This is a genomic window from Pseudomonas sp. AC229, assembly GCF_979254655.1.
Map to the genome: position 1 here is coordinate 56,658 of NZ_CEEDHK010000010.1, position 57,415 is coordinate 114,072.

Genomic DNA, 57,415 nt, shown 5'->3' on the forward strand with positions numbered 1-57,415 from the left:
GCTCACGGATGCCGGGCGTCCAGTACGGTTGCAACATCAGGCCCATGGAGCCGGCCGGCACGCTGTTCACCAGTTCGTCGAACAACGCCTCGGGTTCAACACCCAGCTCCTTGGCGCGCTGCATCTCGCGTAGGCCAAACTCCTGCTTGAACCAGCTGACCATCCAGAAGCCGCGATAAATCATGACCTCGGTATTGAAGTGATCGGGAATCGCTGCCGGAAACGGCGGGATCAACGGCACCGTTTCCAGGTAGGTGCGCCGCGTGGTGTTGATGGTCGCCGTGGTGCCATACGACAAACACGCCGTGCTCGGCTCCACCCCACCCGCCCCCAGCACCTCACAGGCTTTGTCGGCGCCCGCGGCAATCAGCGGCAAACCTGCGGGAATGCCGGTGTGGCGGCTGGCCTCGGCGCTGATCACGCCCAGCCGTTCACCCGGTTTCACCAGCGCCGGCAATTGCTGCTCACGCACCGGCATCGCCTGCCACTTCCAGTCACGGCGCCCAGCCCATTTCAGACGTTTGTAATCGAACGGCAAGTAACCCACGCAGCAGGCCACCGAATCGACAAAGCGCCCGCACAGACGATGGGTGAGAAAGCCCGAGAGCAGCAGCACCTTGTCAGTTTTTGCCCACTGCTCGGGCTCTTGCTGCGCCAGCCAGTTCACCTCGGCCTGGGCGCGGAAGTAATCGACGGTGGCCTCTTCGCGAATCAGCTTGAACAGCCAGCCCCACGGCCCCTTGATTGCGCCGCGAACCTCGGCGCGACGTTGGTCGAGCCAGAGAATGGCCGGACGCAGCGGCGTGCCTTGGGCGTCTACGGTGATGATGGTGCCGCGCTGGGTGGTCAGCGACACGCCTTTGATCTGGCGCTTGTCGATGTCCACCTGTTGCCATAGCAGCCGACACGCTTCGCCCAGGCTCTGCCAGTAATACTCGGGATCTTGCTCGGCCCAGCCGGGTTGCGTGGAGTAATACGCCTGCAAATCGACCTTGCCCTTGCCGAGCAGATTGCCCTGCAAATCAAACAGCAAGGCGCGCACGCTCTGGGTGCCGTTATCGATGGCCAGCAGGTAACTTTTTTCGCTCATGGCTCGGGCCTTTTATTGTTCTTGTGCCGGCAGGCTGTAGCAGCGCTGCCATAGGCTCAGGTACTGCTGCTGTTCCTGCTGCCAGCGCTCATCGTTCCAGCCTAGGCGCGCTTGGCAGACCTGCTGAATGCGCGGTAAAAACGCGGCGCCGCCGTTGGCCAGCAGCAAACCCAGCCGCGTGCGCCGCAGGAGCAAGTCATCCAGATGCAGAACCAGTTCGTGCTCAGCCGCGAATGCCAGCTCCGCCCACAACGTGTCGGTGGCGCCCACGCTTTCGCTGCCGAGCTGCTCCAGCAGCGGCTGCAGCAGCGGCAACTGGCAACCGTAGCGACCGACCAGACGCCGCTGTTGCGTAGCGCTCAGCCCGCTCAGCGCCACGTTCGGCACAGGGCGAAACACCGCACTGCCGGTATCGCTGATGGTTTTGCCTAACATGGACGCGCAGGCATGCAGCACTTCCAAGGCCAACAAGCGAAAGGTGGTGAGCTTGCCGCCCGCGAGCGTCACGGCGCCCGGTTCGGTCCACAGCACATGCTCGCGCTTTTCATCCGACGGCTTCAGGCTGCCCGCGCCGCTGGTGACCACCGGGCGCACGCCGGCCCAGGTCGACAACACGTCACCTGCGCCGATGGCCGCGTGGGGGAATTGCTGGGTGCAAGCGCTTAGCAAGTAGTCGACTTCCGCTGCGCTGATGCGCGCTTCCTGGTCGATGTCGTCGCCGTGGTCGAGGTCGGTGGTACCAATGACCGTGGCGCCTTCCCACGGAAAAACAAACACCGGACGCCGATCGCTGGCATGCATAAAGCTGAAGGCGTGGGCCACCGGCAAGCGCCAGGCCGGCACCAGCAAGTGACTGCCGCGCAGCGGGCGGATGTGCTCGTCGGTGTGCGTGCTGCGCAACCGGTCGGCCCAGGCGCCCGTGGCCTGCGCCACCACGCCGGCCTTGAAGCGCACGTGCTGACCGCTCTCGCCATCTTCAGCCGTAAGGCCCACCACACGGCCATCCACGCGGGTCAGCTCCAGCACCTTCAGACCGTTTAGCGCTTCGGCGCCGTCGGCCCGCGCTTCGCCAAGCACGCGCATCACCAGGCGCGCGTCGTCGGTTACGGCATCGTAAAAACGTGTGCCGCCCTGTAGCGCGTCGTTTTTCAAACCGGGCGCCAGGTAGCTCAGCTCGTCTTTGCTAAAAAACTGATGGTTGCGTTTGCCAGCCAGCGCGTCGTACACCCGCAGCAAGCCACCGAACACTGTTGGGCCAGGAAATTGGCCGTGGTAATGCGGCATCACAAAGCTGAGCGGCTCGACCAAACCCGGCGCCTCGCCCAGCAAGCGTTGGCGCTCGTGCACGGAGTCGCGAGTCAGTTTGAACTGGCCTTTGGCGATATACCGCAGCCCGCCGTGGACCATCTTCGACGAGCGACTGGACGTGCCCCAGGCAAAGTCGCGCTGCTCAATCAGCAGGCAGCGCCAACCGCGCCGCGCCGCCTCGCGCAAAATGCCGGCGCCGCTGATGCCGCCGCCGACCACAATCACATCCCACTCGCGCGCGGCCAGCTCATTCAAGGCCGAGGCGCGCCAGGTAGCATTCCACGTGGCCATGGTCATTTCAGCAATACGCCCGGATTCAAGCGTTGGTCGGGGTCGAAATGGTTGGCCATGGCCTGCAACGCGGCGATGCCCAGCTCGCCCTTCTCCACCGGCAAATACGGCGCATGGTCACGCCCAACGCCATGTTGATGGCTGATGGTGCCGCGGTTATTCACCACGGTGCTGCTGGCCAGGTGCTTGAGCTTTTGCCAACGCGCGTGGGTGGTGGCGTAGTCGTTACCGGGGCGAAAGACGTAGGTGGTGTAGATGCTCGAACCTTCGCCATACACATGGGACAGGTGAGTGAACACATGCACCTGCTCGCCTTCATCCGTCAGCCCGCCGCGCAGGCTGGCTTCGATTTTGTTTAGCAGGCTGTCGACATTGGCCCAGTCGGTCGCGGTTTCCAGCGTGTCGACGGCATAGCCGGCCTGCCACAAACCTTCGCGCAGGTACGGAAAGCGAAAACGCCCCTGCGCCCATTTCTTCCCAAGCAAGGTGCCGGTGAACACACCGCCGAAACCCTTCAACAGCTTTTTCGCCTGCTTCAGCGACAGCGCGTTCTGCGCGCGGTTACCAGTGACGCCAAAGGTCAGCATGCACTTGCCCTCGCGAGCGCCGCGCAGGGCCAGGTATTTCTCCAGCCAGGCGATTTGCTCGGGGTGGCCGGCAAGTGCCAGCTGGGTTTTGGTCTCGATGGCGTTGGACAGGCGCAGCATCGACAGCGGCACCCGCGCCTGCCCCAAGGTGCGAATCGCCTCCAGCGCCTGCTGCCAGGACGGCAGGAACACGGCATAGAACTTTTCTTCGGCGGCCAGTTGGGTAACGCGCACCTGCACCGAGGAAATCACCCCGAAGCGCCCTTCCGAGCCCAGCACCATCTCGCGCAGATCCGGGCCGGCGGCCGAGGCTGGAAAGGTCGGAATCTGCAAAGTGCCGGCGAAGGTTTCCATCGTCCCGCCGGCGAACAACTGCTCAATGCGCCCATAGCGCAACGACTGCTGGCCGCTGGAACGGCTGGCCACCCACCCGCCGAGCGTCGAAAGCTCCCACGACTGCGGGAAATGGCCGAGCGTATAACCGCGCGCGCGCAACTGGCTTTCCACCTGCGGGCCATTGGCCCCGGGGCCGAAAGTGGCGATCAGGCTCTGCTCGTCCAGCTCCAGCAGGCGACTCATGCGCTCCAGCGACAAGGTGAGCACCGCTTTGTCGCTGGCTTGCGGGTTGATATGCCCGGCTACCGAGGTGCCGCCGCCGTAGGGAATCACCAGCACGTCGTGGGCCGCTGCCCAGGCGAGCAGCTCGCGAATTTGCGCCGGGGTTTCCGGGAAGGCAACGCCGTCGGGAAACACCTCGAAGCGGCCTTCGCGCATGGCCAGCCAATCCGGCAGGCTTTGGCCACGGGCGTGGCGCACGCGGGTTTCAGCATCGGTGCTCACCAACGGATGAATGGCCAGGCGCGAGACGGGCACCTGGGCCAGCACCTGCGCCAGTGTGGCATCCGGCAGTGGCTGCCCGGGGCCGATCAACTCAGCCAGAAACGCGCCGCCATGTGCCGGCAGCTCGACCACTGTGGCCTCGTCACCCCAACCGTTCCAACGCCGCATTGCTGTCTCCTTGTGCCAGTTTCGAATTGATCTCCAGATCGGGTGAAACCGTAGCGAGCGAAGGTCAGTAGGTTTCACGTGATCTGGCTGCCTATACTAGCCAGCCGCTGACGAAGATCACTGTCGAAACAGGACAGCCAAAGTGGCCAATCAAGACAGTCCACTAGAACAAGAAAAACGCCATGCAAGCACTTGGCTACACCTCCGTTCCCGCCCTGCTGAAATACCTGCGCCACGCCGAGCACTTGGGCGTGGACACGTCCGCCGCGCTCGCTGCTGCCGGCCTGACCGCCAACGACCTCGACGACAACAGCCGGCGTCTGCCCAGCGAAGCCCACGAAAAACTCCTCGAGCATTTACTGCGTGAATCCGGCGACCCGCTGTTCGGGCTGCATGCCGGGCACTTTACTCAGCCGGGGTCGTGGAGCGTGCTGGGCTACATCACCATGAACTGCGCGACGCTGGGCGAAGCCATGAGCCGCATCGTGCCGTACGAAAAATTGGTGGGCGACATGGGCGTCAGCCGCCTGGAACCGGCGGGCGACCACCTGCGGCTGATTTGGAGTTGCCGACACCAGCCGGCTGAAATCCGTCGGCATATGGTCGAAAACGTGCTGACATCCTGGCTGCTTTACGCGCGCTGGATCGCCGACATGGACCGCTCGCCCCAAGCGGTGTGGTTCGAGCATCCGCAGCCGCCAGGCACCGAGTTGGCCGAGTACGAACGCGTGTTCGGCTGCCCGGTGCACTTCGAACAGCCGGTCAACGCCCTGCTGGTGCCGATGGAGTACCTCCACGTGCCGCTGCGCCAGGCCGATTCCAACTTGCTGCGCACCTTGGAAGAACACGCCCTGACCCTGATGGCCGGGCTGGACGAAGGCGAGCCGCTGCCGCTGCGGGTGAAAAACGCCCTGCGCTTGCTGCTCAAAGATGGGCTGCCGCGCAAGGAGCGGGTGGCCGAAAAATTCGACATGACCGTGCGCACCCTGCAACGGCATTTGCAACTGGCGGGTACCAGCTACCAGGAAATTCTCGACCAGTTGCGCCAGGAGCTGGCCGAGCATTACCTGACACGCAGCACCTTGCCGGTGCAGGACATTGCGTACTACCTGGGGTTTACCGAATCACGGTCGTTTCATCGCAGCTTTAAAGGCTGGACTGGGATTACGCCGGGGGAGTATCGGGAGCGGCATCGGAAGGGATGAAGGATTGCCTCGGTTGCTTTGCCCGGCGAGAGATTCTGGATTCCCGCCTGCGCGGGAATGACGGTGATGATTGAATAAAACTCCGTCATTCCCGCGAAGGCGGTGGTCCGACAATTCGGAATCTAGAGTTTCGGACCGAAGTGCGGTTCCGGGTTCGCCACATTTCCTGCGTGGGAATAGATCACCAATCGCCTCGATTGCTTTGCCCGGCGAGAGATTCTGGATCCCCGCGTTCGCGAGGATGACGGTGATGGTTTGTAAAACCTCCGTCATTCCCGCATTCGCGAGGATGACGGTGATGGAGAAAAACCCCGTCATTCCCGCCCCCTAATTCAACACCTCACTCAACGGAATAAAATTCACACTGTCCCCTTCCACCAGCGTCCGCCCTTCGGGCACTTCCACCAGCCCTTCAGCCCACGCCGCACTGCGCAGCACACCCGAACTCTGGTTGCTGTAAAGCACCGCCCTGCCGTCTTCAATCCGTGCCCGCAGATATTCGCGGCGCTCACCGGCGGTGCGCCAGACGAACGCGGCCGGCACGGGAAACCGCAGCGGCGTCACATCCACCACGCCCATGCGCCGCAACAGGTACGGCCGCGCCAGCAACGCAAAGGTCACCAGCGTGGACGCCGGATTACCCGGCAGACCAATCACCGGCACACCACGAAAATGCCCGAACGTCAGCGGTTTTCCCGGTTTGATCGCCAGCTTCCATAGGGTCAGTTCGCCTTCTTCGCGCAAGGCATGGCCGAGGAAATCCGCCTCGCCCACCGACACGCCGCCGGTAGACAGAATCAGGTCCACCCGGTCAAAACCGCCGAGGCGCTCGCGGGTTTGCTCAAGGTTGTCCGGCAAAATGCCGCCGTCAACGACCTCGCAACCCACCTGGCGTAGCCATTGGCAAAGCAACGTGCGGTTGCTGTTGTAGATTTGCCCAGGGCCAAGGGGCTGGCCGGGCTCGATCAGTTCGTCGCCGGTCGACAACACGGCCACACGAGGACGGCGAACCACGCTGATTTCCGCCACGCCAAGGGTGGCGCACAGTCCGAGTTTGATTGCATTCAAGCGCGTGCCGGCGACCAGAACCGTCTCGCCGACTCGCGTTTCCTGGCCTTGCGGGCGGATGTTCTGGCCGACTTTCAGCGGCTCGGTAAAGCGCACGCGGCCGTCTTCCAGCACCTCGGCGTTTTCCTGCATTTCCACCACATCGGCACCCGCCGGCACCGGGGCGCCGGTGAAAATCCGCGCGCAGGTGCCGGCCTGCAGCGGTTGCGGCGCCGTGCCGGCAAAAATGCGTTGGCTTACCGCCAAGGGCTCACCTTGCCACTCGCTTAGGCGCAGGGCGTAACCGTCCATGGCGCTGTTGGGCCAGGGCGGTAAATCCAGGGTGGCGATCAGCGGTTCGGCCAATACACGGCCGTGGGCGTCGGCCAGCGCCACGCGCTCGGTGTCTTTGATGGGCGTGGTTTCGGCCAGCGTCAGCAAGCGCTCCAGCGCCTGCTCGACCGGCAGCAGCGCGCTGCGTTTGCCCTCACTCATCCGCGCGTCTCGCACGGCGCGGCCTGTTTCAGGTGCGGCACGAAATTGCACGGGCGATGACGGTTATCCAGCTGTTCGGCGAGGATGCCGTCCCAGCCGGTGCGGCAGGCATTGGTCGAGCCAGGCAGGCAGCAGACCAAGGTGCCATTGGCCAACCCGGCCAGCGCGCGGGATTGAATCGTCGAGGTGCCAATATCCGGCACGGAGATCTGCCGGAACAGTTCGCCGAACCCGTCGACCTGTTTGTCCAGCAAACACGCCACCGCTTCCGGCGTGCTGTCGCGGCCGGTGAAGCCGGTGCCGCCAGTAATCAACACGACTTGCACGGTGTCTTCGGCAATCCAGGTGGCGACTTGGGCGCGAATTTTGTACAGATCATCTTTAAGCAGCACACGGGCGGCGAGGTTATGGCCGGCGGCGGTGAGGCGGTCGACAAATAGCTGACCCGAGGTGTCGGTTTCCAGCGAGCGGGTGTCGCTGACGGTGAGAACGGCAATATTCAGGGGCACAAAGGGTGCATCAGCCTTGGTGTTCATAGGCTCAAATCCGGTTGTGGGGGAGGCAGGTCGGTGTTTATATCACAGCCCTCGCCTCTCTCGCGCCGGAAGCCTGCATGACCGATTTGCCGACCCTGCCCGCCTGTTCCGTTCTGCTGTTAGCCGGTGGCCGTGGCCAGCGCATGGGCGGCCAGGACAAGGGCCTGGTGCACTGGCGCAACCAGCCATTGATCGCCCATTTGCACGCCGTCACCCGGCCGCTCACGGACGACCTGATTATTTCCTGCAACCGCAACCACGCCGCCTACGCGCCTTATGCCGATCAAATGGTCAGCGACGACAGCCCGGACTTTTGCGGCCCGCTGGCCGGCATTCGCGCGGGCCTGGCGGTGGCCAAACACGATTGGTTGCTGGTGTTGCCCTGCGATGCGCCGCTGGTTGATGGCGCGCTGATTCAAGCCATGCGTGTGGCGGCGTATGAACAGCAAAAACCGCTGATGCTGCGACGTGGTGAGCAATGGGAACCGCTGTTTAGCGTGGTGCCCTGCGCTATCGCCGCTGGTGTTGAACAAGCATGGCAAGCGGGCAAGCGCAGCCCAAGGCAGGCGTTTGAGACGCAAGGCGCGGTGTATTTGGATTTGGCCGAGGACGACCAGCGTTTGGCGAATTTGAATACGCCTGAGTTGCTGGCGCGCACGGAACGCCAGACAGGTTCGGAACACTCGTAGGAGCGAGCTTGCTCGCGAAGCTTGTGATCGTGAAAAGCTTCGCGAGCAAGCTCGCTCCTACGAAACCTGCGCAGGTCACAGCGATCCCTGGAAAAGGTGTTCTCTTGGAAAACCGAGTAAACGCCATCGCGACTAAAGTCGCTGCTACAAGTTGGTCTGCACCACTGAACTTGGCCGCTTCGCTTGCGTCTCATGCTTGGTAAAAAAAGCATGAACCCTATGCGCAGACATCGGTCTGCACACACCGGAGAAAACCCATGAAACAGCGGATCATTCCCGCCTTTGTTTTGGCCGCTGGCCTTGTTGCCCTTGCCGGCTGTTCGTCGCCGTCGGTGATCACGTTGAACGATGGTCGCGAGATTCAAACCGTTGACCAACCCGAGTACGACAGCGACTCCGGTTTCTATGAATTCGAGCAGTTGGACGGCAAGCGCACCAAGGTCAACAAAGACCAGGTACGCACGGTCAAGGAACTTTGAGGCTCGCCTCAAGCCAAAAAAAAGGGGCTAGCGCGACCGAGAAAAATTTCCGCCTAACCCCTTGTGCGCTAAAACTTTTTCAGTAAAATCTGGCCTCATTCGGAGTGTAGCGCAGCTTGGTAGCGCGTCTCGTTCGGGACGAGAAGGTCGCAGGTTCGAATCCTGTCTCTCCGACCAATCCCTGAAAAACCCGCCCTCTTGGCGGGTTTTTTATTGGCCGCGTTTTAGCCTTTACTGGATGCTGTGCAGCCAGCCACTTTTTTCTTAAAAGAGAGCAAACAATGAGCGCGGAAAAAACCGTAAACGGTTATGTGATTAAGCAGATCGGCGCCGGCAATTGGTGGGTGTGTTCGGCCGCTGGCGAGCAAGTGGCCGGCCCGATGCCCACCGAGAAAATGGCTTGCGAAGTGGCCGAGGTCTTTCAGGACACGCCCGCCTCTCCTCGCCGTCGCGGCGAGTCGCGCGACGACTAACGCTTACTGAAGAAAGGCGACAATCTGGTCGGCATCGAACGGCCAGTTCAACTCCGCGCCGGTGTCGCAACGGCGCAGCACCGGAATGCGCAGGCCGTAGATTTCCACCTGCGCTTCGTCGTCACCGATGTCGATCAGTTCCACCAGCAAACCGTGTTCAACAAACGGCATCAGCAGCGCCTCGGCCAGCTCACAGAGATGACAGCCTAAGGTGCCGAAAAGTTGGCATTCGGGAAGCATGACTACGCCTCATAAAAAAACATGAGGCGCAGTTTAGCCGAGTCACTGACCGCTGGCAGCGGCGGTCGCGGTGGTGCTTTGCGCTTGCGGGGTGATCAAGCCTTTGAGGCCGTCAAGCAGGCGGTCGTTGAGCGTTTGCGCCTTGTCCAGATCTTCTTGGTCGAAGCGATCATCCAGACTGAACGCGCCTTTGAGCAGGTCCGACATGACCTTCGCCGGGTTATCCGACAAGCTGCTGGCCGTCTGCAGGCCGTCCACCAGGCTCTTGGCGTAGTCGTTGAGCGCACTGTTGCTGGCCCCGGCTTTGCTGCCGCCGGCGACCGAGCCGTAGGTTTCTGTCGCGCGCACGCTGGCGGTGGTCATGTTCAGCGACATGCTCGCCAGTTGCGTGCCGTTGATGTCCAGCTTCACCGCCTGGTCGAAGGCACCTTGCAGATCGCCGGAATAGAACTTGTCAGAGATATCGGAAACCTTGCTGAACAAGTCCTTCAGCGAAGCCATTTCCTCTTCATTCAGGTCGCCGTCCACCTCCACCGAATAGCCGGCCACCTGCATGGTTTTGGTCGATGAGCCATCTGCAGATTTAGTGCTTTCGCTGGACGACGCATTGGCGGCCAGAATGCGCACTTTATCGCCGTCCAGCGTGGTCAGGCTCATGTCGAAGCTCTGCGCCTGCGCCTGGTAATTGCGGTCGCTGTAGTCGCCGGTAATCGAGGTGCTTTCACCCGGTGCGGTGCCGCTAGCAGGCACGCCCAGGCTTTCGCCGAGCTTGTCCAAACCAGCGGTGATTTTGCTGTAGGTTTCTTCAATGTCGGCAGCGACCTTGCCGCCCAGCACACCCAGCCCATCGAGAATTTTCTTCGCCTCAGCGAAGCCTTTTTCGATGCCCTTGCGCGCTTGCTCAAGCATGTCTTGCAGCTCGGCGTTGTCGGCGCCAGAGGCCGCTTTGCTTTTGATACCGCCCTCCACGAAGCCGAGAATGCGGTCGGCCACTTTGTCGGGCGTGTAGTTACTGGCTTTGTCGTTCAGGTCACCGGGCTTGAGGCCCAGTCGGTCGGCCAGACGATTGGCCAAGGTTTTCTGCGGGTCGATGGCGCCGGCGCCAGCGGACGAAGCGCCCACATTTCCAGTGCGCAGGTTGGTCGGCAGAAAAGCAGCAGATGAAGTAGCCATGGTCGTTTTCCTCGACGAGACATCTGCAAGGTTGACGACACCGTTTGGCAAAAGTTGAGGGCAATTCGCCACGAGGCCGACCGATGGTCCTACGGCTATTTGGGAAAAACCCTATAGCAGAAGCCCTAGCATGCGGCTTAGCGGGCGGACGAAACGGCGCCTCGACTTGGCCCCAGCGCCCGGCCGACTAAGGTCTAAAAGGCGCTATTGATTTCTCCGTGCTTAGATTCACACGCGGTCACAAAACGGTCACACAACCACCGACCGATCCGCACACGAGGAGAAAACAATAATGAGCAAAGCTCACCTCCCCACGCTGTAGCCCTGGCTACCGTTGGCGCTTCGCTAACCCTTCCCACGCTTGCCTACGCAGACTTCATCAAAGACAGCAAAGCCAGCCTGGAGCTGCGCAACTTCTACATGAACCGCGACTATCGCCAGGACGGCAGCCCCAACCCGCCCGGCGTCACCGGCAAACCCGGCGAATTTCGCAGCAAGTCTGAAGAATGGGCGCAGGGCTTTTTGCTGCGCTATGAATCGGGCTATACCGACGGCACCGTTGGCGTTGGCGTCGACGCGTTGGGCACGCTGGGGGTGAAACTGGATTCCGGCCGTGGCCGCACCGGCACCGGCCTGTTGCAAGTAGACCGCGACACCGGCGAGGCGCAAGACACCTACGGCGACCTGGGCGTCACGGCAAAACTGAAAGCCTCGAAAACCACGTTGAAAGTCGGCGCGCTGATGCCCAAGGTGCCGGTGTTGCAAGCCAACGACTCGCGCCTGCTGCCGCAGATTTTCCAGGGCGGCCAGCTCAACTCGCTGGACATCGACAACCTGACCCTGGACGCGGGGCAACTCAAACGCGTGAACTACCGCGACTCGTCGGACTACGAAGAAATGGTCATCAACGGCGGCGGCCGGCGCAACATCGTCGCCACGGCCGGGCTGACAAGCGATGAATTCAACTTCGCCTCTGGCAGCTACAAATGGAACGACCAGCTCACCACCGCCTACAGCTACGGCAACCTGGACGAGTTCTATAAACAGCACATCGTCAACCTCACCCACGTGCTGCCGCTGGCGGACAAACAGTCGCTGAAATCCGACATCCGCTACGCCCGCTCCCGCGACGACGGCAGCAGTAATGTCGATAACAACGCCTTGGGCGCCATGTTCACCTACAGCCTCGGCGGCCACGCCTTTGGCGCCGGCTATCAACGCATGAGCGGCGACACCGGGTTTGCCTACGTCAACGTCACCGATCCGTTCCTGGTCAACTACGTGCAGATCGGCGACTTTGCAAACAAAGACGAAAAATCCTGGCAGCTGCGCTACGACTACAACTTTGCCGCGATCGGCCTTCCCGGCCTGACGTTTATGACCCGCTACCTGAACGGCGACGATGTGGAGCGCGCGGGTGGCGACAACGACGGCAAGGAATGGGAACGCAACATGGACATCGCCTACGTGTTCCAGGACGGCCCGTTGAAAAACCTCGGCGTGAAATGGCGCAACGCCACAGCGCGGTCGAACTTTGGCAATGACCTGGATGAGAACCGGTTGATTGTGAGTTACACGGTTGGGTTGTGGTAAGCGACACGATCTACCCGAAATGTACGCCGGGATAGTCTGGGTTCCCGCCTACGCGGGAACGACGGCGGATTGATTGGAGGCTCTCGATCCATCATCACCCACAAAAAACCCGCCAATCGGCGGGTTTTTTGTTATGCGCTAACGATCAATCCGCCAAGCGCCAGGTGGTGCCGCCCTTGCCGTCTTCCAGCACCACGCCCATGGCGGTGAGCTGGTCGCGGATACGGTCGGATTCGCCCCAGTTCTTGTCGGCACGCGCTTGCAGGCGCGCGGCGATCAAGGCGTCTACTTGCGCAGCGTCCACTTTGCCTTCGGCGCCGGCACGCAGGAAGTCGTCCGGCTCCATTTGCAATACGCCAAGCACGCTGGCCAGTTCTTTCAAACGCGCTGCCAAACCGGCGGCGGTCTGGCTGTCGCTGTCACGCAGACGGTTGATCTCGCGCACCATCTCGAACAACACGGCGCACGCTTCTGGTGTGCCGAAGTCGTCGTTCATGGCGGCGCTAAAGCGTTCAACGAATGCCTCACCGCCCGCCGCCGGCACCGCTGGCAAGCCCCTGAGCGCGTGGTAGAAACGCTCGAGCGCGCCCTTGGCTTCTTTGAGGTTGTCTTCGGAATAGTTGATCGAGCTGCGGTAGTGGCTCGATACCAACAGGTAGCGCACCACTTCAGGCTGATACTTTTCCAGCACGTCGCGAATGGTGAAGAAGTTGTTCAATGACTTCGACATCTTCTCGCCATTGATACGGATCATGCCGCAGTGCATCCAGGCGTTGGCGTATGGCTGGCCGGTGGCCGCCTCGCTCTGGGCAATCTCGTTTTCGTGGTGCGGAAATTCCAGGTCGTTGCCGCCGCCGTGAATGTCGAAGGTGTCACCCAGGCAGCAGGTGGACATCACCGAGCATTCGATATGCCAGCCCGGACGGCCCGCGCCCCATGGCGATTCCCAACTCGGCTCGCCGGGTTTCACGCCTTTCCACAGCACGAAATCCAGCGGGTCTTCCTTGGCTTCGTCCACTTCGATACGGGCGCCGATGCGCAGGTCTTCGACCTTCTTGCGCGACAGCTTGCCGTACCCGAGGAACTTGTTGACGCGGTAGTACACGTCGCCATTGCCGGGGGCGTAGGCGTAACCCTTGTCGATCAGGGTCTGGATCATCGCGTGCATGCCGCCGATATGATCGGTGGCGCGCGGCTCCATGTCCGGCTTCTTGATGTTCAGGCGCGCTTCGTCTTCGTGCATCGCATCGATCATGCGCGCGGTCAGGGCGTCGAAGCTCTCCCCGTTTTCGCGGGCGCGGTTGATGATCTTGTCGTCGATGTCGGTGATGTTGCGCACGTACGTCAGGTCATAGCCGCTGAAACGCAGCCAGCGGGTGATGAGGTCGAACGCCACCATGCTGCGGCCGTGGCCGAGGTGGCAGTAGTCGTATACGGTCATGCCGCACACGTACATGCGCACCTTGTTGCCGTCCAACGGTTTGAACGGCGCTTTGGTTTTGGTCAGCGTGTTGTAGATCGAAAGCACGTTATGTCCTCACGCCCACGAATCGCGCAGGGTCACGGTGCGGTTGAACACCGGCCGGCCAGGTTGCGAGTCTTTGATATCGGCGCAGAAGTAACCCTCGCGCTCGAACTGGAAGCGGTCTTCCGGCTTGGCCTGGGCCAGCGACGGCTCGGCGCGGCAGCCGGTGAGCACTTGCAGCGAATCGGGGTTGATGTTGTCGAGGAAGCTTTTGCCCTCTTCCGCTTTCTCCGGATTCGGCGAGCGGAACAGGCGGTCGTACAGGCGCACTTCGCATTCGATGCTGGCCGCTGCCGGCACCCAATGGATCACGCCTTTGACCTTGCGACCTTCCGGGTTTTTACCGAGGGTGTCCGGGTCGTACGAGCACCGCAGCTCGACGATGTTGCCGTCTACGTCTTTGATCGCTTCGTCGGCACGAATCACGTAACTGCCGCGCAGGCGTACTTCACCGCCCGGCTCCAGGCGTTTGTAGCCTTTTGGCGGCTCTTCCATGAAGTCGTCGCGGTCGATGTAAATTTCCCGCTCGAACGGCAAGGCGCGCACGCCCATGTCGTTTTTCGGGTGGCATGGCAATTCGAGGTGTTCGACCTGACCTTCCGGGTAGTTAGTGATCACCACTTTCAACGGGCGCAACACGCACATGGCGCGGGGCGCGTTGTGGTCGAGGTCGTCACGAATGGCGAATTCCAGCATGGCGAAATCGACCACGCCGTCGGAACGGTTGGTGCCGATCATTTCGCAGAACTTGCGGATGGACGCAGCGGTGTAACCGCGACGGCGGAAGCCCGACAGCGTCGACATACGCGGGTCGTCCCAGCCGTTGACGTGCTTCTCGTCAACCAGTTGCTTGAGCTTGCGCTTGCTGGTCACGGTGTAGCTCAGGTTCAGGCGCGAGAACTCGTACTGACGCGGCGTGGCCGGCACCGACAGGTGTTCCAGGAACCACTCGTACAGCGGACGATGGCCTTCGAATTCCAGGGTGCAAATGGAATGGGTGATGCCTTCGATGGCATCCGACTGGCCGTGGGTGAAGTCGTAGTTCGGGTAGATGCACCACGTGTCACCGGTCTGGTGGTGATGGGCGTGACGGATGCGATAGAGGATCGGGTCGCGCAGGTTCATGTTTGGCGACGCCATGTCGATTTTGGCGCGCAGCACGCGAGCGCCATCTTCGAATTCGCCCGCCTTCATGCGCGCGAACAGGTCGAGGTTTTCCTCAACCGAGCGGTCACGGAACGGGCTGTTCTTGCCAGGCTCAGTCAGCGTGCCGCGGTATTCCTTGGCTTGCTCGGGGCTCAGGTCATCGACGTAGGCGTTGCCGGCTTTGATCAGCTCAACCGCCCAGTCATGCAACTGGTCGAAATACTGCGAGGCGTAACGCACATCGCCGTTCCACTGAAAGCCCAGCCACTGCACGTCGCTCTTGATGGCGTCGATGTATTCCTGGTCTTCCTTGGCCGGGTTGGTGTCGTCGAAGCGCAGGTTGCACACGCCACCAAATTCCTCGGCCAGGCCGAAGTTCACGCAGATCGATTTGGCGTGACCAATGTGCAGGTAACCGTTGGGCTCCGGCGGAAAGCGGGTAACGATCTGGGTGTGTTTGCCGGAGTCGAGATCAGCCTGAACGATTTGGCGCAGGAAATTGGCAGGTACAACCGGGGCGGCTTTGCCGTCAGCGGCGGGAACGGCAGCGGAGTCGTGAGTAGGCTTGCTCATAGGATCCTTGAACGTACAGGTGCGCAGCCAGGGTAGGCCGACCAAAACAAAGCGCTTATCATAGCCGAAGCTGTCAACCCCCTGACAGGCCTTCGAATTTCTCGACAGAGTGGATTTTTCCCATGATCAAGCTGCACACCAACCACGGCGTTATCACCCTGAACCTGTTCGCTGACAAAGCGCCAGAGACCGTTGCCAACTTCGAGGAATACGTGAAGGCTGGCCATTACGACAACACCGTTTTCCACCGCGTTATCAGCAATTTCATGATTCAAGGCGGCGGTTTCGAGCCTGGCATGAAGCAGAAAGCCACCCGCGCCACCATCAAGAACGAAGCCAACAACGGCCTCTCCAACAAAGTGGGCACCGTGGCCATGGCCCGCACCATGGAGCCGCATTCGGCCTCCGCGCAGTTCTTCATCAACGTTTCCGACAACAACTTCCTCGACCACAGCGCGCCGACCGTTCAAGGCTGGGGCTACACCGTATTCGGTGAAGTGGTTGAAGGCATGGACGTGGTCAACAAAATCAAAGGCGTGGCCACCACCATGAAGTCCGGCCACCAGGACGTACCGGTTGATGACGTGATCATCGAACGCGCCGAGATCGTTGCTGAGTAAGCCGTTTGATCACTCTTCTGATCTCGGATCTGCACCTTGAAGAACAACGCCCGGACATTACCCGGGCGTTTGTGCATTTTCTCGCCGGCCGCGCCCGCATGGCCGGCGCCCTTTATATCCTTGGCGATTTCTTTGAAGCGTGGATTGGCGACGACGCCATGACCCCGTTTCAGGCCTCGATCGCCCAGGCCCTGCGCGAACTGAGCGACAGCGGCACCGCCATTTACCTGATGCACGGCAACCGCGACTTTATGCTCGGCCAAGGTTTTTGCCGCGCCGCCGGCTGCACCTTGCTGGCCGACCCGACGAAAATCGAGCTGGGCGGCGAACCGGTTTTGCTGATGCACGGCGACAGCCTGTGCACCCGCGACGAAGCCTATATGCGCCTGCGCCGCTATTTGCGTCACCCGCTGACCCTGTTCATTTTGCGCAACCTGCCCCGTCGCACCCGCGAACGGCTGGCGCGCAAACTGCGCAAGGAAAGCAGCGCACAAACGCGGATGAAAGCGGCGGATATCGTCGATGTCACGCCCGAAGAAGTGCCGCGCCTGATGGCGCAATACGGCGTGCGCACCCTGATCCACGGCCACACCCACCGCCCAGCCGTGCATCGCCTGCAAGTTGAAGGCGAAGCGGCGCGGCGAATCGTGCTGGGCGACTGGGATAAACAGGGCTGGGCGTTGCAAGTGGACGATCAAGGCTTTGCGCTGGCGGCGTTTGAGTTTGTTGAGGGCTGACGGCGCGCTATCTGCACCGTAGGAGCGAGCTTGCTCGCGAATGGCGCCCGTGCCGACCGTGAGCGTTGGCCCTGGCACCGCTTCGCGAGCAAGCTCGCTCCGTCGCAAACGTGCGTATGGCTGACGACTTGGAAAACCGCGACCGTCTTCGCGCTGACTTTCCGCTGCTTTCTCATAGCCACGAACGAAAAAATCCTTACGCACAAAGAAGCCGTTCTTTTGTTCCTCAGAGGCAGCCTGCTTATTGCCTTTTTGTGGTGATCGAAGCTGGTCTTACCGGCCCCGCAGTGTTTTACGCGGGTGCCGGTCCACTCAGTTTTTCATCAGGGACCAATGCCATGAACAGGCTCACTACTTCGCGCCTTACCGCCCTAACCCTGGCTTGTAGCGCCGGCCTTACCTTAACGTCCGGCGCCCATGCCTCGCACAACGGAACCTTATTAGTTGGAGGCCAGGTGCCCGACTGGGCAGTGGGTGACCAATACCAATGCTCCGGCACACTGGTTACGCCACGCGTGATCATTTCTTCTGCCGAATGCAAGTACTCCACCGGGTACTTTCACCGTAAAACCGGGCTCAAGTACTCAGGAAAGACCATCGCGTTTCCCGTCACCAACAACGTGTGGGGCAACGTAAGCGTGTTTATAACTGACGGTAAATTTGGCGGCAGCTCATCTGTGGAAACCGCCCCAGTAGCCAGTTATGCCGAGCAAAGAAATAAGCTGGTCGATGGCAATGCTTCGCTCACTGAGGGAGCACGCCTGGAATTCTATGCGACGGACTCACTGGGAGTGTTCCCCGGTCAGAGAGCCGATCGGCAGATGCGCTTGATCGATGCTTACGTAGACTGGAGCACCTACAAGGGCAACCTCAGCGCAGGAGATCCAGCTCCCGATGGGCCTCCCCTGATCTACCGCTCCATGGCCGGATACTTCCAGACGGATTACGATTTCGCCAATACCCTCGGGTATGTGTTTAACGTCGCCGGGCCTGGCTTCAGCTACATCGACGTCGACGACGCAATCATCTTTACGGCGGGTCATCCTGACTGGTCGCGCTACATCGACCCTCCGATTGAAGATGCCGGCGCAGGCATATTCCTGCGCCACCCCAATGGCGATCGCTCGTTAGTAGGCACCTCGTTCGGCGGTTGGGGCCATGTACGCCTCAGCCACTACTGGCCGTGGGTGGTCAAAACCCTGGTAGATCAGGGACTACGTGACGATGCACGGTTGCTGAGCCAAAAGGTTCTGGGTACCGGAAACTGGGGGGAGCGCAAAGGCGAGTTCGGACAGATCTACGTCTATGACAATCCCAACAGCAAGCGCCTTGAGTACATGCGCCTGGTGAATGTCGGCGCAAATGGTAGTTACGGGGCTTTTCCAACCAATCAGCAGGACAACGCGACGTGGGAGTACTTGGGGACGGACCTCCCCGATATGGAGCAAGCCACCCGGCCGGTCAGGCAGTGGAACCCCAACAATCTCTCGGAAGCTCTGGGCGGTGAATTCTTCGTCTATAACAACCCATACACCCGCGACGTCGAGTATTTCCGTCTCAAGGCATCCGGGCGATATGGTTATTTCCCAACGAATAAAACCAGTAACGCCCAATGGACGTATCTGGGTACTAACCTCCCTACCCGCGAAATGAAATTCGTCGGCCTGAACGTTCAACCAGACACGCCGCATGTGGAATCGGAGCTCGTCACACCAAGTACGACGCCTGGCTCACAAGCGGATCAGGGCATGATAGCCACGCCGGCGCGGTAAAGTCAGAACCCATCGGGGCTCAAAAACGAGCCCCTACCCGGCGTTACGCCAATTCAGCCACAACAGCCGCCAGCGCTTGCGCAGGACTCGCGGCCTGGCTAATCGGCCGCCCAATAACCAAATAATCCGAACCGGCATCCAGCGCCTGACGCGGCGTGAGAATGCGGCGCTGATCGTCTTGCGCGCTGCCCGCCGGACGAATACCGGGCGTCACCAGCTGCAGGTTCGGGTGCGCGGCTTTCAGCGCCTGCGCTTCCTGCGCCGAACACACCAGGCCATCCATGCCCGCCTTCGACGCCAGCCCGGCCAAGCGCAGCACCTGCTCTTGCGGTTCGATGTCCAGACCAATACCCGCGAGGTCTTCGCGCTCCATGCTGGTGAGCACAGTGACGCCAATCAGCAGCGGCTTGGGACCATTGAATTTGTCCAGCGTTTCGCGGCAGGCCGCCATCATGCGCAGGCCGCCCGAGCAGTGCACATTCACCATCCACACGCCCATTTCCGCCGCGGCTTTTACTGCCATGGCGGTGGTGTTGGGGATGTCGTGAAATTTCAGGTCGAGGAATACTTCGAAGCCTTTCTCACGCAGGGTGGTGACGATGTCGGATGCGCAGCTGGTGAACAACTCCTTGCCGACCTTGACCCGGCACAGCGTGGGATCGAGCTGATCGGCCAACTGCAATGCAGCTTCGCGGGTGGGGAAATCCAGGGCGACGATGATGGGAGTCTGGCAGGCGGACATGGGCGACGGGTCTCGGAGGTCGGTGAGGTGTGCGGTGGTCGAAATCGGCGCGCATTGTAGCGCAAGCCACCCGCGCTGCGGCATGGCCGGCGATCAGCATTGCCGGCTTGGCCAAGCCGGGCGGTAAACGGGCATACTGGCGCGGCCATTTTTCACGCAGACGCCGCCACCCGCATGCGCATTCACGTCACCTTTATCGACCGCGTTGGTATCACCCAGGAAGTACTCGCCCTGCTTGGCGGGCGCAATCTCAACCTGGATGCCGTGGAGATGATTCCGCCGAACGTCTACATCGACGCCCCGACTTTGAGCCCGCAAGTGCTCGAAGAATTGCGCGACGCATTGCTGCAAATAAACGGTGTGCAGAGCATGAACGTGGTCGACATTTTGCCCGGCCAACGCCGCCGCCTACAGCTCGACGCCCTGCTCGCGGCCATGACCGACCCGGTGCTGGCGGTGGACGATTCCGGCCACGTACTTCTGGCCAACCCGGCCCTCACCGCGCTGTGCGGCCACGAAGCGGCGGGCAAGCCGCTCACGGCACTGTTCGACGACGAAGGCCTGCAACAGGCGTTGATCGACCACGGCTTTCGCCTGCCCATGCGCGAAGTGTCATTAAAAGGCCAGGCGCTGTTGCTCGATGCCATGCCGATCACCGACAACCTGGCCAGCGAGCAACCGCACCTGGCGGGCGGCCTGCTGACCCTGTACCTGCCCAACCGCATCGGCGAGCGGCTGTCGGCGCTGCATCACGATCACGCCGAGGGCTTCGACTCATTGCTCGGCGACTCGCAGCCGGTACGCAACCTCAAAGCCCGCGCCCAACGCATCGCCACGCTGGATGCGCCGCTGTTGATTCGCGGCGAAACCGGCACCGGCAAAGAACTGGTCGCCCGCGCTTGCCACGCTCTGAGTCCACGCCGTAACGCGCCGTTTCTGGCATTGAACTGCGCAGCACTGCCGGAAAATCTCGCCGAGAGCGAACTGTTCGGCTACGCCCCCGGCGCCTTCACCGGCGCCCAACGTGGCGGCAAGCCCGGCCTGTTAGAACTGGCGCACCAAGGCACGGTATTTCTCGACGAAATCGGCGAAATGTCGCCCTACCTGCAAGCCAAGCTGCTGCGCTTTCTCAGCGACGGCAGCTTCCGCCGCGTGGGCGGCGACCGCGAAATGAAAGTGGACGTGCGCATCCTCAGCGCCACCCACCGCGACCTGGAACACATGGTCAGCCAGGGCAGCTTTCGTGAAGACCTGTTTTACCGCCTCAACGTGCTGACCCTGGAAGTACCGCCGTTGCGCGAGCGCGGCCACGACATTCTGGTGCTCGCCCGCCACTTTATGCAGCAAGCCTGCGCCCAGATTCAGCGCCCCATCTGCCGCCTTACGCCTGGCACTTACCCGGCGCTGCTGAGCAACCCGTGGCCGGGCAATGTGCGGCAACTGCAAAACGTCATCTTCCGCGCCGCCGCCGTGTGCGACAGCCCGCTGGTGGATGTGGGTGATCTGGATATCGCCAGCACGGCCGTGGCCACGCTGGGGGATGGCGAGGTGCGCAGTCTGGAGGAAGCGGTGGACGGGTTTGAGCGGGGGCTGCTGGAGAAGCTGTACAGCAGCTATCCGTCGAGCCGGCAATTGGCGGCGCGGTTGATGACCTCGCATACGGCGATTGCCAAGCGGCTTAGGAAGTATGGGATTTCGAAATAGGCGGTTAAACCGGAACTTTGGATTCTGGATCGTCGGAGAGCCGGCTGCGCGGAAATGACGGTGGTCCTCAGCAGTACACCGTCATCCTCGCGAAGGCGGCGGTCCGACGATTCGGGATCCAGTATTTCGGACTGGACGGAGATCGGTTGCCAGCCACCGATATGCCTCTGAAGAACCGTGGGGTTTCTAAATAAACGTCTCGTTCAAAACTCTGGATCCCCGCGTTCGCGAGGATGACGGTGACGTCTATAAGCCCACCGTCATCTTCGCGAAGGCGGCGGTCCGACAATTCGGGATCCAGTATCTCGGATTAGAAAGAGCTAGATCGCCAACCCACTTACTTAATTACCCCACACGCAAACCGAGCCCCGCCACCTCCCAAAGGCGCCGGGTGATCGGCGTGGTTATCACCACCGGCATGCACCATCAACGCATGCCCGCTCAGCTCAGAAAGCTTCTTCAAGCGCGGCGCCAGCACAGGTTGGGTGGCCTTGCCGTCGGCCGTCACGAAAAGTGCCGGCAAGTCGCCCAGGTGATTGCCGTCTTCCCATGGGTACCCATGCTTGCCGGTTTTCTTCGGATCCCAATGCCCTCCCGCTGCGCCGGCCGGGGTCAGTTTGCCGTCCACTTCGGCGGCGTCGCAGCTCGGGTTCATGTGCAGGTGAAAGCCGTGAACGCCGGGTTGCAGACCCGTCAGCGTCGGGGTGAAGACCAGGCCGTACTCCGACTCGGTGACCACCACCTTGCCCACCGCCGCACCGGCGCCTTTTTCCGTGGCCTGGTTGAGATCAACGGTGAGCGAGTCGGCAGCCTGAGCGGTGCCCAGGGCGCACACGGTCAAAGCGGCGGCGAGCAAAGAGCGAGAGAGCTGTTGCATGGCAAACATCCTATTTTCCAAGGGCAGGACTTTTACTGACTGCCCCTGCCCGCTCGGGTTCCACCTGCGCCCGATCCGTAACGCTATCAATACACCGGAACGACTTCGTTACAGCGCATGCTGCAACTAGGCATTTCAAGGCCCGAAAGCAATCTAGCGTGCCACCGCCATGTGACTGTATCGTTTTCATTCCACTTCCGCCGGCGCTGAAATTCCCCACAGCCCGCAAAGCCGCGCCCTGCTTGCGCCCACCCAACCTGGCACCGCCCTTGCTAACAGCCATAGCCATTACCCCAAGCGATGCCCGGCTAGTCTTCATAAAAGCAGGCACGCCCTTGACCATAGGAAGCGACATGAGCGAATTGCGATTCACCAGCGAACACGAGTGGCTGCGTCTGGACAGTGACGGCCTGGTTACCGTCGGCATTACGCCCTACGCTCAAGAAGCCCTCGGTGATGTGGTGTTTGTGCAATTGCCAGAGCTTGGCGCCCATGCCACGGGCAGCGAAGTGGCGGTACTGGAGTCGGTGAAGGCCGCCAGCACCATCGCCATGCCGGTGGACGGCGAAGTGATCGAAGTGAACGCCGCCCTGGAAAACGCGCCGGAAACCGTGAACGAAGATGCCCTTGGCGCCGGCTGGTTCTTCCGCATGAAGCTGGCCGATAACAGCGTGCTGGCCACTCTGCTCGACCAAGCCGCCTACGACCGCCTGCTTAAAGCCAACGACGACGCCTGAGACGACGCTAATGACCATTTCTCTCGACACCCGTAACGAATTCATCGCCCGTCACATCGGCCCGCGTGAGCGTGATATCGCCGCCATGCTGCAACGCCTGGGCTACGACTCGCTGGAAGCCATGAGCGCCAGCGTGATTCCCGACAGCATCAAAGGCACCAGCGTGCTGAACCTGCCCGAAGGCCTGAGCGAAACCGCTGCCCTGGCAGAAATCAAAGCCATCGCCGACAAGAACCAGCAGTTCAAAACCTACATCGGCCAGGGCTACTACGGCACCCTGACCCCAGCCCCGATCCTGCGCAACCTGCTGGAAAATCCGGCCTGGTACACGGCATACACGCCTTACCAGCCTGAAATTTCCCAAGGCCGCCTGGAAGCGCTGCTCAACTTCCAGACCATGATCTGCGACCTCACCGGCCTGCAAATCGCCAACGCCTCGTTGCTCGACGAAGCCACCGCCGCTGCCGAAGCCATGACCTTCTGCAAGCGCCTGGCGAAAAACAAAGCCAGCCAAGCCTTCTTCGCCTCGCAGCATTGCCACCCGCAAACCCTCGACGTACTGCGCACTCGCGCCGAGCCGCTGGGCATTGAGGTGGTGGTGGGCGACGAAACCGCCATTGAAGACTTCGCCGCCTACTTCGGTTGCTTGCTGCAATACCCGGCCAGCAATGGCGACATTTTCGACTACCGCGCGCTGGTTGAGCGCTTCCACGCCGTTGGCGCCTTGGTGGCCGTATCGGCTGACCTGTTGGCCCTGACCCTGCTGACCCCGCCAGGCGAGTTCGATGCCGACGTCGCACTGGGCAGCGCCCAACGCTTCGGCGTGCCGCTGGGCTTTGGCGGCCCGCACGCCGCTTACTTCGCCACCCGCGATGCGTTCAAGCGCGACATGCCGGGCCGTTTGGTCGGCGTGTCTATCGACCGTCACGGCAAGCCGGCTTTCCGTCTGGCCATGCAGACCCGCGAGCAACACATTCGCCGCGAGAAGGCCACCAGCAACATCTGCACCGCGCAGGTTCTGCTCGCCAACATCGCCGGCATGTACGCCGTGTACCACGGCCCGCAAGGCTTGACCGACATCGCCAAGCGCGTGCACGTGCTCACTGTGATCGCGGCCAAAGGCCTGGCGCAGTTGGGCTTGCCAGTCGCGCAGCAGCATTTCTTCGACACCGTGACGCTCAACACCGGCGCCCGCACCGCCGAGCTGCACGCCAAGGCGTGGGCCGCGCAGATCAACCTGCGCCAGATCGACGCCGCGCAGTTGGGCCTGTCGCTCGACGAAACCACCACCCAGGCCGACATCGAAGCCCTGTGGACCCTGTTCGCCACTGATGGCCAGGCGCTGCCCGATTTCGCCGCCCTCGCCGCCAACACCGGTCTGCAACTGCCCGACGCCTTGCTGCGTTCGTCCAGCTTCCTGCAGCATCCGTCGTTCAACCGCTATCACTCGGAAACCGAGCTGATGCGCTATCTGCGTCGCCTGGCGGACAAAGACCTGGCGCTGGATCGCACCATGATCCCGCTGGGCTCATGCACCATGAAACTCAACGCCGCCAGCGAAATGCAGCCCGTGACCTGGAGCGCATTCGGCGCCCTGCACCCGTTCGTGCCGGCCGAGCAAAGCCAGGGCTACCAGCAGCTCACCGACGAACTGGAAGCCATGCTCTGCGCCGCCACCGGTTACGACGCCGTGTCGCTGCAACCCAACGCCGGTTCGCAAGGTGAATACGCCGGCCTGCTGGCCATTCGCGCCTACCACGCCAGCCGTGGCCAGGGCGAACGCGACATCTGCTTGATCCCCTCCTCGGCCCACGGCACCAACCCAGCCACCGCCAACATGGCCGGGATGCGCGTGGTGGTCACCGCCTGTGACGCCCGTGGCAACGTCGACGTGGAAGACCTGCGCGCCAAGGCCCTGGAACACAAAGACCGCCTCGCCGCGCTGATGATTACCTACCCGTCCACCCACGGCGTGTTCGAGGAAGAAATCCGCGAAATCTGCGCGATCATTCACGACAACGGCGGCCAGGTGTACATCGACGGCGCCAACATGAACGCCATGGTCGGCCTCTGCGCGCCGGGCAAGTTTGGCGGCGACGTCTCGCACCTGAACCTGCACAAAACCTTCTGCATTCCCCACGGTGGTGGCGGCCCGGGCGTTGGCCCGATTGGCGTGAAGTCGCACCTGGCGCCCTTCCTGCCAGGCCACGGCCATATGCAGCGCAAAGAAGGTGCTGTCAGCGCCGCGCCGTTTGGCAGCGCGAGCATCCTGCCGATTTCGTGGATGTACATGAAAATGATGGGCGGCGAAGGCCTGAAACGCGCCTCGCAACTGGCCATTCTCAGCGCCAACTACATTGCCAACCGCCTCGAAGAGCACTTCCCGGTGCTGTACGCCGGCAGCAATGGTCTGGTGGCCCACGAATGCATCCTCGACCTGCGCCCGTTGAAAGAAACCAGCGGCATCAGCGTGGATGACGTGGCCAAGCGCCTGATCGACTACGGCTTCCACGCCCCGACCATGTCGTTCCCGGTGGCCAACACCCTGATGATCGAGCCGACCGAAAGCGAATCCAAAGAAGAGCTGGACCGCTTCTGCGACGCCATGATCAGCATCCGCAACGAAATCCGCGCCATCGAACGCGGCGAAGCAGACGCCCAGGACAACCCGCTGAAAAACGCCCCGCACACCGCCCAGGAACTGCTCGGCGAATGGCCACACGTGTACAGCCGCGAGCAAGCCGCCTACCCGGTGGCCAGCCTGATCGAAGCCAAGTACTGGCCGCCCGTGGCGCGCATCGACAACGTGTACGGCGACCGCAACCTGGTCTGCTCCTGCCCGTCGATCAGCGAATACGCTGAGTAATAAAGCAATCGCGCCTGAACCGAAATGCCAGACCGACATTCCGGTTCAGCCGCGATACGCCCCGCCGCATAACCCGAGGTCTGTATGGCACTCAGCGTGTTTGACCTGTTCAAGATCGGTATCGGCCCCTCCAGCTCCCACACGGTTGGGCCTATGCGCGCCGCTGCGCGGTTTGCCGAAGGGCTGCGCCGCGACGACCTGCTCGGCGCCACCCACAGCGTGAAAGTCGAGCTGTACGGCTCGCTCGGCGCCACCGGCAAAGGCCACGGCAGCGACAAAGCGGTGCTGCTCGGCCTGGAAGGCGAACAGCCCGACACCGTCGACACCGCCACCGTCGACGCCCGTCTGGCGACCATTCGTAAAAGCGGCCAGCTCAACCTGCTGGGCGAAAAATCCATCGCCTTCGTGGAAAAACAGCACCTGGCGATGATCCGCAAACCCTTGCCGCAGCACCCCAACGGCATGATCTTCCGCGCCTTCGACGAGGCTGGCCTGCAACTGCGCAGCCGCGAGTACTACTCGGTCGGCGGTGGTTTCGTGGTGGACGAAGACGCCGCCGGCGCCGATCGCATTGTCGAAGACAGCACCGTGCTGCCCCACCCGTTCACCACCGGCGCACAACTGCTGGGCCATTGCACCGCGCATAACCTGTCGATTAGCCAGGTGATGCTCGCCAACGAAAGCGCCTGGCGCCCGGAAGCGGAAACCCGCACCCGGCTGCTGCATATCTGGCAAGTCATGCAGGACTGCGTCGAAGCCGGCTGCCACAACGAAGGCATCATGCCCGGCGGGCTCAAGGTCAAGCGACGCGCCGCCGCGCTGTACCGGCAATTGCGCAACAGCCCGGAAGCCTCGCTGCGCGACGCCTTGTCGGTGCTTGATTGGGTGAACCTGTACGCCCTGGCCGTCAACGAAGAAAACGCCAGCGGCGGCCGCGTGGTCACCGCCCCCACCAACGGCGCGGCCGGTATCGTGCCTGCGGTGCTGCATTACTACGTGCGCTTCATTCCCGGCGCCAACGAAGACGGCGTGGTGCGTTTTCTGCTCACCGCTGCTGCCATCGGCATCTTGTACAAAGAAAACGCCTCCATCTCCGGCGCCGAAGTGGGCTGCCAGGGCGAAGTGGGCGTGGCCTGTTCCATGGCCGCTGGCGCCTTGTGCGAAGTGATGGGCGGCAGCGTGGCGCAAGTGGAAAACGCTGCGGAAATCGGCATGGAACACAACCTGGGCCTCACCTGCGACCCCATCGGCGGCTTGGTGCAGGTACCGTGCATCGAACGCAACGCCATGGGCTCGGTGAAAGCCATCAACGCCGTGCGCATGGCGCTGCGGGGTGACGGGCAGCACTTCGTCTCCCTCGACAAAGTGATCCGCACCATGCGCCAGACCGGCGCCGACATGAACAACAAATACAAGGAAACGGCGCGCGGCGGGTTGGCGGTGAACATTATTGAATGTTGAACACCGCGTCGCCTGCTGCCCTCACCCCCAGCCCCTCTCCCGCTTGCGGGCGAGGGGAGCAGATTGGCGACCTGGCAGATAAATCGAATAACCCATAGATCAGTCCCCTCTCCCGCCTGCGGGAGAGGGTTAGGGTGAGGGGCCTTTCCCCCGCCAGAACACATTTCAAGGAGCACACCCATGTCCACCGAAAACCTGGCCAAAACCCCTCTCCACGCCCTGCACCTGGAGCTCGGTGCGCGCATGGTGCCGTTCGCCGGCTACGACATGCCGGTGCAATACCCGCTAGGCGTGCTTAAGGAACACCAGCACACCCGCGACCAGGCCGGGTTGTTCGATGTGTCGCACATGGGCCAGATCGAACTGCGTGGCGCCAATGCTGCTCGCGCCCTGGAAACCCTGGTGCCGGTAGACATCATCGACCTGCCCGTGGGCATGCAGCGCTACGCCATGTTCACCAACGAAAACGGCGGCATTCTCGACGACCTGATGGTCGCCAACCTCGGTGACGACACGCTGTTTCTGGTGGTCAACGCCGCCTGCAAAGACCAGGACCTGGCCCACCTGCAACAGCACCTGAGCGGCCAATGCGAGGTGATCGCCCACTTCGACCGCGCCCTGCTCGCCCTGCAAGGCCCGGCCGCCGTCACCGTGCTGGCACGCCTGGCGCCGGAAGTGGCTGGCATGACCTTCATGAACTTCCGCTCGGTGACGCTGCTGGGCGTGGACTGCTTCGTCAGTCGCTCGGGTTATACCGGCGAAGACGGCTACGAAATTTCCATTCCCGCCGACCAGGCCGACACCCTCGCCCGCGCCCTGCTGGCCGAGCCGGAAGTACAAGCCATCGGCCTTGGCGCCCGCGACTCGCTGCGCCTGGAAGCCGGCCTGTGCCTGTACGGCCACGACATGAACACCGACACCACGCCGATTGAAGCCGGGCTGCTGTGGGCCATCTCCAAAGTCCGCCGTGCCGATGGCGCCCGGGCCGGTGGTTTCCCTGGCGCGGCGCGGGTGTTTGCGCAGCAGCAGGATGGCGTGGCGAGCAAACGCGTCGGCCTGCTGCCGCAAGAGCGCACGCCGGTGCGTGAGGGCTGCGAGATTGTGGATGCCGATGGGGTGGTGATTGGCCGTGTGTGCAGCGGTGGTTTTGGGCCGAGCCTGGGTGCGCCGTTGGCGATGGGGTATTTGGATGCGGGGCACAATGCGTTGGAGAACACGGTGTGGGCATTGGTGCGCGGGAAGCGGGTGCCGATGAAGGTGGCGAAAACGCCGTTTGTGCCGCAGCGGTATTTCCGCGGGTAAGGTGCCCCCGCCGCTCCACCACTCCACCCCTCCGCTCGACGCCCAACCTCCGTCATCCTCGCGCACGCGGGGATCCAGAGTTTCCAGTCGAACGAGGTGGTGGCACAAACCCCCGTCATTCCCGCGCAGGCGGGAATCCAGAGTTTCCAGCCTTACACCGATGTGAAGTGCGGCGGTATTCATTACCGCGTGCGCTGAACGTTTTGTTTCGCGCCTTACGCGCGAGTTTCTTTTGTCAGTCGACACAAAAGAAACCAAAAGGTCTTGCCCCTACCTTGGCCTTCCGCTGCGCTCCAGGTCCCCTCCTTCCATCGCCACTCCGGGGGCCGGCGAGACGGGCCATCCATGGCCCGACACGCCTTTCGCGACTCCCGGCCGCTCAACCCCCTACGCGTCGACTCCACTCGGCCTGCGATGAATGGGGCGGGTAGATCACAAGCCAGATCACAAGCCAGATCACAAGCGGTGGATCACAAGCGGCAGATCAAGAACATCGCGGCTGAAGCCGCTCCTACGGTTTGCGGTGCTCTTGTGGAAGCGGCTTTAGCCGCGATGCTTGTGGGCTTAGTGAAAATCCCGACTGCTTACGTCCAGCCCTTTCAGTAACGGCGTGAGGTCGTACAGGCGTTTGGCGATCAGGTGTTGCACGCCATCTTTGGCTTCCAGCTTCCCTTCAATTTGCATGAGGCTGGAGCCGACCAGCACCCGCCGTTGCCGTTCGGCCAGGTCGTTCCAGACCACGACGTTGACCATGCCGAATTCGTCTTCAAGGGTGACGAATATCACGCCACTGGCGGTCTGTGGCCGTTGGCGGCCGCGCACCAGGCCGGCGACTCGCACGTTGCTGCCGTCTTCGGTAACGGCCAGTTCCGCCGAGCTGCGGCAGCGGCGGCTGCGCAGTTCGCTGCGTAACAGGCGCAAGGGGTGGGGGCCGAGTGTGGTGCCCAATGTGGCGTAGTCGACCCACACGTTTTCCACCACGCTCGGCTCAGGCAGCGCGACGCTGTCGTCTATTAAGGGCAAGTCGGCGAATAGCGGCGCCTGGGCTTCGACGCCGGCCACGGCCCAGCGGGCGTTGTGCCGGTGGCCGGCCAGGCTGCGCAGGGCGCCGGCGTCGGCAAGCAGTTCGCGGGCGCGGGCGTCAAGGTGGGCGCGTTGGATCAGTTCGCTGACGTTTACGAACGGCCCGCGCGCGCGCACGTCAACCACGCGCTCGGCGTCGTCCTGGCGCATGCCTTTGATCATGCGCATGCCCATGCGAATGGCCGGGTCGCCGCTGCGCTGCGGGTCGTCGTCGGCAAATTCCAGGGAGCAATCCCAGGTGCTGATTTGTACATCCACCGGGCGGATTTCGATGCCGTGGCGTCGGGCGTCTTGCAGCAATTGGTCGGGGCTGTAGAAGCCCATGGGCCAGCTGTTGATCAGCGCGCAGATAAACGCTGCCGGCTCGTGGCATTTGAGCCAGCAACTGGCGTAGGTGAGCAAGGCGAAGCTGGCGGCGTGGGATTCGGGGAAGCCGTAGCTGCCGAAGCCTTTGATCTGCTCGAAAATACGCGCGGCAAATTCGGCGCTGTAGCCACGTTCGAGCATGCCGCTGGTCAGCCGTTCACGGTGCGGTTCCAGGCCGCCGTGGCGTTTCCAGGCGGCCATGGAGCGCCGTAACTGGTCGGCTTCGCCGTGGGAATAGCCGGCCGCCACCACCGCCAGTTCCATCACCTGCTCCTGAAACAACGGCACGCCCAGGGTGCGTTCGAACACCGCGCGCAGGGCTTCGGAGGGATAAGTCACTTCTTCTTCGTTGTTACGCCGGCGCAGGTACGGATGCACCATGTCGCCCTGAATCGGCCCCGGCCGCACGATGGCGACCTGAATCACCAGGTCGTAGAAGGTTCTCGGGCGCAGGCGCGGAAGCATGGCCATTTGTGCGCGCGACTCGATCTGGAACACGCCGATGGTGTCGGCGCGGCTGATCATTTCGTAGGTGGCCGGGTCTTCGGCGGGCAGGGTCGCCAGGGTCCACTTTCGGCCTCGGTGGTAGTTGATCAGGTCAAAGGTGCGGCGAATGGCGCTGAGCATGCCGAGGGCGAGAATGTCGACCTTGAGCAGACCCACCAGGTCGAGGTCGTCTTTGTCCCATTGAATGATGGTGCGCTCGGCCATGGCGGCGTTTTCCACCGGCACCAGGGTGCTCAATGGCTGTTCGGAAATCACGAAGCCGCCAGGGTGTTGGGACAGGTGGCGGGGAAAGCCGATCAGCTCGCCCGTTAACGCCAGCACCCGGCGCAGTTCCGGCAAGGTGGGGTCGAAGCCGGCTTCACGCAGGTCGTCCAGCGGCGGGCCATCTTTGCTCCAGCGCCCGCAACAGTCAGCCAGGGCATTGATTTGGTCGGGCGGCAAACCGAGGGCGCGGCTGACGTCGCGCACCGCGCCCGCGCCGTGGTAGGTGCTGGCCACGGCGGTGAGCGCCGCCCTGCCCCGGCCGTAACGCTGGAAGATGTATTGCAGCACTTCTTCGCGGCGGTCGTGTTCGAAGTCGACGTCGATGTCGGGCGGCTCGTTGCGTTCTTTGGAGAGGAAACGCTCGAACAGCATGTTCATGCGCGCCGGGTCGATTTCGGTGATGCCCAGGGAAAAACACACCGCTGAGTTAGCCGCCGAGCCACGGCCTTGGCAGAGAATGCCTTCACCACGGGCGAAGCGCACGATGTCGTGAACGGTGAGGAAATAGCTTTCGTACTTGAGCTCGGCGATCAGCGCCAACTCGCGTTCCACAAGGTCGATGGCCTTTTGCGGAATGCCTTCGGGCCAGCGCCAGCGCATGCCTTTTTCGGTCAGGTGACGCAGCCAGGAGCTGGCGCTGTGGCCTTCTGGCACCAGCTCGCGCGGGTATTCGTATTTCAGTTGATCGAGGCTGAAGGTGCAGCGCGCGGCGATGTTCACGGTTTCGGCCAGCAGCGCCGGCGGGTACAACGCCGCCAGTGCAGATAAGGGCCGCAGGTGCCGTTCGCCGTTGGCAAACAAACGCAGCCCGGCCTCGGCCACCGTGCAGTGGTGGCGGATGGCGGTCATGGTGTCTTGCAGGGCGCGGCGGCCACGGGCGTGCATGTGCACATCGCCGGCGGCAACGGCGGGAATGCCCAGACGCTCGGCCAGGCTTAGCAGATTGTGTAGCCGACGGTCATCGTCCGGCCCGCGATGCAGCTCCACGGCCAGCCACAGCGTTTGCGCAAAGCGCGCACGCAGCCAGGCGCCCTGCTCGTCGACGTCGTCGGCGAGGTCCGCCAGCCACAAGGCGCACAGGCCATTCAGAGGCCCGTCGAAGTCTTCGCGCAGCACGCGGTATTGGCCTTTTTCGCTGCGGCGTCGGCCTTGGGTAATCAACCGGCACAGGTGCTGATAACCGCTGAGGTTTTCCACCAGCAGCACCAGCTTGGGGCCGTCCTCCAGGCTGAACTCGCTGCCGATAATCAGCGGCAGCCCGGTTTCCTTCGCCGCCTGCCAAGCCCGCACAATGCCGGCCAGGGTGCATTCGTCAGTGATCGCCAGCGCTTGGTAGCCATGGCGTTTGGCCCGCTCGAACAGTTCCTTGGCGCTGGACGCACCGCGCTGGAAACTGAAATTGCTCAGGCAATGCAGCTCGGCATAGGCGCTCATGAAAACCAGCCCTGGACCATAAACGGCCCCGCTTCTTCGCTGCTGCTGACGCTGCGATAGGCCCACACGCGCTGGCCGCTGCGAGTTTGCAGCAGGTAATAGTCGCGGCGGATGTCGCCACCGTCCCACCAGCCAGACTCAATGCGCTCGGGGCCCGCCAGCACCTGCGGCGCCCGCTCGCGCAGCGGCTGCGCTTGGGCTAATAACCAGCCGGGCCGCGCGGCGTTGGCGGCCACCGGCGGTGCTTTGCTGCTCTCTTTAGCCAGCCAGGCGCATTCGGGACGGTGGTCGGCGTGTGCCTGAATGCCATGCACGGCGTCGTCGCCCAAGCGGGCGCGCAGGCGTTCGCGCAATTGTGCCCAGGGCACCGATTGTTGCGGACGCTCGTCAAACAGCTCGCGGTGCTCGGGCACAAAGGCGGGCAGGTCCTTGGCCTGCAAACTGATGGCCCGCACTGGCGCATGCACCACCAGCCGTTCCAGACGGCCACGGGCCAGTTCAAACAGTAGATTCGGCTCGCGCTCGGCGCTGAGCAGGCCGACGTCGACCTGGCTGCGCGTGCCGTCGACATGCTCCAAGTGCAGCACAAACCCCAGCACGCCGCTGTCGCGCCCGGCCAGGAAAGCCGCCAGGTCGGCGGTTAAACGGCGCAGGGGAAAGAGCAGCGCCTGGGTCGATTCCACATCGAAATTCAGCTCGATGCGTATCTCGAAATGCTCCGGCGGCTGGTAGCAATCAAGCGCCACGGCGCGCTGGCCGAGCAAGGTATCCAGGTGCAACAGCAGCGCAGCGTCGAAGCGCTTGGCCAGGGTATGCCGAGGCAGCGCCAGCACATCGTGCAGACGACGCAGGCCCATGCGCGCCAGGGAACTGGCGGTTTTGCTGTCCAGCCCCAGGCGATTGAGTGGCATGGCGCCGAGCACTTCGTGCAGCGCCTGGCTGTCGCTCACGGCCAGGCCGTCATAGGCATTGGCGAGCATGCGCGCGGCCACCGGATTGGGCGCGGCCACCAGGCGATGACGAAAGCCCAGGGCCGTCAACTCACTGCGCAAGCGCGCCTCAAAACGTGGCCACGGGCCAAACAACGCGAGGCTGGACTCGATCTCCAGCAGCACGGCACGCGGATAACGCAGGCTGACCTGCGAGCTGAAGGAATACGCCCAGGCGGCGAGGAACTGGTGCCAGTTGGCGATGGCGCTGTGGTCGTACTCCACCTGAATGAACTCACGGCTCAAGGCCAGCGCGGTGGTCAGGCTTTGCCCCGGTTTCAAGCCCAGCTCGCGAGCGGCGTCGTTCACCGCTTGCAGCACGCGGCGCTGAGGCGTGCCGCTGATCAACGCAAGCGGCGCCTCGGGGTTGTCGCAAGCCCGCAACACGGCATCCAACGCCAACTGCGGCAACACAATGCACACCCAACGCATAACCGCCTCAACGCGCCAATGGCACAGGCATGGCCGGCGCCAACCCGCCCCGGCACTTGAGCACCCGCAACTGCGCCGGCTGGGTGTCGATGGCAATACGCAACGCCGCCGGCGACGGGTTCACCGCCTCTTTCAGCGAGCGATAAGCAAACGCCAGGGTTTGCCCGGTTTCCGCCGCCACCTGCAGCCGGCGCAGCGCGCGGTCATCCGCCTGCTGCGGCCAGCCCACCACCGCCCCGCAACTGCCCGAACGCAAACACTGCTCCGTCGCCCACAACGCATCGCGGCCATTGGCTTGAATGATGCTGACCCAGCGCAAATCCACCCCGGCCGCGAGCCAGGCCTGCGGAAACGGCACCCCCGGCGGCGCCACCAACACCACCCGCTCACCGGCCGACGTCAAACGCGCCAGCGTCGGCCACAGCAACTGCAACTCCCCGACGCCGGGCGCGCCCAGCAAAATCTCGCTCAACGCCCCTTCAGGCCAGCCGCCAGTCGGCAACAACGCATCCAGCTCCGCATGCCCCGTCGCCACATGCCCCGCCTGCTGCGGCATGGCACGGCCCTTCCATACACGACGACGCTCCAGCAACGCATCAAGAGAGACGACATTGCCTGCCACAGCGGAGTCAGCAAGAGAAGGAGAGGTAGGAAACATGGTAAAGCTCAATCGGAAATTACTGTATGGGTATACAGTAAACCTAAATCCACAGGGGCTGGTCAATGGCGACCGACAAGAGGTGTGAAGGCGGAAAAGCATCGCGGCTAAAGCCGCTCCCACAGAAAATTTGCCATCTGTAGGAGCGGCTTCAGCCGCGAGATTTTGATCTAAAGCTTGTGATCCAAGCCTTTGATTTTGTTTGTGATCTAAGCCGTTGATCTTGCTTGTGACTTGGCTTGTGATCTACCCGCCCCGTTCATCGCAGGCCGAATGGAGTCGGTGCGCAGGGGGTTGAGCGGCCGGGAGCCGCGAAAGGAACATCGGGCCATGGATGGCCCGTTGTGACGGCCCCCGGAGTGGCGACGGAATGAGGGGACCTGGAGCGCAGCGCAAGGCCAAGGTAGGGGCTAGCGTTTTTGGTTACTTTTGGGTGGTCCGGCATACCGGCAATGACAAAAGTGACTCGCGCGTAAGGCGCGAAACCAAACGTTCGGCGAATACGGTAATGAATAACGAATAACGAATAACGAATGCCGCTGCCCGGTGCTCGACTCCAAATTCTGGATCCCGAATCGTCGGACCGCCGCGTTCGCGAGGATGACGGAGGTAGGTTGAGATGCGCGTAAGGCGCAAAACCAGAGTCATTTGGTATGACGATAAAAACCGCCCTACCCCTTAATCACCAAACTCAACGCCTCCTGCGCCAACTCATCCAAACTCATCGGCCCCTCAGGACGGAACCACGTGGTACTCCACGACAACGCCCCGGTCAAAAACCGCCGTTGCACAAATGGATCCCCAGTGAAATACCCGGCGTCCTTGGCCTCTTGCAGCACGGCCAGCCAAATCTGCTCATACGTGTCACGCAAATCCAGGATGTACGCCTGCCCTTCCGGCGACAGCGACCGCCATTCATACACCAACACCGCCATGGCCTCGCCGGTGCCGCCCATGATCGATTGCAGTTCACAGCGGATCAGCGCCAACACCCGTTCGCGCACGTCGCTGGCGTCGGCCAGGGCGGCGGTCATCAGGGCGGTGTTGTAGCGGATGGTTTCCTCCATCACCGAACGAAGAATCTCGTCCTTGCTCTTGAAGTGATGAAAGATGCTGCCCGATTGAATGCCCACCGCGCCTGCCAGGTCGCGCACCGTGGTGCGGTCGTAGCCTTTGCTGCGGAAAAGGTGGGCAGCGGTTTGCAGCAGTTTGCCGCGCGCGCTGTCCGGGTCGGTTACCTGACCGGCGACCACAAGGTCGTGCATCACCGTTTGGGCTTGTTGCTCATCCACGCGTATTCCCCCTAGCCCAACGCCCGGCCTTAAAGGTGGCAAGTGCTTGTCGGCATTGGTGAAATTTAAGCGTGAAGGGTTTACCAAGCAAGCGCTTGGCCGTGCTTTCGTTGAGAAAGATAAAAACAGGGCTTCCATAACCAAGCGCTTGCTTGGTATGGTCGGCACATCGATCGGCAAACGGGCACAATTCCAATGACTAAAACCGTACGTATCGGCTGCGCTTCCGCGTTCTGGGGCGACACCTCCACCGCCGCCGCCCAATTGGTGAATGGCAGCGAGCTGGATTACCTGGTGTTCGATTACCTGGCCGAAATCACCATGTCGATCATGGCCGGCGCGCGCATGAAGAACCCGGAGCAAGGCTATGCCGGCGACTTCATCGAGGTGCTCGCCCCGCTCTTGCACACCATTGCCAGCAAGAAAATCCGCGTCATCAGCAATGCCGGCGGCGTCAATCCGCAAGCCTGCGCCACCGCGCTGGCAGCGGCGTGCGAGAAAGCCGGCGTCACGCTGAAAATCGCCGTGCTGCAGGGCGACAACCTGCAAAGCAAACTTCCCGACTTCTATAAAGCCGGCGCCCGCGAAATGTTCACCGAGCAGCCGTTGCCGCCGATGTGCGTGTCGGTGAACGCCTACCTCGGCGCGCCGGGCATTGTCGAAGCGCTGGCCCTGGGCGCCGACATCGTGATTACCGGCCGCGTGGTCGACAGCGCCGTGGTCAGCGCCGCGTTGGTGCACGAGTTCGGCTGGAGCTGGCAGGACTACGACAAACTCGCCCAAGCCGCCCTCGCCGGCCACATCATTGAATGCGGCGCGCAGTGCACCGGTGGCAATTTCACCGACTGGGAAAGCGTGCCGAACTACGAGCACATCGGTTTCCCGCTGATTGAAGTGGTCGCCGACGGCAGCTTTGTGGTCAGCAAACCAGCCGGCACCGGCGGCCTGGTCACGCCATTTACCGTCGGCGAGCAGATGCTCTACGAAATCGGCGACCCCCGCGCGTACCTGTTGCCCGATGTGGTGTGCGATTTCACCCAGGTGCAGCTCAGCCAGGTCGACACCGATCGCGTGCACGTTCAGGGCGCCAAAGGGCTGCCGCCTACGCCGCAGTACAAAGTGTCGGCCACCTACCCCGACGGTTTCCGCTGCACCGCCAGTTGCCTGATTGCCGGCATCGATGCGGTGAAAAAGGCCGAGCGCGTCAGCCAGGCCATTCTTAATAAAACCGCCGAAATGTTCGCCGACCGTGGCTGGCCCGGTTACGTGGAAACCCACGTTGAATTGCTCGGCAGCGAAGCCACGTACGGCCCCCACGGCCAGCGCCACGACAGCCGCGAAGTGGTGGTGAAACTGGCGGTGCGTCACGCCAAGAAAGAAGCCCTGATTCTGTTCTCCCGCGAGATCGCCCAGGCCGCCACCGGCATGGCGCCAGGCCTGACCGGCATTGTCGGTGGCCGCCCCACTGTGTACCCGGTGATTCGCCTGTTCTCGTTTCTGGCCGACAAAACCGCGTGCGCGCTCAGCGTCGACATCAATGGCGAACGCCACCCCGTGACCCTGCCCGAGGTCGACTCGCTGAACATCAGCGACCTGCGCGAAGGCGAGGAAGCGCCCGTGGCGGTTGAGCTGGCCGACGCCAGCGTGCCGCTGATCAAACTGGCCGTGGCGCGCTCCGGCGACAAAGGCAACCACAGCAACATTGGCGTCATGGCCCGCGAGGCCGAGTACCTGCCCTGGATCGCGGCGGCGCTGACCGTGGAAGCGGTCGTCGACTGGATGCGCCACGTACTCGACCCCATGACCGGGCGCGTCAGCCGCTGGTATTTACCCGGCTGCCACGGCTTCAACTTCCTGCTGGAAAACGCCCTCGGCGGCGGCGGTGTCGCCAGCCTGCGCATCGACCCGCAAGGCAAAGCCTTTGCCCAGCAGCTATTGGAATTCCCGGTGCCAGTGCCGCAGGCGTTGGCAGATAAATTGAACCGTTAACACCGTCGTTCCCGCGCAGGCGGGAACCCAGAATCGCCAGACGAACGCATTTCCCCGCACCATCCTGGATTCCGAATCGTCGGACCGCCGCCTTCACAGGAATGACGGGTAAAAGGTGAAATGTCGTTAAACAAAAAGAGAGCCGAACATGACCTACGACTCCATCTACAAACCCACCCTCTTCAGCGGCCAGACCATCATGGTCACCGGCGGTGGCAGCGGCATTGGCCGGGCCACGGCGCATGAGTTAGCGTTTCTTGGCGCCCATGTGGTACTGATCGGGCGCAAGTGGGAAAAGCTGCAAGCCACGGCCGAAGAAATCATTGCCGATGGTGGCAGCGCCAGCTGGAAGGCCTGCGACATCCGGGAAGAAGAGGTGGTCAAGGCGATGGTCGCCGAGGTGCTGAGTGAGCACGGGCGCATTCATCACTTGGTCAACAACGCTGGCGGCCAATACCCGGCGCCGCTGGTGTCGATCAATCAGAAAGGCTTCGAAACCGTGGTGCGCACCAACCTGGTGGGCGGTTTTCTGGTGGCCCGCGAGGTGTTTACCCAGAGCATGAGCAAACACGGTGGCAGCATCGTCAACATGCTCGCCGACATGTGGGGCGGCATGCCCGGCATGGGCCACTCCGGCACCGCCCGCGCTGGCATGGAAAACTTCACCAAGACCGCCGCCGTGGAATGGGGCTACGCCGGTGTGCGGGTCAATGCCGTGGCGCCCGGCTGGATCGCCTCCAGCGGCATGGACACCTACCCCGACTCGATGAAAAACATGATCCGTTCGCTCAAGGATCACGTACCGCTGCAACGCATCGGCACCGAATCGGAAGTGGCCTCGGCCATCGTCTTTCTGCTCACCCCGGGCGCCAACTTCATCAGCGGCAACACCGTACGCATCGACGGCGCCGCCAGCCAGGGCAGCCGCGCCTGGACGCTGGGCAAGGCGAAAAGCGCCGAGTCGTATAACGGCTTTCACCGCGCCTACCTGCCCGACGTGCTGAAACCTGCGGATAACAAGGAGTAAGTCATGCCGGTGATTCAATCCGAACTCGACGCCCACAGCGAAGACTTCGCCCGCAACCGCGAGGCCATGCTGGCCACCATCGCAGGGTTCCGCGACGTGGAACAGAAGGTGTTGGACAAAGCCGCCGAAGCCAAAGCCAAGTTCGACAAACGCGGCCAGTTGTTGCCCCGCGAACGCCTGAACCTGCTGCTCGACCCCGGCGCACCGTTTCTGGAACTGGCCTCACTGGCCGGCTACAAACTGCACGACGACAAAGACGGCACCCAGGCTGGCGGCGGCATCATTTCCGGCATCGGTTATATCGCTGGCGTGCGCTGCCTGGTGAATGCCAGCAACAGCGCGATCAAGGGCGGCACCATTTCCCCCAGCGGTTTGAAGAAAACCCTGCGCCTGCAACAGATCGCCTTCGAAAACAAATTGCCGGTGGTCACCCTCGCCGAAAGCGGCGGCGCCAACCTCAACTACGCCGCCGACATTTTCGTTGAAGGCGCGCGCGGCTTTGCCAACCAGGCGCGCATGTCGGCCATGGGCTTGCCGCAAATCACCGTGGTGCATGGCTCCAGCACCGCTGGCGGCGCGTATCAGCCGGGGTTGTCGGACTACACCGTGGTGGTGCGTGGCAAGGCGAAAATGTTTCTCGCCGGCCCACCGCTGCTTAAAGCCGCCACCGGCGAGGTGGCCACCGACGAAGAACTGGGCGGCGCCGAAATGCACGCGCAAACCGCCGGCACCGCCGAATACCTGGCCGAAAACGACGCCGACGGCGTGCGCATCGCCCGGGAAATCATGGCCATGCTGCCGTGGAACGCCCAACTGCCGCACCGTCCGCGCAAGCCCGTGCGCGAACCGTTGTACCCGGCCGAAGAGCTGCTGGGCCTGATTCCCAGCGACGCGAAAAAACCCTACGACGTGCGCGAAATCATCGCCCGCATCGCCGACGGTTCCGAATACCTGGACTTCAAACCCGAGTTCGACAACCAGACCATCTGCGGCCACCTGCACATCGAAGGCCTGGCCTGCGGCTTTATCGGCAACAACGGTCCCATCACGCCGAAAGGCGCGGCCAAGGCGGCGCAGTTCATTCAGCTGTGCGACCAGAGCAACACGCCGATTCTGTTCTTCCATAACACCACCGGTTTTATGGTCGGCACCGAATCGGAACAGCAAGGCGTGATCAAGCACGGCTCCAAGCTGATTCAAGCCGTGGCCAACGCCCGCGTCGCCAAGCTGACCATCGTCGTCGGCGGCTCTTACGGCGCCGGCAACTACGCCATGTGCGGCCGTGGCCTGGACCCGCGTTTTATCTTCGCCTGGCCCAACAGCCGCACCGCCGTGATGGGCGGCGCCCAGGCCGGCAAAGTGCTGCGCATCGTGACCGAAGACAAGCATTTGAAAGAAGGCAAAGAAGCCGACCCGAAGATGCTCGACATGTTGGAAACCGTGACCGCGCAGAAACTCGACAGCCAATCCACCGCCCTCTACGGCACCGCCAGCCTGTGGGACGACGGCCTGATCGACCCGCGTGACACGCGCAAGCTGCTGGGTTTTCTGCTGGATATCTGCGCCGAAGCCGAGGTGCGGCCGCTGAAGGCCAATACCTTCGGCGTGGCGCGGTTTTAATCGCATCGTCCCCTCTCCCTTCGGGAGAGGGCCAGGGTGAGGGCCGCCGTCAACGCCGCTCTCGAACAGACCGAAATTCACGCGTGGAGAACAACAACAATGATCATCACCCAGGAACACGAAGAACTTCGCCGCACGGTGCGCAATTTCGTCGACAAGGAAATCAATCCCCACGTTGATGAATGGGAAAGGGCCGGGCGCTTCCCGATCCACGACATTTTCAAGAAAGCCGGCGACCTCGGTTTGCTGGGCATTTCCAAGCCGGAAAAATTCGGCGGCATGGGCCTGGATTACAGCTACTCGGTGGTGGCCGCAGAAGAGTTCGGCACCATTCAGTGCGGCGGCATTCCGATGTCCATCGGTGTGCAAACCGATATGTGCACCCCGGCGCTCGCCCGTTTCGGCTCCGATGAGCTGCGCGAAGAGTTCCTGCGTCCGGCCATCGCCGGCGACATGGTCGGCTGCATTGGCGTGTCGGAAGTGGGCGCCGGCTCCGACGTTGCCGGGCTGAAAACCACCGCCCGCAAAGACGGCGACGACTATGTGATCAACGGCAGCAAAATGTGGATCACCAACTCGCCATCGGCCGACTTTATTTGCCTGCTGGCCAACACCTCGGACGACAAGCCCCACGTCAACAAATCGCTGATCGTGGTGCCGATGAAAACGCCGGGCATCAGCGTGTCGCCGCACCTAGACAAACTCGGCATGCGCAGTTCGGAAACCGCCCAGGTGTTTTTTGATGACGTGCGCGTACCCCAGCGCAACCGCATCGGCCATGAAGGCGCCGGCTTTATGATGCAGATGCTGCAATTCCAGGAAGAGCGTCTGTTCGGCGCCGCCAACATGATCAGGGGCCTGGAGTTCTGCATCGACAGCACCATCGAATACTGCAAAGAGCGCAAAACCTTTGGCCAGCCGCTGATCGACAACCAAGTCATTCACTTCCGCATGGCCGAGCTGAGCACCGAAATCGAGTGCTTGCGCGCCCTCGTCTACCAAGCCACCGAGCAATACATCAAAGGCCGCGACGTCACCAAGCTCGCGTCCATGGCCAAGCTCAAAGCCGGCCGCCTGGGCCGCGAAGTAACCGACAGCTGCCTGCAATATTGGGGCGGCATGGGCTACATGTGGGACAACCCCGTCGCCCGCGCCTACCGCGATGTGCGCTTGGTCTCCATCGGCGGCGGAGCGGACGAAATCATGCTGGGCATCATCAGCAAACTGATGGGCACCCTGCCGGGCAAAAAGAAGGGCTGAACCATGACGTTACCCACCGTGACCACCCTGCTGCTCGACCACGCCGACGGCGTGCTGACCATCACCCTCAACCGGCCCGAGGTGCGCAACGCCATGAGCCTGGCGATGGTCGAGGAGCTGCGCGCCGTGCTGCGCACCAGCGCCGCTGACGCCAGTATTCGCGCCTTGGTATTACGCGGTGCCGGTGAGCATTTTTGTGCCGGCGGCGACATCAAAGACATGGCCGGCGCCCGCGCCCGTGCGCAAACCGAAGGTGAAAACGCCTACCGCCAGCTCAACCGCGCCTTTGGCGCCTTGCTGGAAGAAGCGCAGAACGCGCCGCAAGTGGTGATTGCCGTGCTCGAAGGCGCGGTGCTGGGCGGCGGGTTTGGGCTGGCGTGTGTGTCGGACATCGCCATCGCCCACCCGAGCGCCAAATTCGGTTTGCCGGAAACCAGCCTGGGCATTATTCCCGCGCAGATCGCGCCGTTTGTGGTCAAGCGCATCGGCCTCACCCACACCCGCCGCCTGGCCCTGACCGCCGCGCGGTTTGATGGTGAAGAGGCGTTGCGACTGGGCCTTGTGCATGTGTGCGACGCCGACGTGGAGCAACGGTTGGCGCAGGTGCTGGACCAGGTTCGGCAATGCGCGCCGGGGGCCAATGCGGCGACCAAAGCGCTGCTGCTGGCCACCGAACGGGAGCCGCTGAACAGCTTGCTCGACGACGCGGCCGGGCTGTTTGCGGCGGCCGTGGTGGGCGAGGAAGGGGTGGAAGGGACGATGGCGTTTATGCAGAAGCGTAGGCCTGGGTGGGCGGTGTGATGGCCTCCCCCCTCTCCCTAACCCTCTCCCACCAGGGGAGAGGGGACTTGACCGTACGCGGCTTGTCTCCCCTCGCCCGCCTGCGGGAGAGGGGCTGGGGGAGAGGGCAACCTGCAAACACAATAAGAAAAGGAGCCCACTAACCATGCCAGCCTTCAGCAAAATCCTCATCGCCAACCGCGGCGAAATCGCTTGCCGCGTCATGCACACCGCTCACGCCCTGGGCTACCGCACCGTGGCGGTCTACAGCGAAGCGGACGCCGACGCGCGCCATGTGCAATTGGCCGACCAGGCCGTGTGCATCGGGCCGGCGCAGGTCAATCAGTCGTACTTGTCGATTGACGCCATCATCGCCGCCGCGCAAAAAACCGGCGCCGATGCGGTGCATCCGGGCTACGGCTTTCTCTCCGAGAACGCCGCGTTTGCCCAGGCCTGCGAAGCGGCCGGCATCGTGTTTATCGGGCCGACCGTGGAAGCCATTCACCTGATGGGCAGCAAACGCCTGTCGAAAATTGCCATGCTCGAAGCCGGCGTGCCATGCATTCCAGGCTACGAAGGCGCCGAGCAGGACGACGCCACGCTCAGCCGCGAAGCCGAGCGCATTGGCTATCCGCTGATGATCAAAGCCAGCGCCGGGGGCGGCGGTCGGGGGATGCGGCTGGTCACTGAGGCCAGCGAACTGGTGGCGCAAATTCGCACCGCGCGCTCCGAGGCGCAAAACGCGTTTGGCTCCGGCGAGCTGATTCTGGAGCGCGCCGTGTTGCAGCCACGGCATGTGGAAATTCAAGTATTCGGCGATCAGCACGGGCACATCGTGTACCTGGGCGAACGCGACTGCTCGGTGCAGCGCCGCCACCAAAAAGTCGTCGAAGAAGCGCCCTGCCCGGTGATGACGCCCGAACTGCGTCAGGCCATGGGCGAGGCGGCAGTGAAAGCGGCGGCCTCGGTGAATTACGTCGGCGCCGGTACGGTGGAGTTTCTGCTCGACCAAAGCGGCGAGTTCTTCTTTCTGGAAATGAACACCCGCCTGCAAGTGGAACACCCGGTCACCGAGCTGATCACCGGCCAGGACCTGGTCGCCTGGCAGCTGCAGGTCGCCGCCGGGCAGCCATTGCCGCTGCGCCAGGAAGACATCCGGCTCACCGGCCATGCCATGGAAGTGCGCCTGTATGCCGAAGACGCGGCGAATAATTTTCTGCCGCAAACCGGCGCCGTGCTGCGCTGGGAGCCGGCGCTGGTCGATGGCATTCGCATCGACCACGGCCTGGTCGAAGGCCAGCGCATCACGCCGTTTTACGACCCGATGCTGGCGAAAGTTATCGCCTATGGCGCCACCCGCGACGAAGCGCGACGCAAGCTGGTGAGCGCCGTGGAAGACTGCGTGCTGTTGGGCGTCAACGGTAACCAGCGCTTTCTCGCCAACCTGCTGGCCCACGAGCAATTCGCCGCTGGCAACGCCACCACCGCGTTTATTGCCGAGCACTTCCACGCCGACCCGAGCCTGAGCCCGCAAGCACCCAGTGCCGCCGAACTGGCCAGCGCCGCCGCCCTGCTCTACCAAGCCGGCGCCCAGGCCCGCGCGCACCAGCCCGAGCTGGCCGGCTGGCGCAACGCTGGCAATGCGCCGTGGCGCTTCGTGCTCAAGCACGGCGAACACAAATACCCGGTGGAACTCAGCGTGCAGCAATCCGGCCCGCAGCCGCGTTTGCTCGCGCAGGTCGGCGAGCAGCAGGTTGAGTTGCAGCTGCTCAGCAATGACGGGCGCTGGGCCACCTTGAACATCGACGGCGTGCGCCAGCGTCTGGCTTACCACCACAGCGCTCAGCAGCTGTGGCTATACGGCCACGCCGGCAACCTTGAACTGCACGACTGCACCCATGAACCGGTGAGCGCCGCCGGTGCTGCGGCTTCCGGCATGGTGAAGGCGCCTATGGATGGTGCCATCGTCGACGTGCTGGTCAGCGAAGGCGAGCGCGTCAGCAAAGGCCAACTGCTGGTGGTGCTAGAGGCGATGAAAATGGAGCATCCGCTCAAAGCCGCCAGCGATGGCGTGGTGCGGCGGGTGCAGGCCAGTAAAGGCGATCAGGTGAAAGGTCGGCAGGTGTTGGTGGAGATTGAGGCGGATACACCAGCCTGACACTAGTTTCCCACCCGCCACCGTCATCCCCGCGCAGGCGGCGGGGATGACGGGTGTTTGTGCAGAGAGTTTTGTGACATCCCGGACTTTTCAAAACAACAAAAACCCAGGAGATCCACGCCCATGTCCCTATCCGGCAAAACCCTGTTTATCTCCGGCGCCAGCCGTGGCATCGGTCGTGAAATCGCGCTGAAGGCCGCCGCCGATGGCGCCAACATTGTGATTGCAGCCAAAAGCGCCGAGGCCCACGCCAAGCTTGAGGGCACGATTTTCAGCGTGGCCGCCGAAGTTGAAGCGGCAGGCGGCAAAGCCCTGGCACTGCAGTTGGATGTGCGCGACGAAACCGCCGTGGCCGCTGCGATGGCCAAGGCCGCCGAGCATTTCGGCGGCATCGACGCACTGGTCAATAACGCCGGGGCCATCAAGTTGATCGGCGTGGAGCACCTGCAACCCAAGCGCTTCGACCTGCTGTTTCAAATCAACACCCGCGCCGTGATGGTTTGCAGCCAGGCCGCGCTGCCCTATCTGAAACAGAGCAAGGGCCACATTCTCAACCTGTCGCCGCCGCTGAACATGGACAGCAAATGGTTCGCCCAGCACGGCCCCTACACCGTGACCAAATACGGCATGAGCATGCTGACCCTGGGCATGAGCGAGGAATTCGCCAAGTACGGCATCAGCGTCAACTCGCTGTGGCCAAAAACCATGATCGCCACCGCCGCCATCGAGTTTGAACTGGGCAGCCGCGAGGCCTTCAAGCGCGCCCGCGTGCCGGCGATCATGGCCGACGCGGCACACGCCATTCTGGCCAGCAGCGGCCGCGCCATCACCGGCCGCTTGCTGATCGATGAAGACATTCTGCGCGAGCAGGGCCACAGCGATTTCGAGCACTACCGCTTCGACCCGGACGGCGGCCCGCTGATTCAGGACTTGTTTGTCGACTAAACGCATTTGCCCATCTGCCCGCCGCTCGGCGCACCACGGTCATAGTCCGAGCGGTACGGGCAAACTAGAGTGAGGTTCGTTCCCGATAACAGCACAACGACGCGAACATGAGCCAAGCCGACCTGATCACCCCTGCCCGTTTCATTGCCCATTTGCCCGCCACCCTTGGCCGCGTGCCGCGCATGTTGCGGGGTTTGTATTACGCCGGCATTCGCAATCGGGAGAAAAATCTGTCGTTGGCCTGGGCGCTCGAGCGCGCCGCCGACCTGTACCCGCAGCGCCCCGCCGTGCTGGAAGAGCAGCGCCAACTCACCTACGCGCAGTTCAATGCCTGGGCCAACCGCATGGCCCGTGCGCTGAAAAAACAAGGCGTGAGCCACGGCAGCGTGGTGGCGGTGATGCTGGAAAACCGAATCGAGGTGCTGCTGCTTTTGGCCGCCCTGGCCAAGCTTGGCGCGGTGGGCGCGTTGGTCAACACCACGCAGCGCGGCCAGGTGCTGGTGCACAGCCTGAACCTGGTGAAGCCCAGCCATTTCGTGATTGGCGAAGAGCTGCGCGAGCCGTTCGAGGCCGTGCGCGAGCAGGTACACGGCAGCGATCGTCACTGTTACTGGCTAAGCGATGGCGACAGCCTGAACGTGCCGAGCAGCGCCCCGCAGGGCTGGGAAAACCTCATGGACCTGGCCTGGAGCGAGCCGCACACCAACGTCGCTGACAGCGCCAACGTACGGCTCAAAGACCCGTGCTTCCTGATTTACACCTCCGGCACCACCGGCCTGCCGAAAGCCTCAATCATGAGCCACGGCAAGTGGATAAAAGCCTACGGCGGCTTCGGGCATTCCGGGCTCGGCCTTACCGACCAGGACGTGCTTTACCTGACGCTGCCCTGCTACCACAACAACGCCGTCACCGTGTGCTGGAGCGCGGCCCTGGCAGGCGGCGCGGCGATTGCCCTGCGCCGGCGCTTTTCCGCCAGCGCGTTCTGGAAAGACGTGCAGCATTACCGCGCCACCTGTTTCGGCTATATCGGCGAGCTGTGCCGTTATCTGCTCAATCAACCGCCGTGTGCCGAAGAACAGGGCAACACCCTCACCTGCATGATCGGCAATGGCTTGCGTCCTTCGATCTGGGGCGAGTTCAAACAGCGTTTCGGCATCCAGCGCATCACTGAGTTCTACGCTTCGAGCGAGGGCAATATCGGCTTTACCAACGTGTTCAATTTCGACAACACCGTCGGCTACTCGCCCGCCACCTACGCCATCGTGCGCTACGACCTGGAAAACGACCGGCCGCTGCGCACCAAGAAAAACTTTCTGCAAAAAGCCGACAAGGGCGAGCCCGGTTTGCTGATCACCGAAATCAGCGCCAAGTGGCCCTTCGACGGCTACACCGACCCGGCGAAAAGCGAGGCGGTGATCCTGCGCAACGTGTTTAAAAAGGGCGATGCCTGGTTCAACACCGGCGACCTGATGCGCGACATCGGCTTCAAACACACCCAATTCGTCGACCGCCTGGGCGACACCTTCCGCTGGAAAGGCGAGAACGTCTCCACCACCGAAGTGGAAAACGCCCTGGGCGCGTTTGCCGGCGTCGAGGATGCCGTGGTGTATGGCGTGGAAATTCCCGGCACCAACGGCCGCTGCGGCATGGCGGCCTTGCGCTTGGCGCCGGGGCAGCAGTTGGATGGCGTGGCGTTGGCCGAACATCTCGACCGCGAACTGCCGGCCTATGCCGCGCCGTTATTTGTGCGGCTGCTGCGCGAGGTGGAGACCACGGGGACGTTCAAGTACAAGAAGAATGATTTGAAAGTGGCGGGGTTTGATCCGGCGCGGGTGAGTGACCCGTTGTATGTGCGGCTGCCGGGTGGGGCTGGGTTTGAGGTGTTGGATGGGCGGGTTTTTGCGGGGATTCAGGGGGGGGAATATCGGTTTTAGGGTTGGGTGTGGCTTCTTCTGTCGGGATGCTCGTCGTGTCGGGCTAATTCGATGCTGTCCATTAGCCTGGATTTCGAGCCGTCGAACCGCCGCCTGCGCGGGAATGACGGAGGAAAAAAACTTACACCGTCATTCCCGCGAAAGCGGGAATCCAGAGTCGCGAGTCGAGCACCGTCCCCCGCACCCACTCACTCGTACCGCAACGCCTCAGCCGGCTGAATCTGCGCCGCGCGCCACGACGGATACACCGTCGCCAAAAAGCTCAAAATAAACGCCGCACTGCAAATCAACACCACGTCCAGCCCTTGCAGTTCCGACGGCAAATTGCTCACGAAGTACACGTCAGAGCTAAAAATCTGCTGCCCGCTGATGCGTTCGATCCAGCCCACCAGCGCGCTCACGTTCAGTGCCGCCAACACGCCCAGCACGCCGCCGACCACGGTGCCGATCACGCCGATGACGGTGCCCTGCACCATAAACACGCCCATGATCTGCCCGGGCGTGGCGCCCAAGGTGCGCAGGATGGCGATGTCGCCGCCTTTGTCGGCCACCACCATGATCAGCGTGGCGATGATGTTGAACGCCGCCACCGCGACAATCAGCAACAGCAGCAGGCCGATCATGGTTTTTTCCATTTTCATGGCGCTGAACAGGCTGCCTTGGGTCAGCGTCCAGTCGCTCGGGCGGTAGCCTTCGCCCAGCCCCTGAGCAACGGCCGCCGAGACTTGTGGCGCCTGGTACAGGTCTTTCAATGCCAGACGCACGCTCTGCACCTGGCCGCTTTGCATGCGCTGCAATTGGCTGGCGTCGGCGATGCTGATCAGCGCCATGGAGCCATCCAGCTCGGCGCCCACTTTAAACACGCCGACCACGTTCAAACGCTGCATACGCGGGGTGATGCCACCCGGCGCGGTGCTCAGTTCGGGAATGATCAGAGTCAGTTTGTCGCCCACGTTCAGGCGAAAACGCCGCGCGGTGATTTCGCCAATCACCACGCCGAACTCACCGGGTTTCAGGTCGTTCAGGCTGCCCTGCACGATGTGCTGGCCGATGATCGACACCTTGGTTTCTTCCTTGGGGTCGATGCCGTTGATTTGCACCGGCTGCATCAGGCCTTTGTACGACAGCATGCCTTCCAGCTCGGCGAACGGCACGGCGGCGGTTACTTGTGGATTTTTCAGGGCCTGGTCGGCGATCTGGCGCCAGTCTGAAATCGGCTGCACGCCAGCGATGGTGGCGTGGGGCACCATGCCGAGAATGCGCGAGCTCATTTCTTTCTGGAAGCCGTTCATTACAGACAGCACCACGATCATGGCCAGCACGCCAAGCGCCAGGCCGATCATGGACGTCAGGGAAATAAACGAGATGAAGTGGTTACGGCGCTTGGCGCCGGTGTAGCGCAGGCCGATAAAAACGCTGAGCGGGCGGAACATCAGGCAGCCACCAACTTGCCGTCTTCCAAACGCCACACGCGGTCCATTTGCTGGGCCAGTTGCAGGTCGTGGGTGACCACCAGAAAGGCGGTTTTCGAGTCGCGGCTCAGTTCCAGCATCAGGTCTTGAATGCCCTGCGCGGTGTGGTGGTCGAGGTTGCCGGTGGGCTCGTCGAGCAGCACCAGGCCGGGGTTGTTGACCAGCGCGCGGGCGATCGCCACACGCTGACGTTCACCGCCCGACAGCTCTGCCGGTTTGTGCGCCAAGCGGTGCCCCAGGCCCACACGTTCCAGCAATTTGGTCGCGCGTTGACGAGCTTCGGGAATCGCCACCTTGCCGATCAGCAGCGGCATGCAGACGTTTTCCAGGGCGGTGAATTCGGGCAGCAAGTGGTGGAACTGATACACGAAACCCAAGGCGCGGTTACGCAGCAGGCCACGGTTCTTTTCGCTCAGGGCCGACAATTCTTCGCCCGCCAGCCAGACGCTGCCGGTGCTCGGTGTGTCCAGCCCGCCGAGCATATTGAGCAAGGTGCTTTTGCCCGAGCCGGAACTGCCGACAATCGCCACGCGCTCGCCGGGGTACAGCTCCAGTTGCAGGTCGGCGAGTACGGTGACCGATTGCGGACCCTCGTCGTAGCTTTTGCCCAGGTTGCGGCAGCTGAGAACGGCGTTGTTTTGCTTTGCTTGCATGGCGACATTACTCATAACGCAGGGCCTCCGCAGGCTGGGTGCGCGCCGCGCGCCAGGCCGGATAAAGAGTGGCGAGGAAACTCAGCACCAGGGCCGCGCCGCAGACCAGCAGCACGTCCTGGGCCATCAATTGCGAAGGCAGGTAGTCAATGAAATACACGTCGGCGTTGAGGAATTTGATTCCCAACAGGCGCTCGACGCCGGCAATCCAACTGCTCACGTTCAGCGCCGCAACAATGCCCAGCAGCGCGCCGATCACGGTGCCGACCACGCCGATCACCGTGCCCTGCACCATGAAGATCATCATGATCTGCCGGGGCGTGGCGCCGAGTGTGCGCAGAATGGCGATGTCGCCTTTCTTGTCGGTGACCACCATCACCAGCGTGGAAATGATGTTGAACGCCGCCACCGCCACAATCAGCAGCAGCAACAGGCCGATCATGGCTTTTTCCATGCGGATGGCTTGGTACAGATTGCCGTGGGTGCGGGTCCAGTCGCGGGCGTAGTAATCGCGGTCGCCCAACTGGCCGGCGATTTCCCACGCGGTGCGCGGCGCCTGGAACAGGTCGGCGAATTTCAGTCGCAAGCCTTGCACCTGGTCCGGCTTCCAGCGGTGCAGGCGCGCGATGTCGTGAATGTTGGCCAGGGCCAGGAAACCGTCGATTTCACCGGCGCCCACATGAAAGATGCCGGCCACGGTGAAGCGTTTGAGACGAGGGAACATGCCGGCCGGGGTCACGGTGACTTCCGGGGCCACGAAGGTGACCTTGTCGCCGACTTTCACGCCCAGCTTGGCGGCGGCCTTGTCGCCGATAATCAGCGCGAACTCGCCGGTTTTCAGCGCGTCGAGGCTGCCCTCTTTGAAGAACTTGTCGATGATCGACACCTTGCTCTCTTCCACCGGGTCGATGGCGTTGATCAACACTTTCTGCACCTTGCCTTCGTGGGTCAGCAGCCCCTGCATCTGGGTGAACGGTGCCACCGCGACCACTTGCTTGTGCTGCAGCACTTTGTCGGCCATGGCGTGCCAATCGCTGATGGGTTCCGGCGACTCGACCGTGGCGTGGGGCACCATGCCCAGCACGCGGGTGCGCATTTCATAGTCGAAACCGTTCATGACCGAGAGCACCACAATCATCACCACCACGCCCAGGGCGAGGCCGATCATCGAGGTCAGCGAGATGAACGAAACAAAATGATTTCGGCGTTTGGCACGGGTGTAACGTGCGCCGATAAAAACGGACAGCGGTCTGAACATAGAAAATGAGGTTTCGCTGCGAAGGAAGGGGGCATCCTGCTGTACAAAATCCAACAGTGGCGAGGCTCGGCTGGCGGCCTTACACTTTGGGCACACTGCGCTGAGCTCAGGCTCAGACAACCACCGCTGCCATGGGTTCGCCATGACGTCTAACGATGAAAGTGACCGCCGCGAATACTATCGCATCGCCGATACGATCGCACTGGAATTCAGCCTGCTGTCGGGCGCCGAAGCGGTGGCCAGCGAGGCCCTGCACGACGACTCGCCGCTGTTCAATCTGCTCAGCGATTTGCACCTTTCCGACTTCGAATCCCAGCACTTGCTGCGCCATATTGGCGAGCGTGATCGCACCCTTGCCAGCTACCTGAAGGTGGTCAACAAGCGTATCGATCTGCTCGGCCAAGCCCTGGCGCAGAACCTGGTGCGTGAAGTGGGCGCACCGAAACGGGTGACGTTGTCGGAGGGCGGCGTGAGCTTCGAGCACCCGCAAGCAGTGCCGGCCGGTAGCCACTTGGCGGTGAAAATGGTGCTGATGCCGCAAGCCCTCGGCCTGCTGTTGCGGGCGCAGGTGGTGCATTGCCGGCAGCAGCCCAACGGGCTGTACGAAATCGGCACCGAGTTCGAAGCGCTAACCGACGCACAGCGGCAATTACTGGCCCGGCATATTCTGCAAAAGCAGGCGATGGAACGTCGCCAAGCCCGCGAAACGCCCCTCAGCTAACGGCCGCACGAGAGAAAAACCATGCCCCGCCCCGCTCTTCTTTTCAGCCTGCTACTCGGTGCGCTGCCCTTGGCCGCGCAGGCCGACACCCTGGAAATTCCCGTCGGCGAGCAAGGCGCCAGCAGCACGCCCCTGCCCGTTCGCGGCCAATTGCAGCGCAGCGTGCTCGACCAGTTCGGTTTGCCGGATGAAGAACACAAACCGGTCGGCAACCCGCCGATCACCCGCTGGGACTACCGCGACTTCAGCGTTTATTTCGAAAACACCCATGTGGTCGACAGCGTGCGTCACCACGAACCGCGCGCGGCCCAGCCGGCGCCCAATTAAGTATTCAGACAGCAAGGAGCAACCGTGACCCTGATCTACGGCCACCGCGGCGCCAAGGGCGAAGCACCGGAAAACACCCTGGCAAGCTTTCAGCAGTGCCTCAAACACGGCGTGCGCCGCTGCGAACTCGACCTGCACCTGTCTCGCGACGGCGAGCTGATGGTGATCCACGACCCGACCCTGAAACGCACCACTGGCCATCGCGGCAAAGTGGTGGAACACGACGCCGCCGAGCTGGCGACCTACGACGCCCGCAAAGGCGGCCCCGGCTGGGTGCAACCCACACCAATTCCGCGCCTGGCCGAGTTGTTCGAGCAGTGCGATTTCGAGCATTGGCAACTGGAAGTGAAAAGCGCCTCGCGCGTACGGGCAGCGCGCACCGTGCTGGCGATTCGTGAGTTGGCGCAGCAGTACAACCTGCTGGACAAGGTCACGGTCACCTCAAGTTCGCGGGAAGTGTTGCGTGCGCTGGTGCGCCTGACGCCGGATCTGGCGCGCGGCCTGGTGGCGGAATACGCCTGGCTCGACCCACTGAAAGTGGCGCAGAACTATGGCTGTTCGCTGCTGGCGTTGAACTGGACGCTGTGCACGCCCGAGCGCCTGATCAAAGCGCAGAAACAAGGGCTGCATGTGTCGGTATGGACGGTCAACGAACCGGCACTGATGCGCCGGCTCGCTGATTTCGGGGTGGACAGCCTGATTACAGACTTTCCCGGTTTGGCCAGCGCCACTCTCGCGAATCGCTGACCCCGAAACAGTCCTGCTCCCCGACCGGCTCAGGCCACCGGTCGGTGCCGCTCAAAAAAGCCGGTTGAGGCCGTCGAACGCCGCCACCCGATACGCCTCGGCCATGGTCGGGTAGTTGAAGGTGGTGTTGACGAAATACTTGATGGTATTGGCCTCACCCTGCTGGTTCATGATCGCCTGGCCGATGTGCACAATCTCCGAAGCCTGATAGCCGAAGCAGTGCACGCCAAGAATCTGCAAGGTTTCGCGGTGGAACAAAAGCTTGAGCATGCCCACCGGCTCGATGGCGATTTGCGCACGCGCCATGCCTTTGAAAAACGCCTTGCCCACTTCATACGGAATTTTCGCCGCCGTCAGTTCCTGCTCGGTTTTTCCGATGGAGCTGATTTCCGGAATCGTATAAATGCCGGTGGGTACGTCATCAACAAAGCGCCAGCTGCCGTTCTCGATAATGCTGCCCGCCGCCGAACGACCCTGGTCGAACGCCGCACTCGCCAGGCTCGGCCAGCCGATCACATCACCGGCCGCATAAATGTTCGACACGCTGGTGCGGTAGTGCTCGTTCACTTCCACCTGGCCACGGCTGTTGACCTTGATGCCGATATTTTCCAGGCCGAGTTTGTCGGTGTTGCCGGTACGGCCGTTACACCAGAGCAAGGCGTCGGCCTTGATCTTCTTGCCGGACTTCAGGTGCAGCACCACGCCGTTGTCCATGCCCTCGATGCGCTCGTATTCCTCGTTGTGACGCACCAGCACGTTGTTGTTGCGCAGGTGGTAACTCAAGGCATCGGAGATTTCGCCGTCGAGGAAACTGAGCAGTTGGTCGCGGTTGTCGATCAGGTCGACCAGCACGCCCAGGCCGCTGAAAATCGAGGCGTATTCACAGCCGATCACGCCGGCGCCGTAAATGATCAGGCGGCGCGGGGTGTGGCTCAGGGTGAGGATGGTGTCGCTGTCGTAAACGCGCTCGTGGTGGAAGTCGATATCGGCCGGGCGATACGGACGCGAGCCGGTGGCGATGATGATTTGCGCCGCCACCAATTTTTCCACCACGCCGTTGGGGCACACCACTTCAATGGTTTGCTCATCGGAAAAACTGCCGGTGCCGTAGAACAGGTCGACGCGGTTGCGCGCGTAATAACTGGTGTGCGAAGTGACCTGTTTGGAAATCACCCGTTCGGCGCTTTTCAGCACGTCGGGAAAGGAGAACCAGCGCGGCTCGCCAATCTGGCGAAACATCGGGTTGGTGTTGAACTGCATGATCTGCCGAACCGAGTGACGCAGGGCCTTGGACGGGATGGTGCCCAGGTGCAGGCAGTTGCCGCCCACCTCGCGACGGTTGTCGACCACGGCCACTTTTTTCCCGGCCTTGGCGGCGTTCATCGCTGCGCCTTCCCCTGCCGGGCCCGAACCCAATACCACCACGTCGTAGTTGTAGACCGCCATGTTCACTCCTCTGGTACAGACCAGGACGCCTGTGCGTCCGTGGCAACACCGCGACCGCCTCGTTACGTGGACCTCGTAACGCGAGTCGCGACAGCTCGAAACAGGTGCGCAGCTTAACTGCGGCTTTGCGTTGCGCACATTAGCGATTGGTCGCGCGGTAGGCGAGCATTGTCTGCACTACATGGCGCGATACAGCCTACGGCGTCGCAGGAACATCAAATTCGCGGCTGAACGCGCTGCTCGCCTGGCTGACAAAACCGCTCGCCGTGCGGGTAACAAACAGCGCGGCAATATCATGCTGCTGCGCAAACGCCATGCCGCGCTCCGGGCCCATCACCATCAGTAAAGTCGATAGACCGTCGGCGCGCAGGGTCGAGTGATCGAGCACTGTCACTTCCGCCAAGCGATGGGTAATCGGCGCGCCGGTCTGTGGGTCCAGCGTGTGGGAATAACGCTGGCCGTTACGCTCGAAATAAGTGTGGTAATCGCCCGACGTGGACACTGCCCAACCGTCCAGCGTCAGCACGCGCTCGGGCACCTGCACGTCTTCACGCGGCGCTTCGATGGCCACCTTCCACGCCTCGCCATCCGGCTTGCGGCCCGCCGCCTTCAACTCGCCCGTGACATTCAGCAGGTAACTGTCGATACCCAGCGAACGCAAGTGCTCAGCGATACGGTCGACCGTGTAGCCGGCGACGATGCTGTTGAGGTCCAGTTGCACGGCGAGGTCTTTGCACAATTGGTGCCCGTCGATGCGCAGATGGGCTTGCCCCACGAGCGCCTTCGCCTCGGCAATCTGCGGCGCCGACGGCACCTCGTGACGGCGCGACTGCGGCCCAAACCCCCACAGGTTCATCAGCGGTTCAACGGTGATATCGAAGGCGCCGCTGCTGTCTTTCCACAGCGAATCGGCAACGCGCACCAGGCTCAGCACCGACTCGGGCACCGCCGCACAACTGCCGGCGGGCAAGGCATTGAAGCGCGACACCACGGAGTCTGCGCGCCAGGTTGAAAACTGCTGATCCACCTCCGCCAACAACCCCTCCACCTGCGCCTGCACAACCGCTGCGGCGGGCGTGTGCTCGCCCGGCACGTACTTCACCGAGTAATGGCTGCCCATGGTCGGTCCGCCGAATTCGACCACCTGCGGCCCGCAGCCCAGCAGACAAACGCTCAACAACAGCGGCAACAGATAACGAAACAAGGCAGCGCTCGGCAAGCAACCAAAGAAGGCGCAAGGATAGCCGCTCGAAGGCCGCCGCCGCGACCCGCACACAGTCGCGTTTAGCAACAGAAACCGGCGCGCAACTGTCATCCACAAAGCCGTATGCTGGCACCGCCTCTGCCATCACGAGCCTTGTCATGCGCCTGACCGCCACCCTGCTACTTCTGCTCACCAGCACCTTGCTGTGGGCCAGCGAACCGCTGCAACAAGCCGCCTTCCCCAACGAACGGCAAACCCTGCAACGCCAGAGCCAGGGCGTACTCAATTATTTGTGGGTGGACGTATACGCCGCCGCCTTTTACACCGAGCCGGGCGTCACCCCAAGTGAGGCCGTCGCGCAGATGCGCAACCAGCGCCTGGAGCTTTACTACCTGCGCGCCATCGACCGCGACGACGTGATCAAAGCCGCCTGGGCCACCATCGAACGCCAGCAGCCAGCCGAGCGCCTGCAAGCCCTACGCGCCGACATCGAACCGCTGCAAGCCACCTTCAAAGACATCAACCCCGGCGACCGCTACGCCCTCACCTACACCGCCGAAGAAGGTCTGGTACTGGAGCTCAACGGCCAGAAGGTCTACCGCAACGGCGACAAAGAATTTGCCCGGGCGTACCTGGGCTTGTGGGTGGCCAAAGACGGATTGTCGGAAGAATTGCGCACGCAACTAATGACCCCGCAATAACCCAAACCCCAGCGCTGAACCGCGCAACAGCACAGCCCTTCAATCCAGCCCCTGCCCTTGCCCGGATACTCCAGCTTTACCACTGGAGTTCCGCCATGCGGTTTACCCTGCTGTTCTGCACACCGCTACTGGCGACCACCTGGGCCGCCGCCGCACAGGCCGACGTTTCGCCGCTGCTGGACGACGCCACGCTCAACCTGCTCAGCCGCAACTTTTTCCTCAACAACGACACCCGCACCGGCCACAGCGGTAACAGCTACAACCGCGAATGGGCGCAAGGGTTTATCGGGCGTTTCGAATCGGGCTACACCGCCGGCACCGTGGGCGTTGGCGTAGACGCTCATGGCTTTGTCGGCGTGCGCCTGGACAGCGGCGGCGGTCGCGCCGGCACCGGCTTGCTGCCAGTCGGCGATTCCGGCGAAGCCGCCGACAACTACTCCAGCGCCGGTGGCGCGCTCAAACTGCGCCTTGGCGACACCCGTTTGAAACTCGGCGAAATGGAAGTGGAAACCCCGGTATTCGACACCGCCGACAAACGCCTGCAACCCGAATACGCCACCGGCGCCCTGCTCCAAGGCCAGGCCGGCGCGCGCTTGAGCTGGACCGCCGGCCACTTCAACGCCTTTAAAAACCAGGACGAAAGCAGCTCACGCAGCGACTTCGACGGCTATGGCGCCAGCACCCGCCACCAGAGCATCACCCTGCTCGGCCTGCAAAGCATCGGCGACGACACCTGGGGCGGCGCCGTGTACGCCAGCGAACTCAGCGACACCTGGCGCCAGTACTACGGCAACCTGCACCTCAAACAAACCCTGAGCGCCAGCAGCCGCCTCAACTGGGACGCCAATGTTTATCGCACCCTCGGCACCGGCGCCGAACGGGCCGGCGCCATCAACACCACCGCCGCCAGCCTGCTGGGCAAACTGAGCATCGGCGAACAAGCCTTCAGCCTCGGCTACCAGAAAATCAGCGGCAACACCCCGTTCGACTTCGTGGGCGGCGACTCCATCTACCTCGCCAACTCCATCAAATACGCCGACTTCAACGGCGCCAACGAACAGTCCTGGCAACTGCGCTACGACCTTGACCTCAGCCAGGTGCTGACGCCCGGCCTCACCTTCATGACCCGCTACGTACGCGGCAGCAACATCGACGGCACCCACGCCCCCCAAGGCGGCGCCTACAACCCCTACGACGCCGACCTGGGCGCCTACGCCCCCAACCAGGGCGACGGCGGCAAACATTGGGAACGCGACATCGAAGGCAAATACCGCGTGCAATCCGGCGCCGCCAAAGACCTGGCCCTGAGCGTTTCCTACGTCACCCATCGCGGCAACGACGCCCAGGCCGGGCGCGATATCGACCGGCTGTACGTGGTCATCGAGTACCCGCTAGACGTACTGAGCGGCCGCTAAAACGGCCCGCTGTTTGACTGCACCTGACGGACGATGACCTCGCCACTGTCGAGGTTTTCAATCCGTGAATTAATCCGAACAAACGTCGCCTGGCCCTCGAACGACTTGGCATCGCTCCACCGAACCACATACCGCTGCCCCGCCTTGAACACCACGCCGTCCGCCTTGAACCCACAGCGCTCACTGCCCGGCCCAATGGCGTTTTTCGACAACCAGCACCACTGCAGCGAATGCGTGCCCGGCGAAACCTTAAGCGCCTGAACACCCTTAGCCGCAGGGCTGACCGCAGCGCCGGGCAGCAACTGGCCGTCGAGGTGCGTGGCGACTAACAAGCGATGCACCGAGAGGCCGGCTTCTCGGGTTGTGTAGGTGTCGAAATAGATGGTTGGGGAAGCCGCAGCGCCGTGAGACAGGTCGTACGGCTGCATCGCGTCAGGCGTTAAGTTGGCTTGGTAGT

Annotated in this window: 48 protein-coding genes and 1 tRNA gene (2 of these 49 only partly in view); 28 read left to right on the forward strand and 21 right to left on the reverse strand. The window is 62.5% G+C overall.

Annotation, left to right across the window (positions count from 1 at the left end):
- The 3 genes in view from AC0IW7_RS15000 to AC0IW7_RS15010 are tightly spaced (at most 12 nt apart) and all read right to left on the reverse strand, a layout consistent with a single transcriptional unit that may run on beyond the window.
- On the reverse strand, positions 1 to 1,090 hold the 5' portion of the coding sequence (locus AC0IW7_RS15000; protein ID WP_471819062.1) for an FGGY-family carbohydrate kinase. 470 nt of this gene lie to the left of the window's left edge; 1,090 of the gene's 1,560 nt are visible here — the first part of the coding sequence; it begins with the start codon at positions 1,088 to 1,090; the stop codon falls past the left edge of the window.
- 12 nt (positions 1,091 to 1,102) lie between these two features.
- The gene (locus AC0IW7_RS15005; protein ID WP_471819064.1) at positions 1,103 to 2,689 is read right to left on the reverse strand and encodes a glycerol-3-phosphate dehydrogenase/oxidase; all 1,587 of its coding nucleotides are present in this window, start codon (positions 2,687 to 2,689) and stop codon (positions 1,103 to 1,105) included.
- Positions 2,690 to 2,691: 2 nt separating this feature from the next.
- The gene (locus tag AC0IW7_RS15010) at positions 2,692 to 4,284 is read right to left on the reverse strand and encodes an FAD-binding oxidoreductase (protein ID WP_471819066.1); all 1,593 of its coding nucleotides are present in this window, start codon (positions 4,282 to 4,284) and stop codon (positions 2,692 to 2,694) included.
- A 182-nt stretch (positions 4,285 to 4,466) separates the two neighbouring features.
- Here AC0IW7_RS15010 and gliR point away from each other — a divergent pair, with 182 nt between their 5' ends.
- Entirely contained in the window at positions 4,467 to 5,489 is a 1,023-nt protein-coding gene (gene gliR, locus AC0IW7_RS15015) for an AraC family transcriptional regulator GliR (RefSeq protein ID WP_471819068.1), read from the forward strand.
- A 327-nt stretch (positions 5,490 to 5,816) separates the two neighbouring features.
- On the opposite strand, the gene AC0IW7_RS15020 is transcribed toward gliR, so the two are convergent.
- Positions 5,817 to 7,031 (reverse strand): molybdopterin molybdotransferase MoeA, encoded by a 1,215-nt coding sequence (locus tag AC0IW7_RS15020; RefSeq protein ID WP_471819071.1) that lies wholly within the window; start codon positions 7,029 to 7,031, stop codon positions 5,817 to 5,819.
- Complete coding sequence (gene moaB, locus AC0IW7_RS15025) at positions 7,028 to 7,567, reverse strand: molybdenum cofactor biosynthesis protein B (protein ID WP_122495379.1); 540 nt, start codon at positions 7,565 to 7,567, stop codon at positions 7,028 to 7,030. Before moaB ends, AC0IW7_RS15020 begins: the two co-directional genes overlap by 4 nt.
- Positions 7,568 to 7,644: 77 nt before the next feature.
- Between moaB and mobA the strand changes: the two genes are divergently transcribed.
- From mobA to AC0IW7_RS15045, 4 genes are all read left to right on the forward strand, one after another.
- A complete protein-coding gene (mobA, locus tag AC0IW7_RS15030; protein WP_471819073.1) occupies positions 7,645 to 8,256 on the forward strand; it encodes a molybdenum cofactor guanylyltransferase MobA in 612 nt (203 codons plus the stop codon).
- 257 nt (positions 8,257 to 8,513) lie between these two features.
- The gene (locus AC0IW7_RS15035) at positions 8,514 to 8,735 is read left to right on the forward strand and encodes a YgdI/YgdR family lipoprotein (protein ID WP_471819075.1); all 222 of its coding nucleotides are present in this window, start codon (positions 8,514 to 8,516) and stop codon (positions 8,733 to 8,735) included.
- A 100-nt stretch (positions 8,736 to 8,835) separates the two neighbouring features.
- Positions 8,836 to 8,912: transfer RNA gene (locus AC0IW7_RS15040), tRNA-Pro, on the forward strand.
- A 104-nt stretch (positions 8,913 to 9,016) separates the two neighbouring features.
- Entirely contained in the window at positions 9,017 to 9,208 is a 192-nt protein-coding gene (locus tag AC0IW7_RS15045) for a hypothetical protein (RefSeq protein ID WP_122450560.1), read from the forward strand.
- Positions 9,209 to 9,211: 3 nt separating this feature from the next.
- Here AC0IW7_RS15045 and AC0IW7_RS15050 read toward each other — a convergent pair whose 3' ends face one another.
- Complete coding sequence (locus tag AC0IW7_RS15050; protein WP_471819077.1) at positions 9,212 to 9,448, reverse strand: glutaredoxin family protein; 237 nt, start codon at positions 9,446 to 9,448, stop codon at positions 9,212 to 9,214.
- A 42-nt stretch (positions 9,449 to 9,490) separates the two neighbouring features.
- Positions 9,491 to 10,621 (reverse strand): DUF5610 domain-containing protein, encoded by a 1,131-nt coding sequence (locus AC0IW7_RS15055; protein ID WP_471819079.1) that lies wholly within the window; start codon positions 10,619 to 10,621, stop codon positions 9,491 to 9,493.
- Between the two features lie 324 nt (positions 10,622 to 10,945).
- Here AC0IW7_RS15055 and AC0IW7_RS15060 point away from each other — a divergent pair, with 324 nt between their 5' ends.
- On the forward strand, positions 10,946 to 12,214 hold the full coding sequence (locus AC0IW7_RS15060; protein ID WP_471819256.1) for an OprD family porin: 1,269 nt from the start codon (positions 10,946 to 10,948) through the stop codon (positions 12,212 to 12,214).
- A 145-nt stretch (positions 12,215 to 12,359) separates the two neighbouring features.
- Here AC0IW7_RS15060 and cysS read toward each other — a convergent pair whose 3' ends face one another.
- Together cysS and AC0IW7_RS15070 are read right to left on the reverse strand one after the other, a co-directional pair.
- On the reverse strand, positions 12,360 to 13,742 hold the full coding sequence (gene cysS, locus AC0IW7_RS15065; protein WP_471819081.1) for a cysteine--tRNA ligase: 1,383 nt from the start codon (positions 13,740 to 13,742) through the stop codon (positions 12,360 to 12,362).
- Between the two features lie 9 nt (positions 13,743 to 13,751).
- Positions 13,752 to 15,458, reverse strand: coding sequence for a glutamine--tRNA ligase/YqeY domain fusion protein (locus AC0IW7_RS15070; protein ID WP_471819082.1), 1,707 nt, complete (start codon positions 15,456 to 15,458; stop codon positions 13,752 to 13,754).
- Between the two features lie 122 nt (positions 15,459 to 15,580).
- On the opposite strand from AC0IW7_RS15070, the gene AC0IW7_RS15075 reads away from it, so the two are divergent.
- The 3 genes from AC0IW7_RS15075 (at position 15,581) to AC0IW7_RS15085 (ending at position 18,587) form a co-directional block, all read left to right on the forward strand.
- A complete protein-coding gene (locus AC0IW7_RS15075) occupies positions 15,581 to 16,078 on the forward strand; it encodes a peptidylprolyl isomerase (RefSeq protein WP_122495364.1) in 498 nt (165 codons plus the stop codon).
- 8 nt (positions 16,079 to 16,086) lie between these two features.
- Positions 16,087 to 16,815 carry a UDP-2,3-diacylglucosamine diphosphatase gene (locus AC0IW7_RS15080; protein WP_471819258.1) on the forward strand — a complete coding sequence of 243 codons (729 nt, stop codon included), beginning with the start codon at positions 16,087 to 16,089 and terminating at the stop codon, positions 16,813 to 16,815.
- A 116-nt stretch (positions 16,816 to 16,931) separates the two neighbouring features.
- Positions 16,932 to 18,587: a hypothetical protein gene (locus tag AC0IW7_RS15085; protein ID WP_471819083.1), complete on the forward strand. Its 1,656-nt coding sequence runs from the start codon at positions 16,932 to 16,934 to the stop codon at positions 18,585 to 18,587.
- Positions 18,588 to 18,630: 43 nt separating this feature from the next.
- Here the strand turns inward: AC0IW7_RS15085 and pyrF are convergent, their stop codons facing one another.
- Positions 18,631 to 19,329 (reverse strand): orotidine-5'-phosphate decarboxylase, encoded by a 699-nt coding sequence (gene pyrF / locus AC0IW7_RS15090; protein WP_471819085.1) that lies wholly within the window; start codon positions 19,327 to 19,329, stop codon positions 18,631 to 18,633.
- A gap of 174 nt (positions 19,330 to 19,503) precedes the next feature.
- On the opposite strand from pyrF, the gene AC0IW7_RS15095 reads away from it, so the two are divergent.
- Positions 19,504 to 21,033: a sigma-54-dependent transcriptional regulator gene (locus AC0IW7_RS15095; protein ID WP_471819086.1), complete on the forward strand. Its 1,530-nt coding sequence runs from the start codon at positions 19,504 to 19,506 to the stop codon at positions 21,031 to 21,033.
- Between the two features lie 337 nt (positions 21,034 to 21,370).
- On the opposite strand, the gene sodC is transcribed toward AC0IW7_RS15095, so the two are convergent.
- The gene (gene sodC / locus AC0IW7_RS15100) at positions 21,371 to 21,910 is read right to left on the reverse strand and encodes a superoxide dismutase [Cu-Zn] SodC (protein WP_471819088.1); all 540 of its coding nucleotides are present in this window, start codon (positions 21,908 to 21,910) and stop codon (positions 21,371 to 21,373) included.
- A 353-nt stretch (positions 21,911 to 22,263) separates the two neighbouring features.
- Between sodC and gcvH the strand changes: the two genes are divergently transcribed.
- From gcvH to gcvT, 4 genes are all read left to right on the forward strand, one after another.
- On the forward strand, positions 22,264 to 22,647 hold the full coding sequence (gene gcvH / locus AC0IW7_RS15105; protein WP_122495353.1) for a glycine cleavage system protein GcvH: 384 nt from the start codon (positions 22,264 to 22,266) through the stop codon (positions 22,645 to 22,647).
- 10 nt (positions 22,648 to 22,657) lie between these two features.
- Positions 22,658 to 25,513: an aminomethyl-transferring glycine dehydrogenase gene (gene gcvP, locus AC0IW7_RS15110; protein ID WP_471819090.1), complete on the forward strand. Its 2,856-nt coding sequence runs from the start codon at positions 22,658 to 22,660 to the stop codon at positions 25,511 to 25,513.
- 84 nt (positions 25,514 to 25,597) lie between these two features.
- Positions 25,598 to 26,974, forward strand: coding sequence for an L-serine ammonia-lyase (locus AC0IW7_RS15115; RefSeq protein ID WP_471819092.1), 1,377 nt, complete (start codon positions 25,598 to 25,600; stop codon positions 26,972 to 26,974).
- Between the two features lie 180 nt (positions 26,975 to 27,154).
- Positions 27,155 to 28,276, forward strand: a complete 1,122-nt coding sequence (gcvT, locus tag AC0IW7_RS15120) for a glycine cleavage system aminomethyltransferase GcvT (RefSeq protein WP_471819094.1) — start codon at positions 27,155 to 27,157, stop codon at positions 28,274 to 28,276.
- Positions 28,277 to 28,840: 564 nt separating this feature from the next.
- Here gcvT and AC0IW7_RS15125 read toward each other — a convergent pair.
- The 4 genes from AC0IW7_RS15125 to AC0IW7_RS15140 all read right to left on the reverse strand — a co-directional run bounded on the left by AC0IW7_RS15125 (position 28,841) and on the right by AC0IW7_RS15140 (position 35,301).
- Positions 28,841 to 31,930 (reverse strand): error-prone DNA polymerase, encoded by a 3,090-nt coding sequence (locus AC0IW7_RS15125; protein ID WP_471819096.1) that lies wholly within the window; start codon positions 31,928 to 31,930, stop codon positions 28,841 to 28,843.
- Positions 31,927 to 33,351, reverse strand: a complete 1,425-nt coding sequence (locus tag AC0IW7_RS15130) for a Y-family DNA polymerase (RefSeq protein WP_471819098.1) — start codon at positions 33,349 to 33,351, stop codon at positions 31,927 to 31,929. Before AC0IW7_RS15130 ends, AC0IW7_RS15125 begins: the two co-directional genes overlap by 4 nt.
- A gap of 7 nt (positions 33,352 to 33,358) precedes the next feature.
- Positions 33,359 to 34,009 (reverse strand): translesion DNA synthesis-associated protein ImuA, encoded by a 651-nt coding sequence (imuA, locus tag AC0IW7_RS15135; RefSeq protein ID WP_463382996.1) that lies wholly within the window; start codon positions 34,007 to 34,009, stop codon positions 33,359 to 33,361.
- A 671-nt stretch (positions 34,010 to 34,680) separates the two neighbouring features.
- Entirely contained in the window at positions 34,681 to 35,301 is a 621-nt protein-coding gene (locus AC0IW7_RS15140) for a TetR/AcrR family transcriptional regulator (RefSeq protein WP_471819100.1), read from the reverse strand.
- Between the two features lie 46 nt (positions 35,302 to 35,347).
- Between AC0IW7_RS15140 and AC0IW7_RS15145 the strand changes: the two genes are divergently transcribed.
- The 9 genes from AC0IW7_RS15145 (at position 35,348) to AC0IW7_RS15185 (ending at position 47,014) form a co-directional block, all read left to right on the forward strand.
- The gene (locus tag AC0IW7_RS15145; protein ID WP_163016656.1) at positions 35,348 to 35,500 is read left to right on the forward strand and encodes a hypothetical protein; all 153 of its coding nucleotides are present in this window, start codon (positions 35,348 to 35,350) and stop codon (positions 35,498 to 35,500) included.
- On the forward strand, positions 35,497 to 37,290 hold the full coding sequence (locus AC0IW7_RS15150; protein ID WP_471819102.1) for an acyclic terpene utilization AtuA family protein: 1,794 nt from the start codon (positions 35,497 to 35,499) through the stop codon (positions 37,288 to 37,290). The genes AC0IW7_RS15145 and AC0IW7_RS15150 overlap by 4 nt, the downstream gene beginning before the upstream one ends.
- Before the next feature lie 148 nt (positions 37,291 to 37,438).
- A complete protein-coding gene (locus AC0IW7_RS15155) occupies positions 37,439 to 38,317 on the forward strand; it encodes an SDR family oxidoreductase (RefSeq protein ID WP_471819104.1) in 879 nt (292 codons plus the stop codon).
- Between the two features lie 3 nt (positions 38,318 to 38,320).
- Complete coding sequence (gene atuC, locus AC0IW7_RS15160; protein WP_471819105.1) at positions 38,321 to 39,937, forward strand: geranyl-CoA carboxylase subunit beta; 1,617 nt, start codon at positions 38,321 to 38,323, stop codon at positions 39,935 to 39,937.
- 99 nt (positions 39,938 to 40,036) lie between these two features.
- Positions 40,037 to 41,197: a citronellyl-CoA dehydrogenase gene (gene atuD, locus AC0IW7_RS15165; protein WP_471819107.1), complete on the forward strand. Its 1,161-nt coding sequence runs from the start codon at positions 40,037 to 40,039 to the stop codon at positions 41,195 to 41,197.
- Between the two features lie 3 nt (positions 41,198 to 41,200).
- Positions 41,201 to 41,998 carry an enoyl-CoA hydratase/isomerase family protein gene (locus AC0IW7_RS15170; RefSeq protein ID WP_471819109.1) on the forward strand — a complete coding sequence of 266 codons (798 nt, stop codon included), beginning with the start codon at positions 41,201 to 41,203 and terminating at the stop codon, positions 41,996 to 41,998.
- Between the two features lie 145 nt (positions 41,999 to 42,143).
- Positions 42,144 to 44,135: an acetyl/propionyl/methylcrotonyl-CoA carboxylase subunit alpha gene (locus tag AC0IW7_RS15175; protein WP_471819111.1), complete on the forward strand. Its 1,992-nt coding sequence runs from the start codon at positions 42,144 to 42,146 to the stop codon at positions 44,133 to 44,135.
- 123 nt (positions 44,136 to 44,258) lie between these two features.
- Positions 44,259 to 45,080, forward strand: a complete 822-nt coding sequence (locus AC0IW7_RS15180; protein ID WP_471819113.1) for an SDR family oxidoreductase — start codon at positions 44,259 to 44,261, stop codon at positions 45,078 to 45,080.
- 107 nt (positions 45,081 to 45,187) lie between these two features.
- Positions 45,188 to 47,014, forward strand: a complete 1,827-nt coding sequence (locus AC0IW7_RS15185) for a long-chain-acyl-CoA synthetase (protein WP_471819115.1) — start codon at positions 45,188 to 45,190, stop codon at positions 47,012 to 47,014.
- Between the two features lie 188 nt (positions 47,015 to 47,202).
- Here the strand turns inward: AC0IW7_RS15185 and AC0IW7_RS15190 are convergent, their stop codons facing one another.
- Genes AC0IW7_RS15190 through AC0IW7_RS15200 form a run of 3 tightly spaced genes read right to left on the reverse strand, consistent with a single transcriptional unit; the run spans position 47,203 to position 50,397 of the window.
- Positions 47,203 to 48,447 (reverse strand): lipoprotein-releasing ABC transporter permease subunit, encoded by a 1,245-nt coding sequence (locus tag AC0IW7_RS15190; protein ID WP_471819117.1) that lies wholly within the window; start codon positions 48,445 to 48,447, stop codon positions 47,203 to 47,205.
- Positions 48,447 to 49,139, reverse strand: coding sequence for a lipoprotein-releasing ABC transporter ATP-binding protein LolD (gene lolD, locus AC0IW7_RS15195; RefSeq protein ID WP_463539219.1), 693 nt, complete (start codon positions 49,137 to 49,139; stop codon positions 48,447 to 48,449). Before lolD ends, AC0IW7_RS15190 begins: the two co-directional genes overlap by 1 nt.
- A 7-nt stretch (positions 49,140 to 49,146) precedes the next feature.
- Complete coding sequence (locus tag AC0IW7_RS15200; RefSeq protein WP_471819118.1) at positions 49,147 to 50,397, reverse strand: lipoprotein-releasing ABC transporter permease subunit; 1,251 nt, start codon at positions 50,395 to 50,397, stop codon at positions 49,147 to 49,149.
- Positions 50,398 to 50,539: 142 nt separating this feature from the next.
- On the opposite strand from AC0IW7_RS15200, the gene AC0IW7_RS15205 reads away from it, so the two are divergent.
- Genes AC0IW7_RS15205 through AC0IW7_RS15215 form a run of 3 tightly spaced genes read left to right on the forward strand, consistent with a single transcriptional unit; the run spans position 50,540 to position 52,192 of the window.
- Complete coding sequence (locus AC0IW7_RS15205; protein ID WP_471819120.1) at positions 50,540 to 51,118, forward strand: PilZ domain-containing protein; 579 nt, start codon at positions 50,540 to 50,542, stop codon at positions 51,116 to 51,118.
- Positions 51,119 to 51,139: 21 nt separating this feature from the next.
- Positions 51,140 to 51,445, forward strand: coding sequence for a phosphodiesterase (locus AC0IW7_RS15210; protein WP_471819122.1), 306 nt, complete (start codon positions 51,140 to 51,142; stop codon positions 51,443 to 51,445).
- Positions 51,446 to 51,469: 24 nt separating this feature from the next.
- A complete protein-coding gene (locus AC0IW7_RS15215; RefSeq protein ID WP_471819124.1) occupies positions 51,470 to 52,192 on the forward strand; it encodes a glycerophosphodiester phosphodiesterase in 723 nt (240 codons plus the stop codon).
- A 51-nt stretch (positions 52,193 to 52,243) separates the two neighbouring features.
- Here the strand turns inward: AC0IW7_RS15215 and sthA are convergent, their stop codons facing one another.
- Complete coding sequence (gene sthA / locus AC0IW7_RS15220) at positions 52,244 to 53,638, reverse strand: Si-specific NAD(P)(+) transhydrogenase (RefSeq protein ID WP_122450530.1); 1,395 nt, start codon at positions 53,636 to 53,638, stop codon at positions 52,244 to 52,246.
- A 196-nt stretch (positions 53,639 to 53,834) separates the two neighbouring features.
- On the reverse strand, positions 53,835 to 54,842 hold the full coding sequence (locus AC0IW7_RS15225) for an FAD:protein FMN transferase (protein WP_471819126.1): 1,008 nt from the start codon (positions 54,840 to 54,842) through the stop codon (positions 53,835 to 53,837).
- A gap of 158 nt (positions 54,843 to 55,000) precedes the next feature.
- On the opposite strand from AC0IW7_RS15225, the gene AC0IW7_RS15230 reads away from it, so the two are divergent.
- The gene (locus AC0IW7_RS15230; protein WP_471819128.1) at positions 55,001 to 55,543 is read left to right on the forward strand and encodes a chalcone isomerase family protein; all 543 of its coding nucleotides are present in this window, start codon (positions 55,001 to 55,003) and stop codon (positions 55,541 to 55,543) included.
- Positions 55,544 to 55,638: 95 nt separating this feature from the next.
- Positions 55,639 to 56,958, forward strand: coding sequence for an OprD family porin (locus AC0IW7_RS15235; RefSeq protein ID WP_471819130.1), 1,320 nt, complete (start codon positions 55,639 to 55,641; stop codon positions 56,956 to 56,958).
- On the opposite strand, the gene AC0IW7_RS15240 is transcribed toward AC0IW7_RS15235, so the two are convergent.
- Positions 56,955 to 57,415: the 3' portion of a hypothetical protein gene (locus AC0IW7_RS15240; protein WP_471819132.1), read on the reverse strand. Its footprint extends 79 nt past the window's final position; only the last 461 of its 540 coding nucleotides appear in the window; the start codon falls outside the window, past its right edge; the stop codon is at positions 56,955 to 56,957. The genes AC0IW7_RS15235 and AC0IW7_RS15240 overlap by 4 nt on opposite strands.

What these genes read in the sequence shown, in the direction of transcription:
- AC0IW7_RS15085 (WP_471819083.1), top strand. Translation starts at nt 16,932, where the DNA reads ATGGCTGACGACTTGGAAAACCGCGACCGTCTTCGCGCTGACTTTCCG.
- AC0IW7_RS15095 (WP_471819086.1), top strand. Translation starts at nt 19,504, where the DNA reads ATGCGCATTCACGTCACCTTTATCGACCGCGTTGGTATCACCCAGGAA.
- sthA (WP_122450530.1), bottom strand. Translation starts at nt 53,638, where the DNA reads ATGGCGGTCTACAACTACGACGTGGTGGTATTGGGTTCGGGCCCGGCA.
- AC0IW7_RS15075 (WP_122495364.1), top strand. Translation starts at nt 15,581, where the DNA reads ATGATCAAGCTGCACACCAACCACGGCGTTATCACCCTGAACCTGTTC.
- AC0IW7_RS15150 (WP_471819102.1), top strand. Translation starts at nt 35,497, where the DNA reads ATGACTAAAACCGTACGTATCGGCTGCGCTTCCGCGTTCTGGGGCGAC.
- AC0IW7_RS15055 (WP_471819079.1), bottom strand. Translation starts at nt 10,621, where the DNA reads ATGGCTACTTCATCTGCTGCTTTTCTGCCGACCAACCTGCGCACTGGA.
- moaB (WP_122495379.1), bottom strand. Translation starts at nt 7,567, where the DNA reads ATGAACACCAAGGCTGATGCACCCTTTGTGCCCCTGAATATTGCCGTT.
- AC0IW7_RS15005 (WP_471819064.1), bottom strand. Translation starts at nt 2,689, where the DNA reads ATGGCCACGTGGAATGCTACCTGGCGCGCCTCGGCCTTGAATGAGCTG.
- AC0IW7_RS15035 (WP_471819075.1), top strand. Translation starts at nt 8,514, where the DNA reads ATGAAACAGCGGATCATTCCCGCCTTTGTTTTGGCCGCTGGCCTTGTT.
- AC0IW7_RS15010 (WP_471819066.1), bottom strand. Translation starts at nt 4,284, where the DNA reads ATGCGGCGTTGGAACGGTTGGGGTGACGAGGCCACAGTGGTCGAGCTG.
- gcvP (WP_471819090.1), top strand. Translation starts at nt 22,658, where the DNA reads ATGACCATTTCTCTCGACACCCGTAACGAATTCATCGCCCGTCACATC.
- AC0IW7_RS15125 (WP_471819096.1), bottom strand. Translation starts at nt 31,930, where the DNA reads ATGAGCGCCTATGCCGAGCTGCATTGCCTGAGCAATTTCAGTTTCCAG.
- AC0IW7_RS15185 (WP_471819115.1), top strand. Translation starts at nt 45,188, where the DNA reads ATGAGCCAAGCCGACCTGATCACCCCTGCCCGTTTCATTGCCCATTTG.
- AC0IW7_RS15175 (WP_471819111.1), top strand. Translation starts at nt 42,144, where the DNA reads ATGCCAGCCTTCAGCAAAATCCTCATCGCCAACCGCGGCGAAATCGCT.
- AC0IW7_RS15020 (WP_471819071.1), bottom strand. Translation starts at nt 7,031, where the DNA reads ATGAGTGAGGGCAAACGCAGCGCGCTGCTGCCGGTCGAGCAGGCGCTG.
- mobA (WP_471819073.1), top strand. Translation starts at nt 7,645, where the DNA reads ATGACCGATTTGCCGACCCTGCCCGCCTGTTCCGTTCTGCTGTTAGCC.
- gliR (WP_471819068.1), top strand. Translation starts at nt 4,467, where the DNA reads ATGCAAGCACTTGGCTACACCTCCGTTCCCGCCCTGCTGAAATACCTG.
- atuD (WP_471819107.1), top strand. Translation starts at nt 40,037, where the DNA reads ATGATCATCACCCAGGAACACGAAGAACTTCGCCGCACGGTGCGCAAT.
- AC0IW7_RS15045 (WP_122450560.1), top strand. Translation starts at nt 9,017, where the DNA reads ATGAGCGCGGAAAAAACCGTAAACGGTTATGTGATTAAGCAGATCGGC.
- lolD (WP_463539219.1), bottom strand. Translation starts at nt 49,139, where the DNA reads ATGCAAGCAAAGCAAAACAACGCCGTTCTCAGCTGCCGCAACCTGGGC.
- AC0IW7_RS15200 (WP_471819118.1), bottom strand. Translation starts at nt 50,397, where the DNA reads ATGTTCAGACCGCTGTCCGTTTTTATCGGCGCACGTTACACCCGTGCC.
- imuA (WP_463382996.1), bottom strand. Translation starts at nt 34,009, where the DNA reads ATGTTTCCTACCTCTCCTTCTCTTGCTGACTCCGCTGTGGCAGGCAAT.
- gcvT (WP_471819094.1), top strand. Translation starts at nt 27,155, where the DNA reads ATGTCCACCGAAAACCTGGCCAAAACCCCTCTCCACGCCCTGCACCTG.
- AC0IW7_RS15235 (WP_471819130.1), top strand. Translation starts at nt 55,639, where the DNA reads ATGCGGTTTACCCTGCTGTTCTGCACACCGCTACTGGCGACCACCTGG.
- AC0IW7_RS15070 (WP_471819082.1), bottom strand. Translation starts at nt 15,458, where the DNA reads ATGAGCAAGCCTACTCACGACTCCGCTGCCGTTCCCGCCGCTGACGGC.
- AC0IW7_RS15210 (WP_471819122.1), top strand. Translation starts at nt 51,140, where the DNA reads ATGCCCCGCCCCGCTCTTCTTTTCAGCCTGCTACTCGGTGCGCTGCCC.
- pyrF (WP_471819085.1), bottom strand. Translation starts at nt 19,329, where the DNA reads ATGTCCGCCTGCCAGACTCCCATCATCGTCGCCCTGGATTTCCCCACC.
- sodC (WP_471819088.1), bottom strand. Translation starts at nt 21,910, where the DNA reads ATGCAACAGCTCTCTCGCTCTTTGCTCGCCGCCGCTTTGACCGTGTGC.
- AC0IW7_RS15130 (WP_471819098.1), bottom strand. Translation starts at nt 33,351, where the DNA reads ATGCGTTGGGTGTGCATTGTGTTGCCGCAGTTGGCGTTGGATGCCGTG.
- atuC (WP_471819105.1), top strand. Translation starts at nt 38,321, where the DNA reads ATGCCGGTGATTCAATCCGAACTCGACGCCCACAGCGAAGACTTCGCC.
- AC0IW7_RS15170 (WP_471819109.1), top strand. Translation starts at nt 41,201, where the DNA reads ATGACGTTACCCACCGTGACCACCCTGCTGCTCGACCACGCCGACGGC.
- AC0IW7_RS15230 (WP_471819128.1), top strand. Translation starts at nt 55,001, where the DNA reads ATGCGCCTGACCGCCACCCTGCTACTTCTGCTCACCAGCACCTTGCTG.
- AC0IW7_RS15180 (WP_471819113.1), top strand. Translation starts at nt 44,259, where the DNA reads ATGTCCCTATCCGGCAAAACCCTGTTTATCTCCGGCGCCAGCCGTGGC.
- AC0IW7_RS15115 (WP_471819092.1), top strand. Translation starts at nt 25,598, where the DNA reads ATGGCACTCAGCGTGTTTGACCTGTTCAAGATCGGTATCGGCCCCTCC.
- AC0IW7_RS15190 (WP_471819117.1), bottom strand. Translation starts at nt 48,447, where the DNA reads ATGTTCCGCCCGCTCAGCGTTTTTATCGGCCTGCGCTACACCGGCGCC.
- gcvH (WP_122495353.1), top strand. Translation starts at nt 22,264, where the DNA reads ATGAGCGAATTGCGATTCACCAGCGAACACGAGTGGCTGCGTCTGGAC.
- AC0IW7_RS15050 (WP_471819077.1), bottom strand. Translation starts at nt 9,448, where the DNA reads ATGCTTCCCGAATGCCAACTTTTCGGCACCTTAGGCTGTCATCTCTGT.
- AC0IW7_RS15155 (WP_471819104.1), top strand. Translation starts at nt 37,439, where the DNA reads ATGACCTACGACTCCATCTACAAACCCACCCTCTTCAGCGGCCAGACC.
- AC0IW7_RS15205 (WP_471819120.1), top strand. Translation starts at nt 50,540, where the DNA reads ATGACGTCTAACGATGAAAGTGACCGCCGCGAATACTATCGCATCGCC.